Consider the following 57027-nt stretch of genomic DNA (forward strand, 5'->3'; position numbering starts at 1 on the left):
AACTCCGAATCCGCCCGCCGAGCGGCTCTGCCAGCATGGCTCCACGAGTACAACCACCACCGGCCCCACACCGCACTCGGCAGGTCAGCACCCATCACCAGGTTGACCAACCTCACCGATCAGTACACCTAGCCCATTCCGCCGCTTGTCGACGTAGTTGAAGTCGCTCAGGCCCGTGTCGCGTGCATCGCAATGGGGCGGTATTCGCGGTGAATGGCGCACCGCCGGCATCAGTGGTGGAACCAAGCGACGTCGCTACCGACTACACGGGCGGTGCCACAACAACACGCCAGAGTGGGCGGGCCGATCGCCACCCAGACCCGGTCGATCGGCTGACCTGGATCACGAGGTCACGGCACGGACGGGAGCGGGCAGCCAACGGCGGTGAGGTAGTTCGAGTCCGCGTCGAACTGCGAGCTACTCACCGTCGGCGTACCACCAATGTCGTTGCGGGTCTGGACCCACGAGTTGACCGCGGCGTTGTCGTGGGCGCCGCCCGAGTAGCCGACCAGCTTCAGGTCGGCGTCGCCGGCCATCCGCAAGCGCACGTCTTGGTAGCCCTGGGCGCTGTTGCCGGAGCCGAAGAATCGGTTCTTGAGCGCGGTGGTGGACGGGTCGCCGAGGTCGAAGCAGGACACCCCGTTGTCACCATCGTCGCTGCCGACCACGAACCGGACGCCGTACGCGTAGTCGATGCCCGTGCCGGGTTCGAGGAGCTGGTTGCCCTTCATGGTCACGTTCATCGCCGCGCTGCCGCTGTTCTGTACGGCGTCGACAGCGGTGAAGTCGGTCTGCATGATCGTGTTGTTGGTGATCGCGAAGTTCGCGGTGCCATTCCCGATGATGTTGATGTACAAGCCGCTGTTGGCAGCCGAGCCTGAGTTGACGACGCCCGCGTCACCGATCCGGTTGTTGTTGACGGTCCAGTGCGTCGTCGGGGTGCTGCCGGTCGAGGTGTTGAACGACATGGCGGCGCCTCGGGCGTAGTCGACGTCGTTGTTGTCGACCGTTACTGCCTGAGTGGCGTTGCCGCCCGCGACGAGAGAGATGCCGCCGCCAAGGACCGTGCTACTGCCCGGGGTGCTGGTCAGGGTGTTGTTCCTGATCTGGATGCTCTGCTGGGTGGTGGTGGAGTTGTCGGTGGCGATCTGGATGTGGTCGCCCCGGTTGTTGGTGAAGTCAGCGTTCTGGATCGTGCCGGTGGTGGCTCCGGTCCCGTTGTTCTCGATCCGGATGCCGTCGTCGCCGCCCGCGCTGCTGGTGTTGGCGAAGGTGCCGCCGTCGATCGTCAGCGACGAGATGGTCGCGGCGTCGTTGGCGATCGAGAGGTTGTCCTCGTAGTTACCGGTGACGGTGGCGGCGGTCATCGTGACCACGCCGGACAGCTCGGTGAGCTCGAGCCCGTCCTCACCGCCGGCATTGCCGTTGCCGGTGACCGACATGTCGGTGGTGGTGAGCCCGGTCAGCCCGGCACCGCGGATGCCGTCGTTGCCACCGTTCCGCACGGCGAGCGAGGTGAGGACGACGCCCTTCGTGTTCGTCAGGCTGACGCCCGCGTCGGTGGAGGCGTTGATGATGCCACCGGTGTTCGAGGCACCCGTACCAGTGACGGTGAGACCGCCGGCGGTGCCGGTGTCGGCCAGCAGGATGCCGCTGGCGGCCCCGTTGGACGAGATCCGCTGGAAGGTGACGCCGGCCGCCCCGATATCCGGGCCGTTGAGGGACAGCGCCGTGCCGGCGGCCGTGTCGATGGTGTTGGCGCTGCCCGAGACCACGACGGTGCCGGTGCTGCCCGACAGGGTGAGGCCGCCGGCGGTGCCTGTGGCCGCGATGGCCAGGCCGCCGCCGGTGATGCTGAGGGTGTGGTTGCCGGTGAACGTCGCGGACACGCCGCTCCCGGCGCTCACGCCGATCACCTTGCTCGTGCCGCTGAGGGTGGTCGAGCCGCCGCTGTTGCCGCTCATCGTGATCCCGCCGCCGGCGTCGTTGGTGTCGGTGATGTCGCCGCTGAGCGTGACGGCCCCGGTCGTGCGGTTCTGGATGACCGCCGACGTGCCGGTCCCGTTGCCGACCGTGCCGGCGTACGTCACATCGCCGGTGCCCGCCGTGACGGACAGCTCGGTGCTGGTGTGGCCGGAGATGGTGCCGGTGCCCAGGTCGATGGAGCCGGTGACGGCGTTCAGCGCCCAGCCGTACGAGCCGCCGGTGGACGTGGTCGTGTCGATCGCGCCCGAGACGGCGGTGCTCAGCGCCGAGAACGCCGGGCCGGCCGCGGTGACCGAGATGGTGCCGGCGGACGTGAAGTTCACCGTACCGGCGCTGCTGACGAAGATGCCCTGGGCGCCCGACGTGGCCGCGATGGTCGTGTTCGAGATGTTCCACGTGCCGCCGGTGCCGTTGAGCGAGATGCCGGCGGCCACGCCGCTGGGCGTGAGGACGAGGTCGTCCAGGGTGCCAGACGCGTCGCCGGTGCCGCCGTTGATCGCGTTGGCGGCCGAGACGGTGATCGCCAGCCCCTCGACCGTGTTGCCTGCGGCGAGCGTGACGCTGCCGGAGATGGCCGGCCGGTCGGCGTCGGCTCCGGACTCCAGCGTGGTGCCGGCCACCGTGAGGTCCTCGGCCGCACCGACGAGGCGCTGGCCGGACAGCAGGGAGATGCCGCCGGTCAGGCCGGCTGTCGTGCCGTCGCCCTGGTAGACGAAGACGTAGGCGCCGGTGGTGGTCGCTGCGGTGTCCGCCTCGGCGAGCGTGTCGTACGGCGTCGCCGAGCTGCCGTCACCGCCGGCGGAGGCGGTGTTCCGCACGTACCAGACACAGTCGGTGATCGCGATCGTCACGCGCCCGGTGTCGGTGGCCGGCGTCGGGCTGGCGTCGTCGGTGACCGTGTAGTCGAAGAAGTCATTGGCGTCGCTGCAGCTCGTGCCCGCTGCCGGGGTGAAGGTGAAGTCGCCGTCGGCCTGGACGGTGACCGAGCCGCCGTCGTTGGAGGCGAACGTGCCCGGCACGGCGGACACCGTGTCGCCCTCCGCGTCAGTGTCACCGGCAAGGATGCTCGCGCTGATGGTCTTCTGCGGTCCGGTCGGGTCGGGTGCGCCGTCGGTCGCGTCGTTGCCGACGAACGACGTGTTGCCGATTGCAGAGTCGTTCCCGGTGAAGGAATCGTCGTCGGCGACGGGGGCGTCGTTGACCCGGGTGACGGCAACTGTCGCCGTTGTCGTGCCGGAGAGCGATCCGTCGGTCGCCGTGTAGGCCAACGTGCGTGCGGACGTCGACGGGTTGTCGGAGGTGTTGTCGTACTTCACGGCACGGAACGCGGCCTGGTACTGCGTCACCGTGCCGGTGCCGCTGAGCGTCAGCACGCCAGTGGCGCTGTTGTAGGAGCCCGAGATCGGCGCCGCGTCGGTGAACGAGAGCCGGTCCTGACCTACCGAGAAGTTGTCGGTGATGGTGACCGTCGCGCCGGTGATGTCGGCGCTGTCAGCGTCGGTGAGAGCGAGCGCCGGGGAGATCGCCGTCGCACTGTCGCCCTCGGTGTAGGAGAGCACACCGCCGCCGGTGAGGACGGGCGGGTCGCTGACCGGTGTGACGGTGACGCCGTGGGTGACGTCGTTGCTCGGGCCGGCGCCGTCGGAGACGACGAAGCTGATCGTGCGCGACGTGCCGGGATCGTCACTGGCTGACGAGAAGGTGATCGTCCGGAGCGCAGCCTGGTAGTTGGCGACGGTCGTCGTGCCCGTCAGGGCCAGCGTCCGCGACCCGGCGCTCCAGGTGCCGCTGATCCCGAACTGGTCGGTGAAGTGGAGCTGGTCTCCCGCGACCGACCCGACCGAGATCAGGACGAGCGCGCCGGCGAGATTCACGCTGTCCACGTCGGCGACCGCAATGGCGTCGTCGACGACCACGGCGCTGCCGCCCTCGGTGAACGTGTCCGTGTTCGCGGTGCCTGCCGTCAGCGTCGGTGCGTCCGGGTTCTGCGCGATGGTCACGGTCGTGGTGACCGTGTTGCTGTCCTTCTCGCCGTCGTTGACGACGAATCGGACGGTCCGGCTGGCCGAGGACGGTGCGACGTGGTCGGTGTTGACGTACCTCACGGTGCGCAACGCGGCCTGGTAGGCCTCCTTCGAATCAGTGCCGCTCAGGGTCAGGGTGCCGGTCGCCCGGTTGTACGAGCCGTTGATCGACGCGGTGCCGACGAACACGAGCTCGTCCTCGGTGGGGTCGAGGCCGCTCGTGATGGTGACCGTCGCACGGTCGATGTCGGTGTCGTCGGACACCGTGACACCGCTGTTGACCACGGTGGGCCCGTCGTCCTCGGTGTAGGCGACGGTGTTGCCGCCTCCGTCCAGGACTGGCGCATCGTTGAGACTGACGACGACGACACCCTTCGAGGTCACATTGCTGTCGGCGCCTCCGGCGTCGCGAACCTGGAACTCGATCGTGCGGGTGTTGCCGGTCGCGGTGCTGGTGTTGGGGTCGCGGTAGCGCACGCTGCGCAGGACGTCCTGGTACTCCGCTGAGGTCGCGGCGCCGGTGAACGTGAGCACGCCGGTGGTGGCGTTGTAGCTGCCGGTCACCCCGTGCAACGCGCCTGGGTAGACCAGCTCGTCCTCCCCGTCGACGAAGTTGGTCGTGAGCGAGACCGTGGCGCCTTGCAGGTGTGCGCTGTCCGGGTCCGTGACCGCGATCGCGGCGTCGACGATCACCGGTGAGGCGTCGCCCTCGGTGAACGTCTCATTCGCCTGGGCGCCAGCCGCGAGGACGGGTGCGTCGTTCGCCGTGGCCACGGTGACGGTGCGGGTGAGCGTGTTGCTGTCCGCGCCCCCAGCATCGGTCGCGGTGATCGTCAGCGTCCGGGTCGCTTCGGACGGGGTGTCGCTCACGCTCCTGAAGGTGATCGAACGCAGCGCGACCTGGTACTGCTCCACGGTGGCGTCTCCCTCGAGGACAAGGACCCCGGTGGTGTCGTCGTAGCTCCCTGTGATCCCTTCGACCGTCGTGTAGCCGAGCCGGTCGGTGCTCTCGCGGTTGGCCGTGAGCGTCACGAGCGCGACAGCGAGGTTGGTGGAGTCAGGGTCGGACGCGTCGAGGTCCGTGGCCACGGCCGCAGGAACCCCGTCCTCGGTGTACGCCGCGGTGCTGGACGACTGGCTCAGGGTGGGCGCCGAGTTGACCGCGTCCACGGCGACCGTCGAGGTCGCCCCGGTGCTGGTGAGAGCGCCGTCGGTCACCGTGAAGGTGACGGTGCGGGTCGCCGTCGACGGGGCATCTGTGTCGGTGTTCCTGTAGGTCACCGACCGCAGGGCGGCCTGGTAGCCAGCGTTGGTGTCGGTTCCGGTCAGGGTCAGCGTGCCCGTGCTGGTGTCGTAGGTGCCGGCGATGTTGGCGGTGTCGACGAAGGAGAGGACGTCGTCGGTCGAGTCGTATCCGCCGGTGATCTGGACGGTCGCGCCGGCGATGTTCGCGTCGTCGACGTCGGAGACGGTGACGGTGTCGTCGACGACGACCGGGGAGCCCCCCTCGGTGAAGGAGGCGTTGGTCGAGCCGGCAGTGATGGTGGGCCGGTCGTTGACCGGGGCGACGGTGACATTGCTGGTGACGGTGTTGCTGGTCGCGTTCGCCGACGAGCCGTCGGTGACCTGCAGGCGGACGGCGCGGGTGGTCGAGCTGGGGTCGCCCGTGTCGATGTTCGTGTAGCGGACCGAGCGCAGAGCCGTCTGGTAGGCGGCCTTCGTATCGGTGCCGGCCAGGGTGAGCACACCGGTCGTGGCGTTGTAGGTGCCGGTGATGGCGGCCGTGTCGGTGAAGGTGAGGCGGTCGTCGGTGGCGTCGAAGCCGATGCCGATGGAGACGGTCGCGCCGGTGAGGTCGGCGTCGTCGGCGTCGGAGACGGTGACCGCGCCGTGCACGACCACACCCGTGGCGTCGCCCTCGGTGAAAGCGGCGGAACCGGTGCCGCCAGCCAGTGTCGGGGCGTCGTTCACGGCAGTCACGATGACGGTGACGGTCGCGGTCGACCCGCCGATGAGCGTGTAGGTGAAGGAGGTGCTGCCGTTGAAGTTCGAGGCAGGCGTGTACGACACGTCGCCGTCGGCGAACGTCACGCCGCCCTCGCCTGCGGAGGGCTGGCCTACAGACGCGACGACGGGGCCGTTGCCGTCGGGGTCGATGTCGTTGGCGAGCACGTCGATCACCGTGTCACCGGAGTCCTCGGCCACGGTCTCGGAGTCGGCGAGGGCCGTGGAGAGGTCGTCGCTGGAGGTCACCGAGAGGGTCAGGATGTCGTCGCCGTCGTCTCCAGCAGTGTCGGTGACCGAGAAGGTCACCGTCCGCGCCGACGTGTCCGGCGTGTCGGAGCCGGAGTGGAACGCCACCGAGCGGAGCAGGTCGCGGTAGTCCACTCTCGACGCCACGCCCGTTGCGCTGAGGGTCTGGGTGGTGTCGTCGTACGCCGCAGTGATGCCGCTGTCGAGCGGGATCGTCCAGGTCAGCACGTCGGTGTCCTCGCCGCTGGTGATCACCACAGTGGCGCTGGCAACGTCGGCGTTGTCGGCGTCGGTAAGGGTGAGCGACGGCGCGAGGAGCTCGTCCGCGTCGTCCTCGGTGTAGTCGGCGCTCGTCGTGCCCAGGTCGACGACCGGAGCTTCGTTGTCGCCGATGACGCGCACCCGGATGGTCACGGCGGTGTGCGAACCGGAGGGGTCCTTGACCGCCACCTCGAACGTGTCGATGCGTTCCGCGCCCAGGACCAGGTCCTCGAAGGCGCCGTCGGGGTCGTAGTCGAAGCTGCCGTCGGCACGGATCTCGAAGTGACCTCCCGCGGTGCCGGTGCCGGCGCCGGGTGTTGCGGTCAGGGGGTCACCGTCGATGTCGCTCGCACCGGCCAGCAGGCCGGGTGCCGCCACCGGGGTGCCCGGGTCGTCCTCGTGGACGCTGGTGTCGAACGGCCCGCCGGTCGGGCCGTCATTGGCCGACGCGACAGCAATCGCCACCGTCGCGGGTGCCGACGCAGAACCGCCGGCATCGATCGCGCGGTAGGTGAACGAGTCGGCGCCGTTGAAGTTGGCCGCCGGGTCGTATCGGACGCCACCAGCCGACGCGGTCAGGGCTCCGTGCTGGGGCTGGCTGACCACTTCGAACGTGATCGGGCCGCCGTCCGGGTCTGCCCCGGAGAACGTGACAGTGGCTGACCCGTCCTCGTTGACGGACAGCGACGTGTCGTCGGCCGTCGGTGCGTGGTTCTCCGGCGCGGTGACAGCGACCGGCGCAGTGACAGCGACCGGGCTGTAGACGAGCGGGGCGGGCGCCTCGGTGATCCGGTCGACCAGGGCTGCTCCGGACCCCAGGGTCCAGGCCCGGACCAGCATCCACGCGACGAGCGAGCGGGCGTTGCCCTTGCCGAGCACGGCCTGGTAGTGGCCGAGCTCGGTGCCGGAGGCCGTGAACTGGCGCAGACCGGTCAGGACCCGGTTGGTGTGCTCCTGGAGCTGCTCGGGGTTCGCGGAGTTGCGCACAAAGGCACCGTTCGACCGCACGCCGGGGAGGTAGCCGAACGTGGGGTTGGAGTGGCCGCCCGGCGTGAGCACAGCATCGATGTTGGCGCCCTTGGTCAGGCGCCCGGTGAACCGGCCGGTGTAGGGGGCGTCGAGCACCAGGCTGATACCGAGGTCCGGGTGGTCGGCGGCGAGCGCAGACAGGTCGGCCGCCGGGAGGTCGCTGACGCTCACGCGAGCGTCTCGCCCGCCCGTGATCGACGTGCCGACGTTGACGGCCGGTGCGCCGGTCGCGTAGCCGCCACCGGCGGCCACGATGAGGACTGAACGGCAGGCACGGTCGGTGATCAGAGTGTCGACGAACGGCCTCAGCGGCGATGTGCGGGGCGACCACTTGACGTTGACGAGGCGGGGCGCACTGCCGGCCAGGTCGTCGAAGAACGAGCCCACGGCCGACGCGGTGCGGTTGGTCCCGGCGTAGTCGACATCGGTGCTTCCGGCGCGAACGATGCAGGTGCGCTGCTCGGCCAGGGCCTGTGCGACGGCAAGCTCGGCGGCAGGCACAGCACGTTCCGCGGGCCGGTGTGTACTGATAGCACTGGTATCGGCCGACCAGTCGCGAGCGAAGACCGTCGGCCTCGACAGGTAGCGGGCCGGGCCGCGCAGGAAGCGCGGCACGGCGCCGTTCACGACCGGGGCGAAGGTGGTCTTCCGGACGGTCAGCGCGCTGCCGTCTCGGGGGACGACCACGACCCGGCCGCGGTGCTGGTGGAGGGTGTACGGGGCGTCGTCGGCGTAGAAGAGGTAGGACCGCGTCGTCAGGCGCACCACCAGCGGAGCCTTGAAGGTGGTCCGCGCAGACCGCACACCCCCCGGCCGGCCGGCCTGGGTGATCCGGACCCCGGGCCTGCCGGACCTCTTCAGCGCGAAGACGCGCACCGCGTCTGTGCTCTCCTTGACGCTCAACGCCTTGAGTGCCCGCTTCGTGGCCTGGGCTCGAGTGAGCTGGCGCGGAGCGTGTTGTGCCGTGGCTGTGGCTGTCACCCCCGGCGCTGCTGGTTCCGCCGCCGTCGCCACTGCTGGCGTGAGCCCGGTGACGAGAGCGGTCGAGAGAATCACGAGGGGGGTGACGACCGAGAGGAGCCTGCGCCTTGAGCGCGGAGAGAGCACGTCACGACAGTAGGTCGTGCGCGTCCGGGGCGCTTCGGAACGGAAAGACTCGACTGGAAAAGTGAAGTTGTCGTCCGTCAGGGCCGTCCTTGGAGGGGCCTCGCAGGTGCGCCGGGTGAGCGCAGCTTTCGCCGCGAATGATCGCGGCGTACTAGGACTGGTGGTCGGCGAGCTTCTAGCTGGGGTAGATGTCCACCCCGGCTGGGGCTTCGAGGATCATCCGCGCCTTCTCGGGGTGGATGCGGCGGGTGCCTGTGTGGTCGACGAGGAAGGCGAGCCCATGGGGGGTGAGCCAGACGTAGCGTCCTTCGCCGCACTGGCGTGACTGGTAGCCCGCGTGGGTCTTCCAGCGATGGTGTCGTCGGCCGAGGGGGCCGGAGTTGTGGGAGCCGGTCTGGTCCGGCGGGGGTTCTCGACCGGCGCACGTGCCGGTGCCGTGGTCGAAGGGAGTGGGGTGGTCGAGGTCGACCGTGCGGCTGGTGGAGGTGGCGTAGGGCCAGTAGTCGCCGCCGGTGATGAGGTGGACCTGGTCGCGGAGTGACTCGGGGTGTTCGTAGGCGGTGTAGCGGACGCGGTCGGAGAGGTCCTTGACGGGTTGGATCTTGAGGTCGACTCGTGCGAGCAGCTCGGTGAGCCGGGTGAGGGGGACCGGCCCGAAGCCTTCGACGCGGGCGACGCCTTCGGTGCCGTGGAGGGCTGCCTCGTGAAGGTGGACGTGCAGGATTCCCCTGGGGCCCAGGGGGGTCAGGTCGATGTCGCGCAGCGCGTCGAGGAGGTGGGCGGGGAAGGCCAGCGCGCGTGACACGGACGTCGGCTCCGGCTCAGACTCCTGCTCGGTGACGTCGAGGTCGAGCTCCGGGTCAGCCCCCGCTTCGGGCTCGGTGTGCTCGAGGAGAAGGGTGAAGAGCTCGGCAGGACGCGCGAGCCAGGCAAAGGCCAGGGCGCGGAGCTCGTCGGGGGTGGCCTCGGGGTGGCGTGGGGCGATGATCTCCGCGACCCGGCAGACAGTCGCCTCGACGGCGACCGCGTCGCCGGCGTCGAGGCGGGCGATGAGCATCCTCAGGCCGAACTCGTCGGTGCGGCCGAGGCGGGCGAACCGGCTGCGGCGCTCGGCCTCGCACTTCTCCTCGTGGAGGGCCGGGTCGGCCTCGATGACCTTCGCCTCGGCGACCTCCAGGACGCGTCCGGCGGACTCGGTGGCGATCATCCGCGACATCGCGGAGTCGACCAGGGCGACCTTGTCCGCGTCCAGGTGGCGCGAGAGCTTGGCGACGCGGCGCGCGACCCACACCTCGCACTCCCCGCGCCGGCACACCGCCCAGGTCAGCGGCAGCCGGTGCTGCAGGTCGAGCACGTCGGCGAGTGCGTGGCGCGACGCCATCACACCGGTGCCGCGAGCCAAGGCGATCTCGCCGAGACAGAAGTCCTGCACGCCCGGGGTGCCGTCGCCGCCGACCTGGACCACCACGTTGCCGAGGCGTCGGGCCACGGCTCCCTCGGGTCCTTCGGTCGGGTCGCTCGAGTGGACCGCAGCCCACTGCGCGAGGACCTCGAGGTCGTGGATCTCCGCCCGTCGGCGGGCCTGCACGGCGTCCGACGCTCGGGCGAGGAGCCCGGCTGCGTCGAGGTCTGGCAGGTCATCGATCATGTGTTCGATTATAGCTTGGGTTACTGACAGTGACTACCGGTTGGCACAGGCTGTGGAGAGACTTGGTTTCGACACGGTCGCTGCGCGACCTGCTCAACCGGCGAGCCGAGACGGACGCGGGGCGCCCCCTCATCCGGGGAGCTCGGCGATGACCATCAGGGCTCAGAACCCGCCGTCGAACCCGCCGCCGTCGAACCCGCCACCGTCGAATCCACCGTCAGATCCGCCATCACCACCGCCTCCGTCACCGCCACCGTCATAGCCGCCACCGAGATCGCCGAACATCATCCCGCCCATGAACATCCACGTCATGGGTCCGAAGGCACCGAAGTAGCCTGCGGCGTACGGCTCGTAGGCGCGGCCGCCCTGCCAGTAGGGGACCCGCTGCGCGCCGACCATGACCTTGCGGACGTCCGGTTCGGCGCCCGCGTTGACGCGCTCGACGTCGAGCGCGCACGCGGGCACGTCTCGCTCGACACCGTCCGGCGGGACGAAGGGGACGTCGGCGACGGAGGGCCCGTGGCGCGGGTCGAAGAAGCACGGCGGCCTCCGGGTGGGGAGCGGCCGCCCCTCGACCCGGGCACGCACGCATGCGATGGCGTAGCGACCGTCCTCGACGATCGAGGTGATGTGCCGGATGTCCTCCGGCTCGGTGATGGAGTCGCCGGCGGTCTTGGCCGACTCGTAGGCGTCGAGCGCACGCTGGTAGTCGGCGTTCGCGCCGGCGTCCAGGTCGTGACCGCTCATCTCGTAGTCGAGCTCCTGGAGGTCGACACCGAATGCGGTGATGTCCTCGAAGGCCAGCTTCTTCACCGGTGCGAGCTCGTCCTCGCGCCGCCGGAGCTCCCGCTCCTTGCCGCGACGTGCCAGGACGACCGCGACGGCGCCCATCACGGCCAGGACCACCACCAGCAGGACCAGCTCCATGACGAGAGCCTATGTCGCCAGGCGCAGCCGGTGCTCCGTCTCGTCCTCGCCGACATAGACGAAGCCGCACCGCTCCCAGAAGGTCCGGGCCCGACGGTTGTCCTTCTCCACGCCGAGCTCGATCGGGAGGCGGTCGGCGCGCGCCTCCGCGACCACGAGATCCACGACGGTGCGCCCGACCCCCTGCGACTGGTGCTCCGGCAGCAGCTGGAGCCCGGCGATCTCCACGAGGCCGTCACGGCGTACGACGCGCAGCCGGCCCGCGTCCCGGCCGTCGACCCGGACGACCGAGATCGACGAGCCGCTCCCGTCGCCGTTGACCTGCTCGGCAGTCCAGGCGCCGAAGCCGGCGCGGTAGTCGACCTCGTCGAAGTCGTCCGGCAGCCGCCCCTGGTCGAGCGTCGCCTCGATGACCACGGTCGTCAGGAAGTCGACGTCCGCCTCGGTCGCGGGTCGGATGGTGACGTCCACCCGGCTCAGGCCTCCCACGCGGGGCCGTCGCCGCCGAGCCGCTCGACCAGCTGGTGCGCGACGTGCGCGGCGTTGGCACGGCGTACGTCCTGGGGGACCTCGGGGAGGTTCTCCTCCCAGTCGAGGAGCGTCGAGCCGCGCAGCTGCGGCATGCGGGCGGGCCGGCCGAAGAAGAAGGGGTGCAGGTGCGCGCTCCCGTCGCCGTAGCGACCCACGTGGCACCGCCCGACGCTCGGGAGGGACTCGATCGCGGCGGTGATCGCGACCATCAGCCGCCCCATCTCCGAGGCCAGGTCGTCGGGCAGGTCGGCGAGGTCGTGGTGGTCGCGCGGCTGGAGGATGAGCGTGACCGGCAGCCTCATGTCGAGCGCCTTGACCCTCCACCGCTCGTTGCTCCAGACGACCTGCGCCTCCTGCTCGGGCGTCGGCGGCTGCTGGCAGGGGCAGTCGGCCGGGTCGTCCCCGCGGCGGGGCGGTTCGGCGTCGACCAGGGGCTCGAGCGGCTTGATCCGCAGGCCGTGGAGCTCGAAGGGGAAGACGTCCCAGCCCGGCATGAGCTCGATCGCGACGGGCAGTCGCCCCTCGCCGTCGGTCGCGGCGGCGACGCGCGCGTGGAACTCGTCGGCGGTCTCGAGGCTGCTCATGGCCCGGAGTCTCTCAGGTGCCGCGGTCACCAGGGGGAGGGCTGGTAGTCCTTGACGAAGCAGCCGAACAGGTCGGTGCCGGCCTCGCCGAGCACGATCGGGTCGTAGACCCGCGCCGCGCCGTCGACGAGGTCGAGCGGCGCGTGCCACCCCTCGGCCGCGATGCGCAGCTTCTCCTGGTGGGGGCGCTCGTCGGTGATCCAGCCGGTGTCGACCGCGGTCATCAGGATCTTGTCGGTCTCGAACATCTCGCCCGACGACGTGCGGGTCATCATGTTGAGCGCGGCCTTGGCCATGTTGGTGTGCGGGTGGCCCGCACCCTTGTAGCGCCGGGAGAACTGCCCCTCCATCGCCGAGACGTTGACGACGTACGCCCGTCCCGAGGGTGCTGCCGACGCCGCCGCGGAGAGTGCCGGACGCAAGCGGGAGACCAGCAGGAACGGCGCGATCGAGTTGCACAGCTGCACCTCGAGGAGCTCGAGCGGGTCGACCTCGCTGACCGTCTGGGTCCACGAGTTGTTGGTCTGCATGTCCGGCAGGAGCCCGCCGGCGTCGACCGCGGTGCCCGCGAGGTGCGCGTCGAGCGAGGCGTGCCCGGCCTTGAGCGCGAGGGCGGTGAGGGTCGCGGCGTTGTGCGCGGCCAGGGCCTGCTCGTCGGACTCCCCCTCGTGGTGGGCGACGGCGGTGTCGGTGAGCGCGCCGGCGATCGCCGCCGGGTGGGCCTCGGAGATCCGGTCGAAGGTCACCAGCTCGGGCAGGTCGATCCCGGTCGGGAGCGGCTGCTGCTCGGCGTCGACCAGCGGGGCGTAGGCGCCCGGCGTGCGTCGTACGGTCTGGCAGGCGTTGTTGATCAGGATGTCCAGCGGACCGCTCGCCGAGACGTCGTCGGCGAGCGAGATGACCTGCGTCGGGTCGCGCAGGTCGATGCCGACGATCTTGAGCCGGTCGATCCAGTCGGCGGCGTCGGGGAGCGAGGAGAAGCGGCGCACCGCGTCCTTGGGGAAACGCGTCGTGATCGTGGTGTGCGCTCCGTCGCGCAGGAGCCGCAGCGCGATGTACATCCCGATCTTGGCGCGGCCGCCGGTGAGCAGCGCGCGCTTGCCGGTGAGGTCGGTGCGCTGGTCGCGCTTGGCGTGGCTCATCGCCGCGCAGGAGGGGCACAGCCAGTGGTAGAACGCGTCGACGAGGGTGAAGTCGGTCTTGCAGATGTAGCAGCCGCGGGCGACGAGGAGCTCGCCGGCGAAGGCGCCGACGGTCTGCGACACCAGCGGGATGCCCGCGGTCTCGTCGTCGATGCGCATCGGCGACCCGGTCGCGGTCCTCTCGATGATCGCGCGGTCGTGCGCCAGCTCCTCGGCTCGCTTGCGGAGCTTGCGCTCGGCCTTGATCGACTTGTACATGTGCGACGCCGCGCGCTTGACCGTGACGTGGTCGGGGTGGTCGTCGGGCACCTGGTGGAGCGACTGCAGCACCCGCAGCGTCGTCGCCAGGTCGTCGGGGTCGATCCCGGGGTGGTGCTGCTCGGTCACCGGAGAAGGGTACGGCTGGTGGTGCGATCCCCGGGTATCCGTGGAAAGCAACAGCGAGCGAGCCCTCAGCCCTCGCGGGCCGGCGACCCGTTGATCCGCACCCGGTCGGCGCGCATGCCGTGCTCGACGCCCCAGAGCACCGCCTTGGAGCGGGAGTCGACGTCGATCTTGCGGTAGGCCGAGCGGATGTAGGACTTGATCGAGTTGAGCGACAGGAGCGTGCGCTCGGCGATCTCCTGGTTGCTGAGGCCCATCGTGATGAGCGAGAGCACCTCGGCCTCGCGGGCGGTGAGGCCCTCCTCCCGCCCGGGCCAGTCGCCGCCGACGAGCGACGAGCGCCCACGCGAGGGCGACACGACCAGCTGACCGGCGGCGATGGCGTGCAGCGCGTCGACCAGGCGCGCGGCCGGCAGGCTCTTGGAGAGGTAGCCGCGCACGCCGGTGCTGAGGGTGTCGCGGGTCAGCCAGGGCTGGAAGTTCCAGGTGTAGACGGCGACGCTGCGGACCTGCGGGCTGTCGACCAGGCGCTGCACGGCGGGACCGTTGCCCTGACCCATCCCGAAGGTGTCGTAGAGCGCCACGTCGACCGGCTGGCCGACGGGTCTGCCGGCCACCAGCTCGACCACCTCGACCCGGTGGCTGTAGCTGCGCATCATCGCGTCGAGGCCGCGGACGACCACCTCGTCGTCGTTGACGAGCGCTACGCGAATGACCATGCGCTCAACGTACGGCAGTTTATGTATCTTGAAGCCCGTTGTTTCATCAAAAGGGGGGGACGTGCGGGAGAGCGCGACTGCGGTCGAGGAGACCCGTACGGGCGGTCTCGGCATCCGCTGCGAGGGTGTGGTGCACCTCTACAAGACCTTCGGCGGGCACGACGTCGTGGCCCTGCGCGGGGTCGACCTGACCATCCGGCCGGGTGAGCGGGTCGCGTTCCTGGGCCCGAGCGGCTCGGGCAAGTCGACGCTCCTGGCCCTGCTCGGCGGCATCCAGCGGCCCAGCGCCGGCAAGATCTTCCTGGGCGAGGAGGAGGTCTCCCGGATGGGCGAGCGCTACCTCGCCCGCATCCGCTCGCGCCAGGTCTCGACCATGCTCCAGGGCGCCACGCGCAACCTGCTGCCCTACGCCACCGCCCGGCAGAACATCGCCTTCGCCCGCCTCTCGCTCTCCGGCGGCGAGCGCGAGGAGGCGTTGGCCGACACCGAGCTCCTCGACCGGGTGGGGCTGGCCGACCAGGCCGACCAGGTGGTCTCCACGATGTCGGGCGGCCAGCGCCAGCGCCTGGCCCTCGCGTGCGCCGTCTCGACCTCGCCGCGGCTGCTCCTCGCCGACGAGCCCACCAGCCAGCTCAGCCACGCCGACCGCGACCACGTGCTGCACCTGATCCACTCCCTCGGCGACGACTTCGGCACGACGATCGTCGTGGTCACCCACCAGCCCGAGGTGGCCGCGACGTTCCCCCGCACGGTGACCATGAAGGGCGGTCGCGTCGGCGCGGAGGGCCACGGCGGCTCGGAGTACGCCGTCGTGGGCGAGGACGGCGTCCTCCACCTCCCCGGCCACATCGCCGCCGAGTGGCCGCCCGGCACCCTCGTGCGCTTCGAGGACGACGAGCAGGGCCGCATCATCGTGTCCCGCGCCAGCAGCGAAGGAAACCAGCCATGAGCGGCCTCGGTGGATTCAGCGGGCGGGACTCGATCGGCGGTCTGGCCCTCGACTCGATCACGTACGTCGCCGGGCGCACGCTCCTCGACGACGTCAGCGTCACCTTCCCGGCCGGCAAGGTGACCGCGCTGTCGGGCCCCAGCGGCTCGGGCAAGACCACCCTGCTCTCCATCGCCGGCGGCCTGCTCCAGGCGACCTCCGGCACCGCCGAGCTCGACGGGCGCGAGATGTGGACCGGCAGCGGCGACCCGTTGCCGGAGGTCGCGTTCGTCCTGCAGGTCTACGGCCTCGTGCCCATCCTCTCGGCCCGCGAGAACGTCTCGATCGCGCTGCGCGCCCGCGGCACGGCGCCCGCCGACGCGGACGAGGCCGCCGAGGCCGCGCTGGCCCGCTTCGGCATCGCCGACCTCGGCGAGCGCCAGGTGGAGGAGCTCTCGGGCGGCCAGATGCAGCGCGTCGCGTGCGCCCGCGGCTTCGTCGTCGGCGCCGACGTCCTGCTGGCCGACGAGCCCACGTCCGAGCTCGACGAGGGCAACCGCGGCGTCGTGCTCGCCGAGCTGCGGGAGGAGGCGGCCCGCGGCGCCATCGTCGTCGTGGCCACCCACGACCCTGCCGTCGTCGAGGCCTGCGACCTCCACGTCGCGCTCGACGAGGGCCGGGTCGTCCGGTGAGCGCGCGAGCGAAGAGGGCGGGTCGTTGAGCCGTGTCCTGCGGGGCGCCTGGAGTCGTCGGGGTGCCCTGACGACGCTGGTGCTGATGACCGTCGTCGTCGTCGGCGGCGCCGTGACCGTGCTCCAGTTCGCCGAGGCCGCCGACACGTCGCGCTGGCTGACCGCACCGCTGCTGCTGCTGGGGGGCGTGGCCGTGCCCAGCATCGGCGCCGAGCTGGCCGTGGCCCGTCGCGAGGAGATCGGCCTCGCCCGTCTGCGCGGCATCCACGGCCTGCGGCTGTGGCGCTTCCTGCTGGTCGAGCCGCTCCTCGCGATCGTCCTGGGCACCGTGGTCGGGCTGGCCGTCGGAGCCGCCGGCACCGTGCTGGCCACCCGGGCCTGGCTGGGTGGTGCCGCCCCCGCCCTCGAGCGGCCGGCCCTCCTCGCCGCGGCAGCCATCGCCGGTGCGGCGCTGCTGATCGTCGGGCTGTCCGCCGCGGCCGCCCTCCGCGAGCCGCTCGCCGTCCAGGTGTCCACGCGCCGCCGTCCGCGCCGGGCGACGACGCTCGCCGTGTTCCTGAGCGTCCTGGTGTTCGTCGGTGCCGGCGTCGCCGCCTACCGCAGCCGCGACGCCGACGGCGAGCCTGACCTGGTCGTCCTGCTCGGGCCCGCGCTCGTGGGTCTCGCGCTGGGCCAGGCGGCGATCTGGGTCATCCGGATCGCGGCCCGCGGCCTCACCCCGGTCACCGAGAAGCGCGGCATGGGCGCCTTCCTGGCCGCGCGCCGCCTCGCTCGAGCCGACGACCTGGTCACCCCCATCCGCCTCGTCGTCGCCGCCGCGGTCGTCGGCGCCCTCGCCCTGAGCGGCGCCGTCAGCGTCAGCGGATGGACCCGCGAGCAGGCAGCGGTCGAGGTCCCTGGTGCGCGCACCGTCGACGCCACCGACCTCGGTGCAGTGGGTGCCGTCGACCTGACCGAGGAGGTGGACCCCCAGGGGGAGCACCTCATCGCCACCGCCATCGTGCGCAACGAGTCGCGCCTGCCCGAGCGCCGGGCGTACGTCGACGCCGACCGCTGGGACGCGGTGGTCGGCAGCTTCTACGACGACACGCCGGCGCGCGCGGCCTCCGACGCGATCGACCGGCTGCGCAGCGACATCGCACCCTTCCAGGCGGCCGGCGACAGGCTCACCGTCACGGTCTCAGGACTGGAGGTGCCGCCAGCGCGCACCTTCCGCGGCCCCGACGGTGAGGACGTCGAGGTCGGGGGCGGCCGGGTCGAGCTGACCCTCGGCTTCGTGACCACGACCAACGCCTCGGGCGCGGTCACGCTGCGGACGCCGATCCCGCAGGACGGCTCCCCGGTCACCCGCTCGGTCCGGGTGCGGGCGTGTGCCGAAGGCTGCACGATCACCGGCCTCGACGTGGGCCGCGACAGCCGCGGCGTCATCGACGGCAGTGACTTCGTGGTGCTCTTCGACAGCCTCGCGCTGGGCGACACCGACCTGCTCCAGCGGCCCTGGGTGCCCGACCCCGTCTCGGTCGAGTCGGCGCTCAACAGCAACTTCTTCCGCAACTACCGCCCGCCCAACGCCCTCGTGGTCAACCGCCCGGACGGCCTGCAGGTCGCGATGCTCCCGTCGGTCGCCCTGGCCCTCGAGCTCGAGGACGGCGGACCCCGCGTGCCGGTGCTCGTCGCCGACGAGGAGGAGCCGCTGGCCCTCGACCTGGGCGGTGACGACCTGCCGACCGACGTCATCGGCGTGGCCCGCACGATGCCGCTGGTCGGCAGCGTCGGCCTGCTCTCCGACATCCGCACCTCCGCGGCCGGGTCCGGGCCGACGGTGCCCTCGGCCGAGGTGCAGATCGTCGCGGCCGACGGCACCCCCCAGGCGATGCTCGACGAGGTCGCCACCGCCACCGGCGCGACGTGGCGCACCCTCGCCACGGTGCGGGAGTCCCTCGGTGAGCGCCACGGCGGTGCCCAGTCCGTGGCGTACGCCCTCACTGCGCTGGCCTGCGCCCTCGTCGCGCTGCTCGCGCTGGGCGCCGGCGTGGCCAGGCACCTGCGCGACTACCGCCGCGACGTCGCGTCGCTGCGTGCCCTCGGCGTCTCCCTCGGCACCGCCCGCCGGGCCGGTCGCGCCGAGCTGGTCAGCCTCACCGTGCTCGTGCTCGGCATCGTCGTGGCCGGCGGCTGGCTGGCGGTCACCCTGCTCCTCGACGGCCTGCCGCTCCTCACCCTCCCCGTCGCGGGGCTGCCGCTCGACACCGCGCCGCACGCCTGGCCGCTGGCGATCCCGGCGGTCCTCGCCGCGGTCGCGGTCGTGGTGGTCGGCGGGCGGGCCCGCGCCGTGCGCGCGTCCACGACCCGTCCGAGCTCGCTGCGTGAGGAGGAGGGGCGATGACCGCACCCCACGACCTTCTTCTCCTCCGCTGCGCTCCCCCGAACAACGCCGTAGGGACCCCGAGATGATCCAGCTCCTCGGCGCCATCGTGCGCGGCCTGCGCTCCCGCGCGCTGCTGTCGGCGGGGTCGGTGCTGCTTACCGCGCTCGCGATCGGCTCGGCCGTGCTCGGGCCGGTGTTCTCCGAGGCGGTCACCAACTCCTACGTCGTGACCCGCCTCCAGGAGACCGCGCCCGGCCTCACCGGCCTGAGCCGGGTCTTCACCCCCGACGACGGGTCGTCCCTCGAGCAGGCCGAGCGTGACGCGGTCGCCGCCTCGAGCCGGGTCACGAGCGGGCCCTGGCGGGAGCCGGTCACCATCGCGCAGTCCGAGCGCTTCAGCGCCCTGCGCGGGGTCGTCACCTTCTGGTCGCGCGCCGACGCCTGCGAGACCCTCGAGGTGCAGGGGCGCTGCCCGGAGAGGCAGGGCGAGGTCCTCATGCTCGCCGCCGACCTGGAGAAGACCGGCGCCGAGATCGGCGAGCCGCTGCCCCTGGCGATCTTCGAGACCCCGGGCGTCGCCGGCCTCGACCTCCCGCGTCCGGCGCTCGACGAGGTCGTGGTGGTCGGCTCGTACGTCACCCCCGGCCCGGGGGAGGGTTGGCTGATCCCCGGCCGGCTGACCAGCACCAACGAGCAGACGAGCATCCGCGGCGGCTACCAGCCGTACGCGCCGGCCCCGTTGATCACCACCGACGACACCGTCTCGGCGATGGGGGCCTGGGACGTCCGCGTGGACACCGAGCTCGACGTGCCCCCCGACCTGACCCCCGAGCAGCTCGACGAGGCGGCGACCTCGGCGAAGGCGGTCCCGCGCGACACCGAGCTCGAGGTGGAGGGCGGCACGCTCCGCGCCGACGACACCAACTCGCTCGCCGACGCGGTCGAGGAGGTGCGCTTCCAGCAGTCGACCGCGCGCAGCTCGATCGCGCCGGCCGTGCTCTCGCTGGTCCTCGTCGCACTCGCCCTGCTCATGCGGCTGCTCAACGCGGCCAGCGAGCTCCGCGTGCCCGAGCTCGCTCTGGCCTCGCTGCGCGGCGTGACCGCACGCCGGCTGTGGGGCCTCGGCCTGGCCGAGCCGTTGGTGGTCCTCCTCATCGCCACCCCCCTCGGCCTGGTGTTCGGGGTCGGACTCTCGGTTGTCCTGGTCCGCAGCTGGCTGGTGCCGGGACTCCCGCTGCCGCTGCCGTGGGCCAGCTGGGTCGCCGGGGGGCTCGTGCTGGCCGCGGCCTTCGCCGTCGCGTGCGTCGCGGTCGGGCTGGTGGTCCGCGAGTCGCTCGCCTCCCAGCTCAGCGGCGTACGACGTCCGGTGGCGGCACGCCGCTGGTCGGTCATCGCCCAGCTCACCCTCGTCGCGCTCGCCGTGGCGACCCTGGCCAGCAAGCTCTCCGCCGGCGGGCCCGGCGAGCCGGACGCGACCGACCTCGTCCTGCCGGTGCTGCTCGCGGTCGTGGCCGGCCTGGCTGCCACCAGGCTCACCGCAGTCGTGGCGACCTGGTGGGCGGGGCGCTCCCGCGGCCGGTCCCTCAGCGGCTTCGTCTCCTGGCGCGCGATCTCCCGCCGGCAGGAGGGCACGCTGGTGATCCTGCCGATCACCGCCGCGATCGCGGTGGCCGTCTTCGGCGCCGGGGTCTACGACTCCGCGGCGACGTGGCGCACCAGCGTGGCCGCGACCGCCTCCCCGGCCGACACCACCTGGTCCACCTCCCTCACAATGTCGGAGGCGGTCGACCTCACCCGCACGGTCGATCCCGAGGGTGACTGGATCATGGCCGCCGCCAGCGCCGCCAACCCCGGCGCGAACTTCTCCATCGTCGACAGCAGCCGGCTGGCCCGCATCGCCACGTGGCCCGCGACCTGGAGCCCGGGCCGCGACGTCGGCCAGGTCGTCGACGACATCGCGCCCGGGGGCGTGGTCCCCACGCTCACCGGCACGCGGCTCTCGCTCACGATCGACAACCAGGCCGACATGGACCGCGACCTGTCCGTCGAGGTCCGGTTCGGCAGCCGCAACGGCCTGCCGTTGAAGGCCTATCTCGGTCCCTTCCCCTCGGGCGAGTCCACGCGGTCGGCACGGGTCCCGTTCTGCCGCGAGGGCTGCCCGCTGGAGGGCATGACCCTGGGTGGCGGGGCCGGCACCAACACCCGGATGTCCGGCTCGCTGCGACTGGTGAGCGTGGAGATGGACGGCTCCCCGGTCGCCGGCGGCATCGAGGGCGCCGGGTGGACGGCCACCCCGGACCCCGCCGTACGCACCTCCATCGTCGACCTGCAGGAGTCCGGCGGCGAGCTCGACATGACCGTCGACACCGGCGACTCGGTCGGCATGGCCCGCATCACCGCGGGTGGCATCACCCGTGCCCGGCCGGCGCTGGCCGGACCGGGGGTGCAGGACCGGGCGATCACCACGCTCGACGAGGGCTACGGCCTGATCCCGGTCGACCGGGTGGGCGAGATCGAGGGCATGCCCTTCACCGGTCCGTCCGGCCTGCTGGTCGACTACTCCTCCTTCATCACCGACCGCCCGGTCTACGACAACCTCGTGACCGTCCACGTGCTGGTGCGCGAGGGTGCCCCCGCGTCCATCACCGAGGCGCTCTCCGAGGCCGGACTCACGATCGGGACGACCCTGGCCCAGGAGCGGCACGTCCTCGACCAGAGCGCGTACGCCCTCGCGCTGCGGCTGTACGGCGTCGTCGCCGCGCTGGTGCTGCTGATGGCGCTCGCCGGGCTCTTCGTCAGCGCGGCCGTCCAGCTGCCCGCTCGTCGCCGCGACGCCGCGGCGCTGCGGGTGGTCGGGGTGCCCAAGGCCTCCGTCATGGTGGCCGTGATCCGCGAGCTGGCCGTCGTGCTCGGCAGCGCGGCGCTGGCCGGCATCCTCGCGGGCTCGCTGGCGCAGTGGGTGGTGCTGCGCACCATCACCCTCGGCTACGCCGACGACCCGACCACCCCGGCCCTGGTGGCTGCGATCTCACCCGTGCGGCTCGTGGTGCTTGCGCTGCTCGCGGCGGCGGTCTTCGGGGCCGTCGCGCTGGTCAGCGCCTCGATGACGGTGCGCGGCGCGCGCGGAGCGACGCTGCGGGAGTCGGCCCGCTGACCCGTCGGGTCAGTTGCAGCAGGGGTCGAAGCGGAAGCCCACCCCGCGGATGGTGCGGATCCACTGGTTGTCCGCGGCGGCACCGCGGAGCTTGCGGCGCAGGTTGGCCAGGTGGACGTCGACGACGTGGGTGCTGTCGGGGACGAACTCGGTGTCCCAGACCGCGCGCAGCAGGTCCTCGCGGGGCACCACGACGCCGGGGTTGCTGACCAGGTGGGCCAGCAGGTCGAACTCCGTGCGCGTGAGGTCGATCTCCTCGCCCAGGACCAGGACCTCGCGCGCCTCCGGCTTGAGGGTGAGGTCGCTGCAGCCCAGCGGATCGGTGTCGGCCGGGGGACGCGGACGCTCGGCAACGGGCGCCAGGGCCGCTTCGACACGGACGGCGTCCTGGTTGCGCGGACGCCGGAAGAGGGCGGCGACGCGCGCCTGGAGCTCGCGCATCGAGAACGGCTTGACCAGGTAGTCGTCGGCGCCGACCTCGAGGCCGATGAGCCGGTCGACCTCGGCGGTGCGACCGCTGACGACGATGATGTAGCAGTCGCTGACCAGGCGGATCTGGCGGCACACCTCGACGCCGTCGATGTCGGGCAGGGTCAGGTCGAGGGTCACCAGGTCGGGCAGCTGCTCGCGGACCACGTCGAGCGCGTCGGAGCCCGTGCGCGCGATGACCACGTCGAAGCCCGCCTTGTCCAGCAGCCGCGAGATGACGTCGCCGACGTCCTGGTCGTCCTCGACGACCACGGCGGTGCGGTCGTTGGTCATGCGGTCCCCCCGGAAGGTCAGTGGCTGGTGCGGTCGCGATGCCGATCGGTGCGCCGCGCCGTACGCACACTTCCCAGCCCGTCCCGATGGTATTCGGAAGGGGCTGGGAAGGTGTTCGAATCGGCGAACCCGCGCGGCGGCGGCGCCGGCGCTCAGAAGTCCAGGCCGCGGGCCCAGTCCTCGGAGTCGATGCGCGCGACCAGGTAGGGGCCGCCTCCTGCGCGCCGCTCCTGCTGCTGTCCCTCGCGGTCCATCCGGTAGCCGATGCCTCGGATCGTGTGGATCCAGGTGGCGTCGGAGTGCCGGCGCAGCTTGCCGCGCAGGTTGGCCACGTGCACGTCGACGAGGTGGTGGTCGTGCGTGAGCGCGCTGCTCCAGATGGCGAGGACCATCTCCTCGCGGGTGCAGACCCGGGAGAGGTGGGTGGCCAGGTATTCGAGCACGTCGTACTCGATGCGGGTCAGGTCGACGATCTCGTGATCGACCTGCACCTCCCGGCGCGCGGAGTTGATGACCAGGCCGGCGCCGCACGAGATGGTGCTCGGCTCGTCGGCCGGCTGGGACGGGCTCGGCACGAGCGGAGGCTGGGACGCCGCGGGCGTCTCGTCGGTCGTCGTACCGGCCGAGCGTGGGCGGCGGAACAGCGCCGCCACGCGTGCTCGCAGCTCACGCGGCGAGAACGGCTTGAGCACGAAGTCGTCGGCGCCGACCTCCAGGCCGATCAGCTTGTCCACCTCGTCGGACCGCGCGGACACGATGACGATGTAGCAGTCGCTGGTCTCCCGGATGCGTCGGCACACCTCGATGCCGTCCATGTGCGGCAACGTCAGGTCGAGCGTGACCAGGTCGGGTGGATCGGCTGCCGCCACGTCCACCGCTGCTCGTCCGTCGCGCGCCGAGGTGACTCGGAAACCCGCCCCCTCGAGGGTCTCCACCAGCGCCGAGGAAATGTCCGGATCGTCTTCGACGACCAAAGCGTGTAGATCTTGCACGAGTACCCCCACAGAAAACCCGAAGCAGGGACCCCACGTCCCCGCATGGCGCCGCCCGATCTGGCGTCGATCGATGGTAATGGCAGCCCACCCCGTCTAGGAATTGATGTTCCGTCCTGTGGATGAGGTGTCTAGACCACCACAGATGAGCGGAATCTTTTGCAACCCACCCTTCAGGGTGCGATTTCCTTGGTCGTTCCCACGTCGATCCCACGGTTGACCCAGATGTGGTCGGTCACCATGCCGACCCGCTCGTAGAGGCCGAGGGCCCCGGACGGTGCCCCCGCCGTCCACGACCACGCGCAGGTTCCACGGCTCGAACCCCGGCCGTGCGGTGGTCGCGGCCTCGAAGTCCTCGAAGTCCTCCCGCTCGCGCACCGACCACTCGAGGAAGGCCTCCTCCAGCACGTCGTGGGCGGCGCGCACCTCCCCCGGCTCGGCCGCGCGGACGACGTACCCCTCCGGCAGCTTCCGCTCCGGGATCGTCGCGCCGGCGGGCAGCATGAGCACCCAGCTGGTCCACCGCACCCGGAAGCCGAGCTGTTCCAGGAGCCGGTCGCCGGGAGAGCCCTGCGGACGGGCATCCCCACCACGGTCGACCCGACGCGGCGGCCGAGGTCCTGCAGCCAGTGGGCCAGCCAGGTGCCGATCCCGCGGCCGCGGTGGGAGGGCAGGACGGCGGTGTCGGCGCGGTCGGCGCCCATCAGCTCGGCGTACGCCACCAGGGTGTCGCCGTCGAACACGCCGACCGAGCGGGCTCCGAGGTCGTGGCTCGGCCGGGCCCAGTCGCTGACGATGTCGGACTCCTCGATGGCGACGACCCCCATGTCCTCGAGCTCCTGCGCCGCCATCAGCTCGAAGACGGCGCGGGCGTCGGTCTTCTGCAGGGGCCGGGTGATGAGGCCCGCGGGGAGATCGGGGAGGGTGGGCGCCGACAGGTCGCGGCGGGGCTGCTCGGGCACGGCGTCGGGCATGGGGGAAGTGTGCTGCCTCACGTGCGGCGCTGTCGCGCGCTTGTCCACGTCCCCGTGGCCGGCTGGGGAATGTCCGATTCCCTCGTGAGGCCCTACCGTTGTTCGGGTGAGTGACGACCAGACCGAAGCCCCCCAGCAGACCTTCTCCGACCTCGGCCTCTCGCCCGAGGTCCTCAAGGCGCTGGCGGACGTCGGCTACGAGACCCCCTCGCAGATCCAGGCCCAGACCATCCCGCCGCTGCTGGAGGGTCGCCACGTGGTCGGCCTGGCGCAGACCGGCACCGGCAAGACGGCCGCCTTCGCGCTGCCGATCCTGTCGCAGCTCGACTTCTCCCAGAAGACGCCGCAGGCCCTCGTCCTCGCCCCGACCCGCGAGCTCGCGCTCCAGGTGTCGGAGGCCTTCGAGAAGTACGCCGCCCACATGAAGGGCGTCCGCGTGCTGCCCATCTACGGCGGCCAGGGCTACGGCGTCCAGCTCTCCGCGCTGCGTCGCGGCGTGCACGTCGTCGTCGGCACGCCGGGTCGCATCATGGACCACCTCGAGAAGGGCACCCTCGACCTCTCGGAGCTGCGCTTCCTCGTCCTCGACGAGGCCGACGAGATGCTCAAGATGGGCTTCGCGGAGGACGTCGAGACGATCCTCGCCGACACGCCCGAGGACAAGCACGTGGCGCTGTTCTCGGCGACCATGCCGGCCCAGATCCGCCGCATCTCCAAGAAGTACCTCGACAACCCGGTCGAGATCACCGTCAAGAACAAGACGTCGACGGTCTCCTCCATCACCCAGCGCTACCTGATCGTGTCCTACCCCCAGAAGGTCGACGCCCTCACGCGCATCCTCGAGGTGGAGAACTTCGAGGGGATGATCGTCTTCGTCCGCACCAAGAACGAGACCGAGACGCTGGCCGAGAAGCTGCGCGCCCGCGGCTACTCCGCGATGGCCATCAACGGCGACGTCGCCCAGGTGCAGCGCGAGCGCACCATCAACCAGCTCAAGGCCGGCAAGCTCGACATCCTCGTCGCCACCGACGTCGCGGCCCGCGGCCTCGACGTCGAGCGGATCAGCCACGTCGTCAACTACGACATCCCCACCGACACCGAGTCGTACGTCCACCGCATCGGCCGCACCGGCCGCGCGGGTCGCTCCGGAGACTCGATCGCCTTCGTCACCCCCCGCGAGCGCCACCTGCTGCGCGCGATCGAGAAGGCCACCCGCCAGCCGCTCACCCAGATGCAGCTGCCGACCGTCGACGACGTCAACGCCACGCGCCTCTCGCGCTTCGACGACCAGATCACCCAGGCGCTGGCCCAGCCGGAGCGGATCGACTTCTTCCGCGACGTGGTCTCCCACTACGTCAGCGAGCACGACGTGGCCGAGGTCGACGTCGCCGCCGCGCTGGCCGCGGTGATGCACGGCGAGCAGCCGCTGCTGCTCGAGCCGGAGCCGGAGCGCTCGACCCGCACCTTCGACGAGCGGCCCACGCACGGCGGCAAGGCCCAGCGCGAGCGCGCTCCCCGCGGTGACCGCGCCGACGTGCCGATGGCGACGTACCGGATCTCGGTGGGCAAGCGCCACAAGGTCGAGCCCCGCCAGATCGTCGGCGCGCTCGCCAACGAGGGCGGTCTCTCGCGCGGCGACTTCGGCTACATCTCGATCAAGCCGGACTTCTCGCTCGTCGAGCTGCCGGCCACCCTGCCCGGCGGCACCCTCGAGCGGCTCTCCGGCACCCGGATCTCCGGGAAGCTGATCGAGCTCGAGCTGGACAAGGGCCCTCAGCGCGCCCGCTCCGGCGACCACGGCAGCAGCAGCGGTGGCGGCTACAAGGGCAAGAACCCCCGCTGACCTGACGCTTGTGCACGCAGACGCAGTGCCGACCTGGCGCGTGTGCACGCGCATGACGCGCTGACCTGGCGCATGTGCACGGGCCTCGTGCGCACAAGCGTCAGCTCGGCAGGTGCTGGGTGCGCACAAGCGTCAGGTCGACAAGAACCCCCGCAGCCGGTGGCTGGCGGGGGTTCTCGACGCTCAGTCCGAAGGACTGCGGGGGAGGGCTCAGGCGTTGCGGATCGCCGAGATGTCGAACTCGAGCTTGATCTTCTCGGAGACGAGGACGCCGCCGGTCTCGAGCGCGGCGTTCCAGGTGAGGCCCCAGTCCTTGCGGTTGATGGTGGTCTCGCCCTCGAAGCCGACGCGGACGTTGCCGAAGGGGTCCTGGGCCGAACCGGTCTGCTCGAAGTCGATGGTGACCGACTTGGTGACGTCCTTGATGGTCAGGTCGCCGGTGATGGCCCAGTCGCTGCCGTCACGCTTCACGTCGGTGGAGACGAAGGTGATCGTGGGGTAGGTCTCGGTGTCGAAGAAGTCGCCGGACTTGAGGTGGCCGTCGCGGTCGGCGCTGCCGGTCTCGATGGAGGTCACGTCGACGGAGAGGTCGACCTTGGAGTCGGCGGGGGTCTTCTCGTCGATGTGGGCGGTGCCGGTGAACGCGCCGAACTGGCCGCGCACCTTGGTCACCATGGCGTGGCGGGCCACGAAGCCGAGGCGGCTGTGGCTCACGTCGAGGGTGTAGTCGCCGGAGATGTCGTCGATGGCGGTGGTGGGGGCGTCGAAGGCGGTAGACATGCTGGCTCCTGGAAGTGGTTGGTAGAACTTTCAACCACTAGAACGAACGGCTCCTGCGGTTCATTCCCCGGAGGTGGAAGCAATTCCCCTGCGGGCCCGAAATGCATCGAGCCACGCCCCTGGGGGGCGTGGCTCAGGCGTGGCAGCGCTCAGGCGGCCGCGGTGTGGGCCGCGGCGGGCACCGACCAGCGTGCCTCCATGTGCGTGCGACCCGACGCGTCGGTGACGGCGACCCACCTGCAGACCGGTGCTCCGGTCGTCTCGTGCTTGCTCATGCGACACCTCCCGTTCACTTCCTGTTCACTTAAGGTACCACGTCCCCACTGACGCACCGTGTTTTCGCTCAAGTTTGTAGCGGATCCTCCACCTGTGTCGCCGCACGCCTCCCGCCACCGCCATGTTGCTCCACTTGTGACACAAGTGGCGGTGTCTGTCTGGAGCACCGAAGGCGCAAAGGACGATATCTGCCCGATTGCGGGCAGGAAGTTGCCGATCGACGTGGCGCACGGGCACACTCCTGGGGTGCTGGACCCCGCCCTCGTCGCCCACGTCGTCGCCACCACGTCGCTGACCCCGGGCGAGGCGGCGCGCGTCGTCGAGGACGTGATCGCCTTCCACAGCCAGCCCGTGGAGGTCTACGTCCGCGAGCGGCACGCGCGCCTCCAGACGTACGGCGCCAGGAACGCCGAGATCTTCACCCGGATCGCCGAGGAGCTGCGCGAGCGCGTCGTCGCGGCGCCCGAGCTCTCCGAGCGGCAGCTGCGGCGCATCGTCTACGGCTAGGTCTCGCTCGACCCCTTGATCCTCGAAGCCCTCTCACGAACCAGGAGCACCCCATGTGCGGAATCGTCGGCTACATCGGCCGCCAGGACGCGGCACCCGTCGTCCTCGAGGGACTGACCCGTCTCGAGCACCGGGGCTACGACTCGGCCGGCGTCGCCGTCCTCGGCAACCGCGGGATCCGCGTGGCCAAGCAGGCCGGGCGGGTGCGTGAGCTGACCGAGGTGCTGCCCAAGCGCTTCACCGGCACGACCGGCATCGGCCACACCCGGTGGGCCACCCACGGGCCGGCCACCGACGCCAACGCGCACCCGCACTCCGACGAGTCCGGCCGGGTCGCGGTGGTGCACAACGGCATCATCGACAACTCGGCCGCCCTGCGCGCCGACCTCACCGACGCGGGCGTGACGCTCGCCAGCGACACCGACACCGAGGTGCTGGCCCACCTCGTGGCACGCAGCGACTCCGACACCCTGGAGGGCAAGGTCCGCGACGCGCTGCGCGTCGTCGTCGGGACCTACGGGCTCGCGGTGCTGCACGCCGACTTCCCCGACCGCATCGTCGTCGCCCGCAACGGCAGCCCGCTGGTCGTCGGCGTGGGCGACAAGGAGATGTACGTCGCCTCCGACCTCGCCGCGATCGTGCGCCACACGACCACCGTGGCGATGCTCGACGACGGCGAGATGGCCACCGTGACGGCCGCCGGCTTCACCACGATGCGCCACTCCGACCTCGCGTCGACCGGCAAGACCGCGACCGAGGTCGACATCGACGCGTCGGCGTACGACGCCGGTGACCACGAGTCCTACATGCGCAAGGAGATCCGCGAGCAGCCCACCACCGCCCAGGCGGTCCTGCGCGGCCGCCTCGACGAGCGCTTCGGCACCGCGCACCTCGGCGGTCTCGACATGGACGCCCGCGACCTGCGTGCGGTGCGGCGGGTGAAGATCCTGGGCTGCGGCTCGGCCTACTACGTCGGCCAGATGGGGGCGGCGCTCATCGAGGAGCTCGCCCGGATCCCCGCCGACGCGGAGGCCGCCAGCGAGTTCCGCTACCGCGACCCGGTGATCGAGCCCGACACCCTCTCCGTCGCGGTGAGCCAGTCCGGCGAGACGATCGACACCCTGCTCGCCGTGCAGGAGGTACGCCGCAAGGGCGGGCGCTGCGTCGGACTCGTCAACGTGGTGGGCTCCGCCATCGCGCGCGAGTGCGACGGCGGCATCTACCTCCACGCCGGACCGGAGGTGGCGGTGGCGAGCACCAAGGCGCTGACCAACATGTTCCTCGGCTTCGCGCTCCTCGCGCTGCAGCTGGGACGGGTCCGCGACCTCTCGATCGCCGACGGCAAGCGGCTGGTCGCCGGTCTCGAGCGGCTGCCCGGCCAGATCGAGGAGATCCTCGCGGGCGAGGACGCCCTGGTCGACGTCGCCCGCTCGCTGGCCGAGGCCCGCAGCCTGTTCTTCATCGGCCGCGTGCGCGGCTTCCCGGTCGCGCGCGAGGGCGCGCAGAAGTTCAAGGAGATCAGCTACCGCCACGCCGAGGCCTACCAGACCTCCGAGCTCAAGCACGGCCCGCTGGCGCTGATCGATCCCGAGGTGCCGACGGTCGCACTGGTGCCGCGCGACGAGCTGACCGAGCGCAACATCGGCGCGCTGCACGAGATCGACGCCCGGCAGGGTCCGCTGGTGGTCATCACCCACGCCGAGGTCGACCTCGGCGAGATCGGCGCGCGGCGCATCGACGTGCCCCGCAACGAGCCGGAGCTCGACCCGATCCTGCTCACGATCCCGCTGCAGCTGCTGGCCTACCACGCCGCCCAGCACCTGGGTCACGACATCGACAAGCCGCGCAACCTGGCGAAGTCGGTCACCGTCGAGTGAGGCCAAGGACGTACAGGCACGCCGACCCCCGAACGACGTGGAGGCCGCCGACATCCCGCCGCGCGGCGGCCGAGATGGAAGGCCGCCCCTTGCCGCATGGGGTCGGCAAGGGGCGCGCCGTGGAGAACGATCCCACCTGACCGACGCCCTGTCCGAGGTTCCCTCGAAGTACTCGCGCATTTTGCTGTTGCCTGCGTCACCCGTGGTGGAAACCGTCGTCCCGTGGTGCGGGAGAGGACGGAATGAGCGGCCCAGGCGTCCCTCGTCGCACGGCGCGCCCGACGGGGAGACGCTAGCCGCGGGCGAGTGGTCGTGACCCGGTGGCGACGAGGTCGAGCGCCCGCCGGGCCAGCGGCTCCGTGACCGTCCGGTCGTTGGCGACCAGGCCGACGCGCGTACGCCGGTCGAGCAGGTCGGCGACGTCGTGCGCGCCCTCGTGGGTGATCGCGAAGACGAGCTCGGCGAGCGTCACCGGCACCTCGTCGGAGACGGGCGTGAGCAGCTCGTCGTCGGCCAGCCCGGTGACCTCCCGGGCGGTGGCCAGGACCTGGTCGGCGTCGGTGCCGAAGCGGCGTACGAGCCGGGGCGGGGCGCTCGACCGGCGCAGCTCCTCCGCCGGTGCGGCACCGACCAGGGGGAGCGAGCCGGTGCGGCACGGGCCGGCCGCGAACCGCCCGTCGGCGACGAGGGTGTCGAGGGTGTCCTCGGCCATCCGGCGGTAGGTCGTGAGCTTGCCGCCGACGACGGTCGTCACACCGGTCGCCGAGGTGAGGATCGCGTGCCGGCGCGAGAGGTCGGCGGTCGTGCCCCTGCCGGCGACCTCGAGCAGCGGGCGCAGCCCGGCGAAAGAGCCGACCACGTCGGCGCGTGTCGGTGGGGTGGTGAAGGCGGACGCGACCACGCCCAGGAGGAAGTCGACCTCGGCCTCGCTCGGCGTCGGGACATCGGGCACCGGACCGGTGACGGGCTCGTCGGTGAGGCCGACGTAGAGGGTGCCGTCGGGCTGCGGGAGCACCATCGCGAAGCGGGCGGTGGTGCCCGGGATCGGCACCATCACCGCGACCCGGGTGTGCGGCAGCACCGACCCCCGCAGCACGAGGTGGGTGCCGCGGCTCGGCCGGAGCCGCACCTGGTCGTCGAGGTCGCCGGCCCAGACGCCGGTCGCGTTCACGACCGCGCCGGCCCGGACGACGTGGGTCTCGCCGGTCAGCTCGTCGCGGAGGTGGACGGCGGTGCCGGTCGCGGCGGTCACCCGGGCGCGCGTGCGCACGTCGGCGCCGTACGCCGCGGCGGTGCGGGCGACCGTGACCACGAGCCGGGCGTCGTCCTCGAGCTGCCCGTCCCACGCGAGCAGCCCGCCGCGGAGGGTGTCGGCACGCAGCGACGGCGCCAGGTTGAGCGCCTCCGTCGCATTGAGCCGGCGGGGCCGCGGCAGGGTGCGGGTGGTGGTGTGCGCGCTGCGTCGCAGCACGTCACCGGCCTGGAGCCCGGCCCAGGTCATCGCCGTACGGCTGCGGGACAGCGCGTCGTTGACCGGCGTCAGCATCGGCAGGGGCCGGGTGAGGTGGGGGGCGGTGACGTGCATCAGGATGCCGCGCTCGACCGCGCTCTCGTGGGCGATCGCCAGCTGGCCCTGGGCGAGGTAGCGCAGGCCGCCGTGCACGAGCTTCGACGACCAGCGCGAGGTGCCGAAGGCCAGGTCGTGCGCGTCGACCGCGAGGACGCTCAGCCCGCGGGTCGTCGCGTCGAGGGCGACGCCTGCTCCCGTGATGCCGAGGCCGACGACCACCACGTCGACGTGGTCGGGGATGCCGGCCAGGCCGGGGGTGATGCGTCGGGCGCTCACGGCGCGAGTGATCCGGTGATGAGGCGGGCGAGCTCCGCGTCGAGGTCCGCCAGGCCCACACCGGCGTCGACCATCGTCAGCGCGGAGAACACGAACCCGTGCCCTGCGAGCATCAGCGACCGCGCCATCAAGACGGCATCGCCCTCGCGGATGGCCCCGGAGCGCTGACCGCTCTCGATCTCGGCGGCCAGGATCTCGATGAGCGCCTCCTGCGAGCGGCCGCGGCGGGAGAGGAGGTAGGGGAGCATCAGGTCGGGGTCGAGCTCGACGATGCGGACGAAGAGCTCGTTGTCGCGCAGCGCCCGCACCGTGGACAGCGCGGCCGCGGCGATGCCGGACGGGGTCGTCGTGTCCGGCGCGGCCACCCGGGTCGCGGCGGCGATGCCGACCCACTCCCGGGTCATCAGGTCGCCGAGCAGGGAGCCCATGTCGGACCACGCGCGATAGATCGTCATCCGCGAGACGCCGGCCCGCCTCGCGACCTCGGTGAGCGTCGTACGCCGCCACCCGACGTCGAGGATGCAGTCCCGGGCGGCGTCGAGGTAGGCGTCGAGCCGAGGTTCCGGGGTGTGACGAAGTGACGACATATGTCACACTGTAACGCATGACCGCCGAGACGCCCATTGTCGAGATGCATCCCCAGCGTTGGGGCGACCCCGCCGCCGCCACCGACCTGCCCGCGTCGGCCCGCGGCCTGGTCGAGCTGGCCTTCGGCCTCCAGGACCGGCCGGCGACGACCGGCGCCACGCCTCCCGCGAGCGCGCTGGCCGACGCCCTCCTCGACGGGCTGCGGGCGATCGTCGGCACCGAGCACGTCCTGGTCGACGACCAGACCCGCACCCTGCGCACCCGCGGCAAGTCCACGCCCGACCTGCTGCGCGCCCGTGCCGGGGACCTGTCCGACGCCCCCGACGCCGTGGTGCGCCCCGACGGGCACGGGGAGGTCGCCGCCGTGCTGGCGTGGGCCCACGAGCACCGTGTCGCGGTCGTCCCCTTCGGCGGCGGCACCTGCGTGACGGGCGGCCTCGCGGCCCGGCGCGACGGCTTCGCCGGACTGGTCAGCCTCGACCTCGTCCGGATGAAGCGACTGCTCGCCGTCGACGAGGTCTCGATGACCGCCACCCTCCAGCCCGGGCTGCGCGGGCCCGAGGCCGAGGCCCTGCTCGCCGGGCACGGGCTCACCCTGGGCCACTATCCGCAGTCCTTCGAGCACGCCTCCATCGGCGGCTTCGCGGCCACCCGGTCCAGCGGCCAGTCGAGTGCCGGCTACGGCCGCTTCGACGCCATGGTCGTCGGCCTCACCGCCGCGACGCCGACGGGGCCGCTCGATCTCGGCTCGTCGCCCGCCAACGCCGCCGGGCCCGACCTGCGCCAGCTGCTGCTCGGCTCCGAGGGGGCCTTCGGCGTCATCACGTCGGTGACCCTGCGCGTACGACGTGCGCCCGCCGTGGCGACGTACGAGGGCTGGTGCTGGCCGTCCTTCGACGCCGGGTCCGACGCGATGCGCACCCTGGCGCAGTCCGGCCTGCTGCCCACCGTGATCCGGCTCTCCGACGAGTCGGAGACGGCGGTCAACCTCGCCGACCCCACGTCGATCGGCGGGACCGACGACCCGGGCTGCCTGATGATCACCGGCTACGAGGGCACCGCCGAGCAGGTCGCCGCCAGGCGCGCCGCCGTGACCGCGGTGCTGGGCGATCTCGGCGGCACCGCACTGGGTGAGGAGCCCGGCCGGACGTGGGTGCACGGCCGCTTCGGCGCCCCCTACCTGCGCGACTCCCTGCTCGACCACGGCGTGCTCGTCGAGACGCTGGAGACCGCGACCTTCTGGTCCAACCGCGAGCGGCTCCACGCCGACGTGAGGACCGCGCTGCAGGAGTCGCTCGGCGAGGGATCGCTGGTGCTGTGCCACGTCTCGCACGTCTACGAGACCGGCTGCTCGCTCTACTTCACCGTCGCCGCGCGGCAGGCCGACGACCCGCTCGCCCAGTGGCAGGTCGCCAAGGCTGCCGCCAGCGACGCGATCGTCGCCGCCGGCGCGACGATCACCCACCACCACGCCGTCGGCACCGACCACAAGCCGTGGCTGGCCCGGGAGATCGGCGACGCGGGCGTGCGGATGCTGCGCGCGGTCAAGGCGGAGGTCGACCCGGCCGGGATCCTCAACCCCGGGGTCCTGATCCCCTGAGCGTGCCGCTGGTTGAGCAGCGAGCGCAGCGAGTGTGTCGAAACCGAGGTGCTGGCGGTGGCCGTGGTTTCGACTCGGGCTCGTTCCTCGCCCGGCTCAACCGACGGCGGGGTCAGGCAAACGCCCAGACCAGCAGCTCGCTCGCCTCGTCGGCGCGCACCAGGTGGCCCGGCTCGTCGGTGAGGCGTACGGCGTCGCCGCCACGCAGGGCGAGCCCGTCGAGCGAGACCGCCCCGGTGGCCGCGAAGACGTGCTGGCGCGGGTCGTCCGGCAGGACGACCGACGCACCCGGATCCAGCCGCGCCACGAGCAGCCGGGCGCCTCGGGTGCCGATCGGCAGCCCGTCGCCGCCGACCACCTCGACGAGGTCGGTGCCCGGCGCCGGCGCCCCGCCCAGGACGTACGACGGCTCCGTCCCCGGGGTGGTGGGCGTGACCCACGCCTGGATGAAGCGGCACCGGCCCGACGAGGGGTCGGCCACCTCGCTGTGCCGGATGCCCGCGCCGGCCGACAGCACCTGCGCCCGACCGGCCTCGACGACGTGCGAGGCGCCCGTCGAGTCGGTGTGCACGAGCGCGCCCTCGAGCACCCAGGTGACGATCTCCAGCTCCGCGTGCGGGTGCTCGGGATAGCCCGCGACCTCCGAGCCCGTGGGGTCGAGGAGGTCGTCGTTGTGGCAGACCAGGGGACCGAAGCCGAGGTTGGCCGGGTCGTAGTGCGGACCGAAGGAGAATGAGTGCTGCGTCACCCTCCCCGCGTCGGTCGACGACGACCTCTCCCAACCGGCGTACAGGGTCACTGACATGCCGATATCTTCGCGGATGTGCCTTCCCCGCAGGACTTCCCGATGCTCCCACCCGGTTTCCGTTTCGGAACCAGCACGGCGAGCTACCAGATCGAGGGCGCCGTGGCGGAGGACGGTCGCGGCCCGAGCATCTGGGACACCTTCGCCGCCGAGCCCGGCCACGTGGTCGACGGCAGCACCGGCGACGTCGCCTGCGACCACTACCACCGGGTGGATGAGGACGTCGCGCTGATGAAGGAGCTGGGCACGGGGGGCTATCGCTTCTCGATCGCCTGGCCCCGCATCCAGCCGACCGGACGGGGGCCGGCCAACGAGAAGGGGCTCGCGTTCTACGACCGGCTCATCGACACGTTGCTGGCCAACGGCCAGCAGCCGATGGTGACGCTCTACCACTGGGACCTGCCCCAGGCGCTCGAGGACGACGGCGGCTGGCTCAACCGCGACACGGTCGACCGGTTCGCCGACTACGCCGCGATCGTCGGAGAGAAGTTCGCCGACCGCGTCGAGCACTGGGTGCCGATCAACGAGCCCAACGTGGCCTCGATCCTCGGCTACGGCATGGGCACCCACGCCCCCGGCAAGGAGCTGCTCTTCGACTGCCTGCCGGCCGCGCACCACCTCCTGCTCGCCCACGGCCGCGCCGCGATCGAGCTGCGCAGGGCGGGGGCGACGTCGATCGGCTGCGCCAACAACCACTCGCCCATCTGGCCGGCGAGCGACGACGACGCCGACGTGGGGATGAGCAAGATCTTCGACGCGCTGTGGAACGGCACGTTCCTCGAGCCGATGCTGCTCGGTCGCTACCCCGCCGACCTGATGCCGCTCTTCGAGGGCGTCATGCGCGACGGCGACCTCGCGACGATCCGGCAGCCGCTCGACTTCTACGGGGTCAACTACTACAGCCCCCTGAGGGTCGCCGCTGCCGACGAGGACTCCGACATCCCGTTCGACTTCCGCGAGGTCGTGGGCTACCCCACGACCGAGTCGGGCTGGCCCGTCGTGCCCGACTCGCTGCGCGAGTGGCTGGTCACCTTCCGTGCGCGCTTCCGCGCCGCCCTCCCACCGATCTACATCACCGAGTCCGGCTGCAGCTACGGCATGGGCCCCGACGAGCACGGGGTGGTCGATGACCAGGTCCGCATCGACTACCTGCGCGCCCACATCGGCGCGGTGTCGGAGGCGATCACCCGCGGCGTCGACGTACGCGGCTACTACTGCTGGTCGCTGATGGACAACTTCGAGTGGGCCGAGGGCTACACCCAGCGCTACGGCCTGGTGCACGTCGACTACGAGACCCTGAAGCGGACCCGGAAGAACTCCTTCCACTGGTACGCCGACCTGCTCGCCGCGCAGCCCCAGCACCTGTGACGGCCCGCTGGTTGAGCAGCGAGCGCAGCGAGCGTGTCGAAATCAAGGTGCCGATGGTGACCTTGGTTTCGACTCGGGCTCGTTCCTCGCCCGGCTCAACCGGCGGGAGAGTGACGGCCCGTTGGTTGAGCAGCGAGCGCAGCGAGCGTGTCGAACCCGAGGTGCCGATGGTGACCTTGGTTTCGACTCGGGCTCGTTCCTCGCCCGGCTCAACCGGCGGGAGAGTGACGGCCCGCTGGTTGAGCAGCGAGCGCAGCGAGCGTGTCGAAACCAAGGGGCCGCGGTGGCTTTGGTCTCGACTCGGGCTCGTTCGGGAGAGTGACGGCCCGCTGGTTGAGCAGCGAGCGCAGCGAGCGTGTCGAAACCGAGGTGCGACCAGGGCTCAGTCCTGTTTCGTACGCCAGTAGCCACGAGCGAGCTCGGGGAGGTCGGTCTCACGACCTTCGATCAGGGCGATCCGTTTCGCCCGGGACCAGCCCTGGATCTGCTTCTCGTAGAAATAGGCCTCGTCCACCCGCGCGAAGTCGGCGGCCCACACGAGCCGGACCGGTCGCCGGCGCTTCGTGTAGACGGCGCCCAATCCTTCCTGGTGCTCGTACACCCGCTGCTCTAGGTGCACTGTGCTTCCGACGTAGAAGCTGCCGTCCGAGCACTCGAGGATGTAGGTCCAGGCCATCGGCTCAGTTCAGCCGACCCGCTGACAACGCGACAGGGCCTTCGTTCGATCTGTGGATGGCCTGGGTTTCGACTCGGGCTCGTTCCTCGCCCGGCTCAACCGGCGGCGGGTGTGCGGAGGGTGGCCTGGGTTTCGACTCGGGCTCGTTCCTCGCCCGGCTCAACCGGCGGCGGGTGTACGGAGGGTGGCCTGGGCTTCGACGCGGCTCAACCGGCGAGGGTCGCTGTCCGGCGCTTTGGCAGACTGCCCGCATGGCCGACGACCAGATTCCTGACCGTCCCGTCCCCGACCGCCCGGTGCCCGACCGTTCGGGTGCTCCGGGTGGCGGCTTCTCCGGAGGCTCGTCGAACAACTACGGCATGACCTGGGTGGCCCTGGTCGCCCTGCTCCTGATGGTGGTCGTCGTGGGCTGGCGGCTGTTCGACTTCTGGGACAGCCGGCAGCCGCCGTCGGGCGTCTCGACGCAGGAGGCCACGGTCCTCGGCTTCGAGGAGCTCGGGCCCAGCCGCGCCGGGTCGAGCTCGCCGGAGTACTCGTCGGTCGTCTTCGAGCTTCCTGACGGCACGCAGGCCTCCGCCCTCTACGAGCTGCGCCGCCTCGGCGACTACGAGAAGGGTGACGAGATCACGGTCTACGAGACGTCGGGCGAGTGGCGCACGACCGCCGAGAAGGCCTGGGGAAGCACCATCGGCTGGGCGCTCGGCATGGTCGCCCTGCTGGTGATGATCGCGGGCTGGTTCCGGGTGCGATCGAGGGTCAGGAAGGGCGAATCCCCGCTCTGACGGGGCTTTCCGCGTTTGCCGGTGGTGGCGGTGGGTAGGAGTCGGGTCGACTTCGACGACTCCGACAAGGACCGCAACCGTGAGCTTTCAAGTGGACCCCGACGCGCTGACCGCAGCGTCCAAGGTCGCGTCCCGGCAGCACGACCACATCGGCACGATCGACGACTACATCCGGTCCTCGTGCAGCAACTTCGGTGCGTTCTCCGGGGTGCTCAACCTCTTCCAGGGCAGCTATGAGTCGGCGGTGAGCACCGCTCACGACGGCATGCGTGACTCCCGCGCCGTCGCCACCAAGGTCAGCGACGCGTTCATCGACTCCCGCGACGACTACCTCGACACCGACCAGGCGACGTACGACCGCTTCCGCGCGTTGTCGCCGACGCCGGCCGACTTCCCGCCGTACGACCCCGCGGGCAGCGGCAACGACACCCCCGGCGGCCCGGTGACCAACGCCCCGCAGGACGGCGCCAAGATCCCCGACCTCGAGGACAAGCACCCGGGCATCTCCGACGGCTCCGAGGCGCTGGGCGACAAGGTCAAGCCCCGCACCGACGTCGACAAGGTGCCGCCGTGGATGGACCCCCAGAAGGCCGCCGAGGACCGCGTCAACGACGCCATCGAGCGGCGCACGGACGAGTACAAGTACTACCACTCGATGGGCTACAGCGACGAGGAGGCCCTGCAGTACGCCAAGGCCGACGGCATCGACGGCCGGGCCGACACGGTCAACCACGACCGGATCAACCGCAACGCGGAGACCGCCTACAACGACGAGTACGACCGCGCGATCGCCGGCGGCGCCAGCGAGGAGGACGCCCGCGACCGGGCCAACGACGCCTACGCCGACTCCCGCTCGCGCGACTCGGCCGACCACGACCGTCGCAACGACATCGGCAGCACCGCGAGCACCTACCAGGACCTCTACGACGAGGGGAAGAAGACCGTCGACGGGGTCAACGACCTCGTCGACAGCGTCAACGAGATCGGCGACAACGCCGGGGACCTCGACGAGTACGACGACTACGAGTCCGAGCACGAGGACGAGAGCGCACAGGAGTGGGCAGGCCGATGACGATCACCGAGCACGTCAACCCGATCTCCGCGGTCTCCGGCGGCACCCCGCCGGGCACGCAGGGGCAGTACATCGAGGACAAGAAGGGCGAGTGCGGCCTGATCATCCCGGCGATCGACGGCATCGTCGACAAGATCACCGGGTGGAGCCTGCTCGAGGCGCTCTTCAAGCCGGTCGCCGGCGACTTCAACGCCGTCTCCTCGATGCAGCTGGCATGGGGCAACGTCGGCAACGCGTGCGCGGGGGTCGGGCAGAACTACACGTCGCTCGGGCAACAGCTGCCGTCGGTGTGGCAGGGACCCGCCGGCAGCGCCGCGACGTCGCGGATGGGCGACATCGGCGAGATGCACGCCGACCAGCAGGAGGCCTCGGGCTACATCGCCGAACAGCTCGGGCACGTCATCGAGGTCGGCAAGGCCACGCTCGACGTGCTCGTGATCGCCATCGACTTCATCGACAGCATCATCCAGGAGCTCATCGTCTCCGCCCTGGCGGGACCGATCGGCTGGGTGAAGGCCGGGGTCACGGCGCCGGGCAAGGCCCGCCGCGTGGTCGAGCTGATCCACAACGGGCTGCGCGCGATCGAAAAGCTCACCAAGGCCGCCGAGGCGCTGCTCAAGGTGCTGCGCTACGTCAACGCCGGCCTCGGGGGCGCCAACACCGTGCTCACCTCGATCAGCACCGCGCAGCACGCCGACGCGGGCAACCGCACCGACGACTCCGCCGAGCAGGGATTCTGATGGCACTCTCCGACGACCCGGGCCTCCAGGCCGCCCTCGCCGAGTCCCGGCAGCAGGCCCGCGAGGCCACCGCGTCCCTCAAGCAGCTCGCGGCCCACCTCGGCGCCGAGCGCGACAAGTTCAAGGCCGAGTCGGCCCGCCGCATGCAGGAGATGCAGGGCCAGGCCCGCCGCGGCGAGCTCGGTCCCGACCAGGAGCGCCTCCAGCGGCGCGTGGATGCGGGTGAGACGTCGTGGCGTGACATCGCCTCCGGCGTCGACGAGGACCCGAGCGCCGAGGTGGCCCGCGTGCACCTCTCCACCAACCTCACCGCGCTGCGCGAGGAGCTCGAGGACGACGAGGCCTTCCAGGAGGCCAACGCCGCCGCCCGGGCCCAGCAGGAGCAGGCCGACCCGGAGCACTGAGCCCCACCGATAGTGTTCGACGCATGAGCAGTCGTCGCGTCGTGTTCGTCGTGGGCTCGGGCCGCAGCGGCACGAGCACGATGGCCGGGACGCTGCGCACGCTGGGCCTGCACGTGCCGCAGCCCGAGGTGGTCGCCGACGCGACCAACCCCAAGGGCTTCGGCGAGCCGCGCTGGGTCGTCGACCTGCACCACGAGCTGCTCCAGCGCAGCAACGTCCAGGTCTCCGACGCGCGACCGCGCGCGTGGCTCGACACCGGCACCACCAGCGGCGACCACGCCACGCGCGAGCGCGTCACGGCGTGGCTGGCCGAGCAGCTCGCGGTCGGTGACGAGCTCGTCATCAAGGACCCGCGAGCCTCCTGGTTCCTCGGCCTGTGGCGTGCGGCCGCCGACCGCTGCGACGCCACGTCGTCGTACGTCACCATGCTGCGGCCGGTCACCGAGGTGGTCGGCTCCAAGCAGACCTATTACGGCCAGATGGGCGCCGGGTCCGACCAGGGCGCCATCACCCGCACCGCCGCCTGGGTCAACATGATGCTGCACACCGAGCGCGCCACCCGCGGCCAGCAGCGCGCCTTCGTCCACTACGGCGACCTCCTCGACGACTGGACCCGGCCCGTCTTCGCGCTCGGCGAGGTCTTCGACCTGGCCGCCGTCAAGACCGCGATGGCCGTCGACATCGCCGAGGTGCACCGCTTCATCGACCCCTCGCTGCGCCGGGTCACGATGACCTGGGACGACATCGGCGTGCCCGACCGGCTGCGTGAGCTCGCCGACGAGACCTGGCAGGCGCTGGACGCCCTCTCCGGCGACGACTCGAGCGACAATCAGCAGTGGTGCGACCAGCTGCGCACCGCCTACGCCGCTCAGTACGCCGAGGCAGAGGCGTTCGCCCACTCGACCGTCGTGGCCCAGCGGCGTACGGCGGCAGCACAGGCGCGCCGCGAGGCGAGCGAGCAGTCCGGCCGCAGCGGAGCCGACCGGGTGCCCCACGCCGTGCGCGCCATGGTGCCGCCCGCCGCGCGGGCCAAGCTGCGCCAGGCGTTGGGCCGGGAGCGCCCCCAAGGATCCGCCTGATGCCCGACATCGCCTCGCTGGAGGGGGATCCCGCCTACGACGTGACGTGGCCGTGGACCTCGGGGGAGCCGCTGGCGCCGGGCCTCACCTGTGTCTTCCGGGTGCGCAACGAGGCGCGCAACCTGCCGTGGGTGCTGCCCCCGATCTTCTCCGCGGTGCAGCACGTGCTGCTGGTCGACAACGGCTCCGATGACGGCACCGCCGACGTGGCGCGCCGCGTCGCCGACCACTGCGGGGCTGCCGACCGGCTCACGGTCCTGGACTACCCCCACCGGGTGGCGCGTGCGGGTGGGGAGCACCTCGCGACCCCGGCGACGAGCGTCCACTCGCTGACCCACTTCTACAACTGGTGCTTCTCCCACGTCCGCACGACCTACTCGATGAAGTGGGACGGCGACATGGTCCTCACGCCGGAGGGTGCCGGGATCCTGCGCGACCTGTCGTGGCAGCTCGAGCCGACCCGTGCGATCGTCGCGATGCCGCGTCACCCGCTCACCGTGGTCGACGAGTCGACCGGGTGGCTCGACCTCTCGCTGCGCTTCCTGGAGCCGTGGGTCTACCCGATGGGCCCGGACTTCACCTTCGTGAAGGCCTTCGACTGGGAGCTGCGCGAGTTCCCCCCGGGCGTGGAGCGGATCGTGCTGCAGCAGGGCCTGTGCGTCGAGGTGAAGTGGCTGGACGCCGACGAGTACGCCCACTGGCGGCGCGACGGCGTCGACTTCACCAACACCCGCCTCTACCGCAAGCTGCGCGAGTTCGAGGTGGACGAGGCGATCCGCAACGGCGACCCCGAGGCGCTCGGCGGCCTGGTGAAGGTGACCGCGCCGCCGGGCGTGCACATCATCGACCACGTCAGCCGTGACTGGCTCTGGCGCCAACCCCGTCCCCTGGTGCAGCACTCGCTGCCCTCGTCCCTGAAGGAGCGCGTGCGGCCGTGACCTCCCAGCACCCCCTCGACGACGTCCGCCTCCCGGGCCCCACCCTGGTCCTGGTCGACGACTCCGACAGCCTGGCGCTCGACGCGCTGCAGGGCATCGAGGACGTCGCGGGCATCGAGCCGCAGATCGTCACCCTCTCCGCCCTCACCGGACCGCTCAAGGGCTGGGGCTCCGTGCTCGTCGTCGCCGCCGACCGGTCCCGGCTGCGACGGATGGCGAGCGCCGTACCCCTGCTGGGGCAGTGCAAGGTCGTCGCCTGCTGGCTCACCGACGCGCCCACCCCGTGGGTGCTCGTGCCCCGTCCGGAGTGGCCGCGGCTCGTGCACCTCGCCGCCCGCGAGGCCGGTGACCGCGGGGTCCTGACGGTCGTCCGCTTCGCCGCCGGGGCCCGCGCGCAGCTGGTCGTGATGGAGATGGCGCGGCAGGCAGCCGGACCCGGCGACACCACGCACGGGGGGCTCGTCGTCTCGTACGCCGGTCGGCCCGCCGCTCCCGGCCTCGACGCGCGCAGCGTGGTCCTGCCCGACGTCACCGGTGCCGGCGACGCCGCACGCGACGTGCCGCCCGACGTCGTGATCGCCCGTCGCGGTGGCGAGGTCGCCGGGCACCACGTCATCGACCGCGCGCCGACGGTGGTCACCGACCCCGGCCCGGAGCCGGTCGACGAGCGGGTCTTCAACCCGATGGGCTTTCGCAAGGACTGGGACCACCCGGTGGTCGACCTCGCGAGGATCAGCCGCGGACCGGTCACCGAGGGTGTCGTCGCGGCCGCGCGGGCCTTCCAGGGGGTGCGGCTCTCCGCGGAGACGCCGACCGCCGACCTCCTCGCGCTGGCGATCTCCGGGGTGCCGCTGGAGACCGGTGGCGTCATCGACGTCGCCCCGCCCCTGGCCGCGGCACTGGACGCGCCTGTCGACCTCGACGACCCGCTGCGGCGCGAGGAGCACAGCCTCGCGGTGCGCCGCGCCGCCTTCGACCACCACTCCACGCTGGCCTGGCGGTCCGCGCTCGCCTCGCGCGCCGGCGTACGACACGTCGGGCTGCCCGCGGTCAGCGCGCTGCTGGCGACCAAGCGGCCGCAGATGCTCGACTTCGCGCTGCGCCAGGTCGCGCGCCAGCGAGGCGCCGACGTCGAGCTGGTGCTGGCCGCCCACGGCTTCGAGCCCGACCGCGACGCCGTACGCCGGGCGCTGGGCGACCGGCCGCACCAGGTGCTGACCTTCGACGAGTCGGAGTTCTTCGGCGACGTGCTCACCGGTGCCGCGCGGGCCGCGTCGAGCGAGGTGCTGCTCAAGGTCGACGACGACGACTGGTACGCACCCGACGCGGTCCACGACCTGCTGATGGCGCGTCGCTTCTCCGGGGCAGACGTGGTCGGCATGCCGTCGGAGTTCGTCTACCTCCACCGCGACGACCTCACCGTGCGCCGCAACCACCCCTCGGAGATCTTCGCCCGCTTCGTGGCCGGCGGCACGCTGCTGATGGATCGTGGGCTGCTCCGCTCCCTGGGCGACTTCCGCCGCGTCCGCAGGTTCGTCGACGCGCAGCTGCTCGCCGGCGTCGAGGCCGCGGGCGGCCGGATCTACCGCACGCACGGCCTCGGCTACGTCCTGCGGCGCACCGGCGAGGGACACACTTGGGAGCGCGACGACGAGGAGTTCCGACGACCTGACATCGTGGCCTCCGAGTGGACCGGTTTCCGGCCGAGCCTGGCGCTGGAGGTCGACCCGCTCGACCGGCCCGGCACGAGTCCGTCGGAGACCGGACCACAGGACGGGGGACAGTGAATGCCGCGGCAACCAGTGGTGCGCCACAACGACTGGAGCGCGCTCACCCCGCCGACCCTCGGTGACTGGGAGCCGACGCTGTCGGTGACCGTCGTCGTCCCGACGTTCAACTACCAGCGCACGCTCCCCTACGTCCTCGCCGGTCTCGCCGCGCAGTCCTACCCCGCGCACCTGCTCGAGGTCCTCGTCGTCGACGACCAGAGCTCGCCCACGCAGGAGCTGCCCGAGGTCCGCCCGGAGAACACCAGGCTGATCCGCGTCGAGGAGGGCTGGGGCCGCGCCAATGCCTGCCACCTCGGCGCGCTCGCCGCGGAGGGCGACGTGCTGCACTGGTACGACGCCGACATGCTCGCCTACCGCGAGGAGGTCGAGGCGCACGCCCGCTGGCACCACCTCGTCGACTACGCCGTGCCCGGTGGAGACAAGCGCTTCGTCGACCCGGCGTCCCTCTTCGACCTCGACCCCGCCGTCGTACGCGACCGGGTGGTGGCGGGCGGGGCCGCCGACCTCTTCCCCGGCGAGCAGCACGAGCCGCACCAGTGGGTCGAGGACTACTGGGCCAAGACCGACGACCTGCGCACCGCCGGGCCGCGGGCGCAGCGCTTCCACATCGGGATGACCGGGTCGGTGTCGAAGGCGCTCTACTTCGACTCCGCGGGCTTCGACCGCACGCTGCGGCTCGGCGAGGACATGCACCTCGGCCACTCGCTCGCCCAGGCCGGCGGCGTCTTCGTCGTCGAGCGCGAGGCGAAGAGCTGGCACCTCGGCCGCTCGCAGGTGCTGCGTCGCGCCGAGCAGGTCAACCGCTACAACGACCCCTACCTCGCCGACCTCGTGCCGACGATGCGGCCCAAGCGCAACCGCCGCGGGCGCGCCTACCAGGTGCCCTATCTCGAGGTCGTCGTCACCGCAGGGCCGGCCGACGAGACGGTCCACGTCGTCGACTCGCTCCTCGACGGCGACGTCCCCGACCTGCGCGTGACGCTCGTCGGTCCGTGGGGATCGGTCCACGACGACCGCGTCCAGCCCGTCGAGGACCCCGTGCTGGAGACCCGCATCGTGCACCGCTCCTACCTCCACGAGCCGCGGGTCCGCCTGGTCGAGAGCCCGCCCGCCTCCTCCGACGCGGAGTTCGTCCTGACCCTCCCCGACGTCTCGATGGCCCCGCTGCCCGCGACGCTGTCAGCGCTCCTCGACGACCTCGACCGCACCCACCACGGCGCCCGCCTGCTGTCGTACGACGGGGGAGCGGTCGCGCGGCTCGAGCGCACGTCGGCGCTGGCCCGGGTCGCCCGCCTCGCGGCCGACGGTGACGACCGCGACGCGCTGCTGGACGAGTCGTTCGGTGTGAAGACCTATGCCGCGGCGTCGGTCGGCTTCGTGCCGGTCGAGGAGCGCGACGTGGAGCGCTTCACCCTGGGCGCCCGCCCGCCGATGGACCCGGCGAAGTCGGAGAACCGGCTGATGAAGGCGCTGCGCAGAACCGACGTGCTGCCGCCGGCCGGCCTCGGCTCCGCGCCCGAGGCCGTCGCCGACCCCGATCAGGGCAAGCGGGGGATCTTCGGCCGCCGCCGCTGAGCCGAGTCTGATCGTCCCCGTGCCGAGCGGTGATCCAGCCACATCCGCGGGCTGCAGAGTGTGGCTCCGCCACCGCTGATGGCGCGTGTCAGCGTGGCTCGCGCAACTGCGGTGATCCAGCCACAGTCAGCAGCGCAGGAAGGTGGCTCCACCACCGCTCCACCGACGGAGCTCAGTCGGCGCCGAAGAGGTCGCGCGTGTAGACCTTGTCGGCCACGTCGCGCAGCTCCTCGACCATCCGGTTGGCGACGATGAGGTCGGCGCGCTGCTTGAAGGAGGCGAGGTCGTGGGTGACCTCGGAGCCGAACCAGGAGTCGGCGTCGAGCTCGGGCTCGTAGACGACCACCTCGACGCCCCTGGCCTTGACCCGCTTCATGATCCCCTGCACCGACGACTCCCGGAAGTTGTCGGAGCCGGCCTTCATCAGCAGCCGGTGGATGCCGACGACCTTCGGTCCGCGGTCGAGGATGTCGAAGGCGATGAAGTCCTTGCGGGTCCTGTTGGCGTCGACGATCGCGGAGATCAGCGTCTGCGGGACGTCGGAGTAGTTGGCCAGCAGCTGCTTGGTGTCCTTGGGCAGGCAGTAGCCGCCGTAGCCGAACGACGGGTTGTTGTAGTGCGTGCCGATCCGCGGGTCGAGCCCGACGCCGTCGATGATCTGACGCGTGTCGAGCCCGCGGGAGAGGGCGAAGGAGTCGAGCTCGTTGAAGTAGGCAACCCGCATCGCGAGGTAGGTGTTGGCGAAGAGCTTGATCGCCTCCGCCTCGGTGGGCTGGGTGAGCAGGACCGGTACGTCGTCGGCGTCGGCGCCCTTCACCAGCAGGTCGGCGAAGGCGCGGGCCCGATCGGAGTCCTCGCCCACGACGATCCGGGCCGGGTGGAGGTTGTCGTGCAGCGCCCTGCCCTCGCGGAGGAACTCGGGGGAGAAGATGACGTTGTCGGTGCCCAGGCGGGTGCGTACGTCGTCGATGTAGCCGACCGGCACGGTGGACTTCACGACCATCGTCGCGTCGGGATTGAGCCGCATCACGTCGCGCATCACCGACTCGATGGACCCGGTGTCGAAGTAGTTCGTCACCGCGTCGTAGTTGGTGGGCGTCGCGATGACCACGAAGTCCGCGCCGGTGTGGGCCTCGTCCGCGTCGGTGGTGAAGGTGACGTCGAGGTCCTCCTCGGCCAGGAAGCGGGAGATGTCGTCGTCGTGGATCGGGCTCTCGCCGCGGCGGAGCCGTTCGATCCGGGCGGCGTCGAGGTCGAGGCCGACCACGGTGTTGTGTCGGGCGAGCAGCACCGCCATGGACAGGCCGACGTAGCCGAGGCCGGCGACGGAGATCTTCGTGGTCACCGGGTCAGTCTGCCGCACGCGCGCGGCCGGGAGGTGGTGCGAAGCGGTCGCCGGGGCGACCGCCTCGCCACACGTCGTGGTGGAGCTGCGATCAGCTGCGGTCGCTGGAGTCGCCGGTCACGACCACGTAGAAGCGCTTGCGGGCGCCGTCGGTCGTGAAGCTGCCGTCGCTGTTGCGCGGGCTGATGACCACGTGGTTGGAGTTGCCGGTGCCGGGCGGGGCGCAGTTGACGACGCCCGGCTGGCACACGGCCGCGGAGATCTCGCCGGAGAACTCCGGGTTGGCGTCGGCGCCGGCGGCGCGGCCGTTGGTGATCGTGTCGCCGTTCTGGTCGACGGTGTTCTGCAGCGCGATGACCGCGAGGACGCCGTTGTTGGCGAGGTTCTCGCCGGCGTTGATGTAGACGTTGCCGTTGGCGCGCAGGCCCGCGGTGTCGGTGCCCATCGGGGCGAGCGTCGGGTAGGCGGCGGTGACGGCGAAGCCACCGGACTGGGCGATGATCGCGCCGGTCGCGTCGACCAGGGCCCACCGACCCACGCCGGCGGGGCCGGCGGGGCCGACCGGGATCTGGCCCGCCTTGAAGTCCTTCGACTTCAGCGACCCGTTGCGGATCTTGTTGGACCCCAGGACGTCGTCCTTGATGTCGCGACCCTTGAGGGAGTTGTCCTTGATGTCCATGGAGGTCAGCGAGTTGTTCTTGACGTCGTCGGAGCCGATCAGGCCCGCGGCGTACGACGTGCCGGTCGAGGCCACGAGCAGGGCCATGATCGAGACGGCCATCGAGGGCGACGGGCGGCGGATGGAGGGGAGGCGCATGGCGAGGAACCCTTCGTCGGAGGCACCGCCTGGTCGACGGCTTTCGAGGGATTCGGAGTGACCCGCATCACGGATTGGTGCGATCTCCCCGCTTCTTCTCGGGACCTTCTGCCCTGCCGTCCTCCGGGGAGGTCGCCTAGCGTCGGAGCAGGACACCAGCAGCGCGAAGGAGTGATCGCCATGAGCGACGACGAGGGCGTCACCCGGCTCAGCCAGGACGAGTGCTGGCAGATGCTGCACGAGGAGGAGTTCGGCCGGCTCGCCTTCCGTCTGGTCGACGAGGTCCACATCACCCCGATCAACTACGCGGTCGACCACGACACGCTGCTCTTCCGCACCGCCGGCGGCAACAAGCTGCTGTCGGTGGCGATGGCCTCGGAGGTCGCCTTCGAGATCGACCGCTACGACGACGAGCACGCCCGCAGCGTCGTCGTACGCGGGTCGGCGCGGATCCTGGACGAGGACGAGGAGCACCGTGCGGAGAACGTGCCGCTCCGTCCGTGGGTCGGGACGCCGAAGTACAACGTGGTCGAGATCCGGCCTCGCGTGGTCACCGGGCGCGCGTTCATGCTGTCGCGGCCGTGGCTGCACCTGACGCTGCACGAGTGAGGTTTGGCCCCGACTGTCACGCTGGGGGCATGGGAATGATGAAGAAGGCCGGCGCCCTCGCGATTGCCAAGAAGGTCTACGACGAGGCGCGCAAGCCGCACAACCAGGCAAAGATCAAGAGCGCCGTGGCCAAGGTGCAGGAGCGCCGCAAGCGCCCCTGATGGCGCGGGCCTGACCCATCGCGCGCCCCTAGGCCGGCGCGAAGACGCAGAACTCGTTGCCCTCCGGATCGGCGAGCACGGTCCACCGCGGCTGGTCCCACAGCCTGGTCGCCCCACGGGCGAGCAGCTCGTCGACGTCTCCCTGGACGTCCCAGTGCACCCGGTTGGGCTTGCTGCGAGGCTCGGGCACCGATGCGAAGTCAAGCGTCATCCGCTCGTCGACGGCGACGCCGGTCAGGGTCCAGCAGTCGTGCTGGGACTCGTACGTCGGCTCGGCGCCGAAGAGGTCGCCCCACCACCGGGCCTGCGCCCGGGCGTCGCGGCAGTCGATGCCGATCCCGTGGAGGCGGTAGGACGGGAGCCGCTCGGGCAGGCGCACGAACGCGCAGAAGTCGTTGCCCTCCGGGTCGGCCATCCGGGTCCAGCCCAGGCCGGTCTGCTCCGCGGGGGCGGTCACCGTCGCCCCGAGAGCGACCAGCTCGTCCACCGACGCGCAGTCGACGTCGAGGTGGACGCGGTTCTTCGCGTGACGCGGCCGGTCGACCTCGTTGACCCAGAGCGTGTGCCGGCTCGTCGGCCCCCGCAGCCTCGCCGGCGCCTCGGGGTCGGCGACCTCGAGCCCGCTGACCGACGCCCAGAAGCGCGACATCCGCACGACGTCGACCGCGTCGACGCACAGGTCCTGCCAGGTCACGAGCGCCATGGAAGGAGTCAACCAGAGCCGACCGACACGCTTCCTCATCGCTGACCAACCACGTGCGCGAGGGCGGGCTCGAGGTGATCCGTGGGTGCGCGCGAGGTAGCGCGGGCTCAGGCGCGCCCGCGCCGAGGCGCGGCTGTCGCACACTGGTCCCGTGGACCTCCAACGATTCGTGGCAGCGCAGGACGCGCGCGAGACCTATGACCGCGCCCTGGCCGAGCTGCACGCGGGCCGCAAGCGGAGCCACTGGATGTGGTTCGTCTTCCCGCAGCTCGCCGGCCTCGGCTTCAGCGTCACGACGCGCGCCTTCGCGATCGCCGACCTGGCCGAGGCGCGGGGCTACCTCGAGCACGACGTGCTCGGACCCCGGCTGCGGGAGTGCTGCCGGGCGCTCCTGGCGATCGAGGATCGCTCGGCCGAGCAGGTCCTCGGCGTCATCGACGCGATCAAGCTCAGGTCGTCGATGACGTTGTTCGCCCGTGCCGCGCCGGACGAGGTTGTCTTCGCCGAGGTCCTCGACCGCTACTACGACGGCCTCGAGGACGAGCGGACCGTGCGCCTGCTGGCATGACGTGACAGCTCGCGTTCTGCCTCGCGGGGCTCAGCCCGCGCCTAGGGTGTGCCGGTGATCGACTTCCAGAACGGAACCTTCGTCAAGCTCGGACCCGTGGACCCTCAGAGCCTGGCTCGTGAGCTCGAGCCGCTCCTGATCCAGGGCGAGGAGGTGCTGCTCGCGTTCAAGGGAATGCGCGACTCGGTGGTCTTCACCAGCAAGCGCCTGATCTCCATCAACGTGCAGGGCCTGACGGGAAAGAAGAGGGACTACACATCGCTTCCCCTCAACAAGGTGCAGGCGTGGAGCGTGGAGACGGCGGGCACCTTCGACCTCGACTCCGAGCTGGACCTGTGGTTCAGCGGGCTCGGGCGCGTGCGCCTCGAGTTCAAGGGAAGTGTGGACATCCGGCAGATCAGCCAGCTGGTCGGTCAGCACGTGCTGTGAGCTGCGGGCGGCCCACCACTAGGGGTGGGAAGCCGTTGCGGTCACCGACCCATCGGCGTACGACTGGGTGATGACCACGACACCCTTCGAGCCCGACGCCGACCCCGAGATCGTCCCGTCCGGCGACCCCGACCTGAACCCGATCGATCCCGGCCAGGTGCCGGACTCGCCGATCCCGGAGACCCAGCCCGACGGCGCACCGTAGGCCCGCTGGCAGGGCTGCCTATGCTCGCCCCATGACGATCCAGCAGCCGACCGACCTCACCCACGCAGCGATGCTCGGCCTCGGGGTCTACCGGCCCGAGCGGGTCGTCACCAACGACGAGATCTGCGAGGTCCTCGACTCCAGCGACGAGTGGATCCAGACCCGGTCGGGGATCAGGACACGTCGCTTCGCAGGCGACGACGAGACGCTCATCGGCATGTCGATCAGCGCCGCCGAGCGCGCGCTGGCCGCCGCCGGCGTGGAGGCGGACCAGGTCGGCTGCGTCATCGTCGCGACCTCGACCCACCCCGAGCACACTCCCGCCTCCGCGCCGCAGGTCGCGAGCGCCCTGGGCATCACGGCGGCGGCCTTCGACATCTCCGCCGGGTGCGCGGGCTTCTGCCACGCACTCAACCTCGCGGCGTCGATGGTCCGCTCGGGGGCGGAGACGCACGTCCTGGTGGTCGGTGTCGAGCAGCTGAGTCGCTTCATGGACCCCACCGACCGCGGCACCGCCTTCATCTTCGCCGACGGCGCGGGGGCCGTCGTGGTGGGTCCCTCCGACGCGACCGGCATCGGCCCGACGGCGTGGGGCTCGGACGGTTCGCAGGCCCACGTGATCACCCAGACGCCCAGCTGCCTCGGGGGTCACTCCGCGACCGACCACCCGGTGGTGCAGATGGAGGGCACGGCGGTCTTCCGCTGGGCGCCGTTCGCGATGGCCGAGGTCGCCCACGAGGCGCTGCGCCTCGCGGGAGTCGGGGTCGAGGAGCTCGACGCCTTCATCCCCCACCAGGCCAACCTGCGCATCACCCAGACCCTGGCCCGCAACATCAAGCTGCCAGAGTCCGTCGCCGTCGCGACCGACGTCATCGACTCCGGCAACACCTCCGCGGCGTCCGTCCCGCTCGCCATCGAGGCGATGCTGCGCAAGGGCGAGGCGAAGCCGGGCGACACCGCACTGCTCATCGCGTTCGGCGCCGGACTCAGCTACGCCGGGCAGGTCGTGGCGCTGCCGCCGCTGGCGTGAGCCCGCGGCCGGTCCGCAGAGCTGCGGCGTCCTACAGGGTCGTCGGGTCGGTGTTCCCACCACACAGCACGACGACGAACCGCTCGTCGGGGGAAGGCACGTAGGCCCCGCTGGCGACGGCGGCCAGTGCGGCGGCCGCGCCGTGCTCGACGACGATGCGGTAGCGATCCCACAGGAGCCCGCGGGCCGCGATGATGGCGTCGTCGCCGACGAGCACCGACCGCACTCGCGTCCGCACGGCGACCTCGTGCGCGATGTCCCCGAGACGCCGTGCGCCCAGCGAGTCGGCTGCGATGCCCGAGACGCGTACGTCGGTCGGCGCACCTGCTGCGAGCGCGGTGTGCAGCGTGGGGATGGTCACCGGCTCGACCCCGACCACCTGGGCACGCCCCTCGGTCGCCGCTGCGACCCCGGCCATGAGGCCGCCTCCACCGACGGCCAGGACGATGGTGTCGACGGCGCCGCCGAGGTCCTCGAGGACCTCCAGGCCGAGCGTGCCCGCGCCTGCCGCGATCGGCGGCTGGTCGTAGGCGTGGCAGTAGACGGCGCCCGTCCTCTGCGCATGGGTGATCGCGGCGTCGTGCGCAGCGGCGTACTCGCTCCCGCGCAGCACGACCTCCGCGCCGTAGGTGCGCAGCCTGTCGACCTTCACCCTCGGCGCGGTCTCGGGGACGAAGACGGTGGCGGGCACGCCGAGCTCCCGCGCCGCGAAGGCGTTGGCCAGACCGGCATTGCCGCCCGACGCGACCACGATCCCGACGCTCGGGTCCAGGCTGCCGTCCTCGGTGGCGCCGAGGATGCGGTTGAAGGCGCCCCGCGCCTTGAACGTGCCGGTGTGCTGGAGCTGCTCGAGCTTGAACCAGCCGGTCCCGCCGAACGCGTCACCGACGGCCAGGAGCGGCGTACGACGGATGCGCCCGGCCATGCGGTCGCGGGCAGCCTCGACGTCAGTGAGCGTGAGCATGCGGGGATTGTCCCCTCGTCACGCTCCGAGGCCGGCCCCGGTCTGCTGGACGGCATCGAGCAGTGCCCGGCCGAGGGCCTCGGCCTCGTCGACCGTCAACGACACGGTCTCCCCGAGCTCGCCGCGATACATCTCCACGCTGGTGCGCAGCGCGCCGGGATGACGCAGGAGGTAGAGGCGCACGGTCTCGCGCGTCCAGGTCTCCTCGTCGACCTGCACGAGCGGCCGGTGCGTCAGCTCGATCTCGACGGTGTCGCCGCGGCAGACCTGGTCCTCCGGGAAGGGGACGTCGGCGTGGCCGTTGCCGTCGAGGCACCAGGGTGCGCAGGTGACGGCGGGGAGAGTCGCCGGAGCCGGACTGGTCGTGGTCATGCGGGTGCCTCCGGGGGAGTGGCGTCGTGTCCTGTCATGGGATTGAACTGCTGAGGCGCTCCCGTGTCACGGCGCGCCCACCCCTGCGGAGGGTCCGCGAGGTGGTGGTGTGGCAGGCGGGCAGCCACGATCGCCCAGACGTCGGGGTCGAACCCCATGCCGAGGTGCGTCGAGGAGATCTCGATGTGCTCCGCGTCGGGGGTCGAGTGGTCGATGCACGCCTGCCACGACACGATGCCGTCGCGCCGCGAGAACAGGACCGTGAGGGGCACCGCGATGGGGTCCGTCTCGTCGCGGCGCCGGGCGACCCGGTGGCCGCCGGCACCGGGCCCGCGGTCGTAGGCGCGCGCGATGGTCGTGTACGACGGTCCGCCGACCGGCGTGCCGTAGGTGATCACCCTGCGCACAGCCTCCGGGTGGAGGCGCGCGACCTCGCGGGCGATCACGCCACCGAGGCTCCAGCCGACCAGCGAGGCGGGTGACCCCTTCTGCTCGACCAGCTCGAGCACGCGAGCCGCCAGGCGCTCGACGTCGCGCCGGGGGTTGCCGGTGTTCGTGCCGAAGCCCCAGCCGCGGGCGTCGTACCCCTGGCGTCGGAGGTAGGTGCGCAGCGGCAGGCCGGAGAGCTCGGGTGCCTTCCAGCCGGGGATGTCCACCACGAGGTGGCCGTCGCCGCGCGGCGCCGACGCCAGGCGGGGCAGGGCTCCGACCAGGCGGGCGGCATCCAGCGCGGCGCCGAGCTCGCCCAGCGCCGTACGCATCGGGGGCGGGCCGCTGGGTCGCTCGAAGGTCACGGTGTCCGAGCTCGCCCGTGCCCGCGAGCGCACGCCGAGGGTGGCCAGGAAGGTCGCGGCGGGGGTGAGGGGGCTGGCCATGTCGGTGACTGTACGTCCGGGGGTGGCTCGATCGACGAGGCCCACATGGCAGTGGGACCGGTTGGGGCGTTTGCGATCATCTGTCGGGGGCAGCAGGGGCTGTAGCCCGCCGGAGCGGACGGTCCGCACGACTCTCGGAGGAATCCTGTGACCACTGGCCCTGATCGTCCGGCGCTGCGGCGCAGGCTCGAGGTCGGTCGACTCCTGATCGGCTCCGTCCTCGAGCTCGGGATCAAGGCGTACGGCGCGGGCGCGGCCGCGGCCGTCGCTCTGAGCGATGCGGAGACGGTGGGCGGCAAGGGCCAGGACGCTCTCGCCGCGGTGCCCAGCCTGATGGAGCGCTATCGCGCTGCGAAGTACGTCGCCGACCACCGCCAGGAGATCCAGTCCGCCCTCGACTACGTCAACGCGCACACACTCCCCCAGGCGGAGCTCGAGGAGACGCTCGACCGGAGCTCGGTGACCCTCCGCGGCATCGAGACGACCTACGACGAGGTCACGGCTGCCAAGGAGGCTGTCAACGAGGCCACCGACATCGACCTCGACCTCAACCCCTTCAACGGCTACGACGGGATCGACGGGTTCGACCTCGGCAAGACGCAGGAGGCCTTCGGGCATGTCCGCTCGGCGTGGGAGGCGAAGCCCGACCTCCAGTCCATCAGCGACCTCGCCGACGCTGCCGAGCAGGTGAGTCCCTACGTCGACCAGGTCGAGGTGCTGATCCCGGTCTACTACGGCAACGTCCTCAACGTGGCGGACAACTTCGCCAGCGACGAGATCGCGGCGACCCTCGGCGTCATGGCCCTGGCGCTCGGGGTCGCCTTCGTCCTCGGCACGGCGGTGGGGTTCTGGGTCCGCAGGGGTCGACCCGGGTTGATCGCCCGCACGCTGCAGCGGTGGGGAGCGCGCACGTTCCGAGGCTGGTACGTCCGCAACCTGCCCCGCGCCCTGAGTCCAGCGCTCTACGCCGCAGCGCAGGAGCGCATCCAGCGCGACATTGTCGCGGACCCTCGTGACGCGCTCGACGCGGAGGCCTTCCGGGAGCTCGAGCTGTGGTTCGAGGACAGGATCAAGGAGCGCTCCGCACCATGAGCGTCACCGAGGTCCGCCGGTCTCACAACGCCGCGACGACCTCGGTCCCCTGCTTGATCGCCCGCTTCGCGTCGAGCTCGGCGGCGACGTCGGCGCCGCCGATGAGGTGGGCCGAGCCGTGGCCGAGCGCGTCGTACAGCTCCCGCACCGAGTCCTGGCCGGCGCACACCACGACGGTGTCGCACTCGATCACGCGCGGAGATCCGTCGACGGTGATGTGGAGGCCCTCGTCGTCGATGCGCTCGTAGGTCGCTCCGCTGACCTGGGTCACCTTCGACTGCTTGAGCACCGCACGGTGCGCCCAGCCCGAGGTCTTCCCGAGGCTGATGCCGATCGGCGTGGTCTTGCGCTGGACCAGCGTCACCTCGCGTGCCGGCGTGCGCGGCTTGGCCTCGGTCAGGCCACCGGCGGTCAGCGCGGGGTCGCCGACGCCCCAGTGCGCCATCCAGTCGTCGAGGTCCTCCTCCTCGTGGGTGAGGAAGACGCTGACATCGACGCCGATGCCGCCCGCGCCGATCACGGCGACCCGCTCGCCCGGCACGACCGCGCCGCTCAGCACGTCGGCGTACGACGCCACGCTCGCGTGGTCGATGCCGGGGATCGGGGGCATCCGTGGCTCGACGCCGGTCGCGACGATCACCTGGTCGAAGCCGGCGAGGTCGTCGGGGGAGGCCGCCGTGCCGAGGCGTACGTCGACGCCGAGCACCTCGAGGCGACGGGTGAAGTAGCGCAGCGTGTCGGCGAAGTCCTCCTTGCCGGGCACCGCCATGGCCAGGCGGAACTGTCCGCCCAGCACCGGCGACCTCTCGAAGAGCGTCACGTCGAAGCCGCGCTCGGCGGCGCTGGTGGCCGCGGCCAGCCCCGCCGGGCCGGCGCCCACGACGGCCACGGTCTGCTTGCGCAGGGTCGGCATCAGCACGAGCTCGGTCTCGTGGCAGGCGCGCGGGTTGACCAGGCAGGAGGCGCGGTCGTTGGAGAACACGTGGTCGAGGCAGGCCTGGTTGCAGGCGATGCAGGTGTTGATCTCGTCGGCGCGCTCGTCCATCGCCTTGGCGACGAAGGCCGGGTCGGCCAGCAGCGGACGCGCCATCGAGACCAGGTCGGCCTCGCCCGCGGCGAGGATCTCCTCGGCGAGCTCGGGGGTGTTGATCCGGTTGGAGGCACACACCGGCACGTCGACGACCTGCTTGAGCCGAGCCGTGTAGGAGCGCCAGGCGCCGCGTGGCACCTGCGTGATGATCGTCGGCACCCGGGCCTCGTGCCAGCCGATGCCGGTGTTGAAGACGGTGACGCCGGCGGCCTGCAGGTGCAGCGCCAGCTCGGCGGTCTCCTCCCAGGTCTGGCCGCCCTCGACGAGGTCGAGCAGCGAGATCCGGTAGACGATCGGGAAGTCGTCGCCGACCAGCTCGCGCGAGCGGCGTACGACCTCGACGGGGAAGTGCATGCGGCGCGCGGCCGAGCCGCCCCACTCGTCGTCGCGGTCGTTGGTGCGCGGGGCCAGGAACTGGTTGATGAGGTAGCCCTCGGAGCCCATGATCTCGACCGCGTCGTAGCCCGCCTTCCGGGCCAGCGCGACGCTCTTGGCGAAGGCGGTCGCGGTGTGGTCGACGTCCTTGCTCGACATCGCGCTCGGCTTGAAGGGCGTGATCGGCGACTTCTTGTCCGAGGCGCTCTGTGAGAGCGGGTGGTAGCCGTAGCGACCGGCGTGCAGCACCTGCAGCGCGATGGCGCCGCCGGCCTCGTGCACGGTGCTCGTGATCCGCTGGTGACGCATCGCGTGCAGGCGGTTGGTCATCTCGGACGCGAACGGCTTGAGCCAGCCCCGCTTGGTCGGGGCGTAGCCGCCGGTGATGATCAGGCCGACGCCGCCACGCGCCCGCTCCTCGAAGAAGGCCGCGAGCTTGTCGATGTCCCACGGGTGGTCCTCGAGCCCGGTGTGCATCGAGCCCATCACGACGCGGTTGCGCAGGGTCAGCGCGTCGGGCCCGGCACCGAGCGTGATCGGTTCGAGGAGGTGGGGGTAGGTGGGGTGGCTCATGCGGATGCCTCCGTGCGCTCGTCGTGTGCCTGCAGGTAGTCGGTGATCCAGTCGATCCAGAACCGCTCCATCCGGAGGCCCCCGCGCAGGACCAGCCACTGGTCGAGCCGGGCCTCGTCGAGGGCGGTGGGGTCGGGGAACTGCTCGCGCTCGAACTTCTCGTAGTGCGCCAGCCGCGTCGCGTGGTCGGCGCGGAGGTCGAGGAGGTTGCGCGTCAGCCGGTCACGGTCGCCGTACGACGCCCCGCGGAGCTTGAGCGCGACCTCGCTGCGGAAGACCTCCATCGGCATCGGCGTCGCGAGCCACTCGGCCAGCACGCGGCGGCCCTCACCGGACGGCGTGTGGACCCGCTTGTCGGGGCGACCCTCCTGCTCGACCACCTCGACCGTGACCCAGCCGTCGGCCTCCATGCGGGCCAGGACGCGGTAGATCTGCTGGTGGGTGGCGTGCCAGAAGAAGCCGAGGGACTTCTCGAAGCGGTGGGTCAGCTCGAGCCCGGACGCGGGTCGCTCGCTGAGAGCGACGAGGAGGGCGTGCTCGAGGGCCATGACGAGGAGTGTGGTCCACCTATGCAACGAGTTGCAAGCAATCGCGTAGAGGCGAAGATCACTCGTGGGATCCACGAGCGGACGTCGAGCTGCCGCTCGTCCACAGATCGCCAACTCTCGCCACCCTGACAGCGCCGGTGTCACAATCCACCCCATGACGTACGAGCTGGGCCAGTGCACCGGACCGCTGCGAGGCGTCAAGGTGGTCGAGATCGCCGGCATCGGTCCCGGGCCGCACGCCTGCATGATCCTGGCCGACC

Annotated in this window: 50 protein-coding genes (1 of these 50 only partly in view); 26 read left to right on the forward strand and 24 right to left on the reverse strand. The window is 71.5% G+C overall.

What is annotated here, in order from left to right; all coding sequences use genetic code 11:
- Positions 1 to 132, forward strand: a 132-nt coding sequence (locus JWN97_RS12500; RefSeq protein WP_297623095.1) for an integrase core domain-containing protein, incomplete at its 5' end; no start/stop codon positions are given.
- 218 nt (positions 133 to 350) lie between these two features.
- On the opposite strand, the gene JWN97_RS12505 is transcribed toward JWN97_RS12500, so the two are convergent.
- From JWN97_RS12505 to JWN97_RS12535, 7 genes are all read right to left on the reverse strand, one after another.
- Complete coding sequence (locus JWN97_RS12505) at positions 351 to 8321, reverse strand: tandem-95 repeat protein (protein WP_297622994.1); 7971 nt, start codon at positions 8319 to 8321, stop codon at positions 351 to 353.
- Between the two features lie 514 nt (positions 8322 to 8835).
- Entirely contained in the window at positions 8836 to 10308 is a 1473-nt protein-coding gene (locus JWN97_RS12510) for a hypothetical protein (protein WP_297622996.1), read from the reverse strand.
- A 162-nt stretch (positions 10309 to 10470) separates the two neighbouring features.
- On the reverse strand, positions 10471 to 11235 hold the full coding sequence (locus tag JWN97_RS12515; protein WP_297622998.1) for a hypothetical protein: 765 nt from the start codon (positions 11233 to 11235) through the stop codon (positions 10471 to 10473).
- Positions 11236 to 11244: 9 nt separating this feature from the next.
- Entirely contained in the window at positions 11245 to 11706 is a 462-nt protein-coding gene (locus JWN97_RS12520; RefSeq protein ID WP_297623000.1) for a GNAT family N-acetyltransferase, read from the reverse strand.
- 5 nt (positions 11707 to 11711) lie between these two features.
- Positions 11712 to 12350, reverse strand: coding sequence for a hypothetical protein (locus JWN97_RS12525; RefSeq protein ID WP_297623002.1), 639 nt, complete (start codon positions 12348 to 12350; stop codon positions 11712 to 11714).
- A gap of 26 nt (positions 12351 to 12376) precedes the next feature.
- Positions 12377 to 13879 carry an SDR family NAD(P)-dependent oxidoreductase gene (locus tag JWN97_RS12530; protein WP_297623004.1) on the reverse strand — a complete coding sequence of 501 codons (1503 nt, stop codon included), beginning with the start codon at positions 13877 to 13879 and terminating at the stop codon, positions 12377 to 12379.
- A 65-nt stretch (positions 13880 to 13944) separates the two neighbouring features.
- Positions 13945 to 14595, reverse strand: a complete 651-nt coding sequence (locus tag JWN97_RS12535) for a response regulator transcription factor (protein WP_297623006.1) — start codon at positions 14593 to 14595, stop codon at positions 13945 to 13947.
- Between the two features lie 61 nt (positions 14596 to 14656).
- Here JWN97_RS12535 and JWN97_RS12540 point away from each other — a divergent pair, with 61 nt between their 5' ends.
- From JWN97_RS12540 to JWN97_RS12555, 4 genes are all read left to right on the forward strand, one after another.
- Complete coding sequence (locus tag JWN97_RS12540) at positions 14657 to 15544, forward strand: ABC transporter ATP-binding protein (protein ID WP_297623014.1); 888 nt, start codon at positions 14657 to 14659, stop codon at positions 15542 to 15544.
- Positions 15541 to 16215 (forward strand): ABC transporter ATP-binding protein, encoded by a 675-nt coding sequence (locus tag JWN97_RS12545; protein WP_297623015.1) that lies wholly within the window; start codon positions 15541 to 15543, stop codon positions 16213 to 16215. The genes JWN97_RS12540 and JWN97_RS12545 overlap by 4 nt, the downstream gene beginning before the upstream one ends.
- Before the next feature lie 25 nt (positions 16216 to 16240).
- Entirely contained in the window at positions 16241 to 18601 is a 2361-nt protein-coding gene (locus JWN97_RS12550) for a hypothetical protein (RefSeq protein WP_297623016.1), read from the forward strand.
- Between the two features lie 64 nt (positions 18602 to 18665).
- Positions 18666 to 21737: an FtsX-like permease family protein gene (locus JWN97_RS12555; RefSeq protein WP_297623017.1), complete on the forward strand. Its 3072-nt coding sequence runs from the start codon at positions 18666 to 18668 to the stop codon at positions 21735 to 21737.
- Positions 21738 to 21746: 9 nt separating this feature from the next.
- Here JWN97_RS12555 and JWN97_RS12560 read toward each other — a convergent pair whose 3' ends face one another.
- From JWN97_RS12560 to JWN97_RS12570, 3 genes are all read right to left on the reverse strand, one after another.
- Positions 21747 to 22499, reverse strand: coding sequence for a response regulator transcription factor (locus JWN97_RS12560; protein WP_297623018.1), 753 nt, complete (start codon positions 22497 to 22499; stop codon positions 21747 to 21749).
- Between the two features lie 152 nt (positions 22500 to 22651).
- Positions 22652 to 23503 (reverse strand): response regulator transcription factor, encoded by an 852-nt coding sequence (locus JWN97_RS12565; RefSeq protein WP_363321289.1) that lies wholly within the window; start codon positions 23501 to 23503, stop codon positions 22652 to 22654.
- Between the two features lie 161 nt (positions 23504 to 23664).
- Positions 23665 to 24465 (reverse strand): GNAT family N-acetyltransferase, encoded by an 801-nt coding sequence (locus tag JWN97_RS12570; protein ID WP_297623023.1) that lies wholly within the window; start codon positions 24463 to 24465, stop codon positions 23665 to 23667.
- 106 nt (positions 24466 to 24571) lie between these two features.
- Here JWN97_RS12570 and JWN97_RS12575 point away from each other — a divergent pair, with 106 nt between their 5' ends.
- Positions 24572 to 26308: a DEAD/DEAH box helicase gene (locus JWN97_RS12575; protein WP_297623024.1), complete on the forward strand. Its 1737-nt coding sequence runs from the start codon at positions 24572 to 24574 to the stop codon at positions 26306 to 26308.
- A gap of 210 nt (positions 26309 to 26518) precedes the next feature.
- Here the strand turns inward: JWN97_RS12575 and JWN97_RS12580 are convergent, their stop codons facing one another.
- Both JWN97_RS12580 and JWN97_RS12585 read right to left on the reverse strand, forming a co-directional pair.
- Positions 26519 to 27088 carry a YceI family protein gene (locus tag JWN97_RS12580; RefSeq protein ID WP_297623026.1) on the reverse strand — a complete coding sequence of 190 codons (570 nt, stop codon included), beginning with the start codon at positions 27086 to 27088 and terminating at the stop codon, positions 26519 to 26521.
- Between the two features lie 149 nt (positions 27089 to 27237).
- Positions 27238 to 27363, reverse strand: a complete 126-nt coding sequence (locus tag JWN97_RS12585; protein ID WP_297623028.1) for a hypothetical protein — start codon at positions 27361 to 27363, stop codon at positions 27238 to 27240.
- A gap of 247 nt (positions 27364 to 27610) precedes the next feature.
- Here JWN97_RS12585 and JWN97_RS12590 point away from each other — a divergent pair, with 247 nt between their 5' ends.
- Together JWN97_RS12590 and glmS are read left to right on the forward strand one after the other, a co-directional pair.
- The gene (locus tag JWN97_RS12590) at positions 27611 to 27871 is read left to right on the forward strand and encodes a hypothetical protein (RefSeq protein WP_297623030.1); all 261 of its coding nucleotides are present in this window, start codon (positions 27611 to 27613) and stop codon (positions 27869 to 27871) included.
- Between the two features lie 53 nt (positions 27872 to 27924).
- Positions 27925 to 29748, forward strand: a complete 1824-nt coding sequence (gene glmS, locus JWN97_RS12595; protein ID WP_297623032.1) for a glutamine--fructose-6-phosphate transaminase (isomerizing) — start codon at positions 27925 to 27927, stop codon at positions 29746 to 29748.
- A 292-nt stretch (positions 29749 to 30040) separates the two neighbouring features.
- On the opposite strand, the gene JWN97_RS12600 is transcribed toward glmS, so the two are convergent.
- Together JWN97_RS12600 and JWN97_RS12605 are read right to left on the reverse strand one after the other, a co-directional pair.
- Complete coding sequence (locus tag JWN97_RS12600) at positions 30041 to 31594, reverse strand: glycerol-3-phosphate dehydrogenase/oxidase (RefSeq protein WP_297623034.1); 1554 nt, start codon at positions 31592 to 31594, stop codon at positions 30041 to 30043.
- On the reverse strand, positions 31591 to 32181 hold the full coding sequence (locus JWN97_RS12605; RefSeq protein ID WP_297623036.1) for a TetR/AcrR family transcriptional regulator: 591 nt from the start codon (positions 32179 to 32181) through the stop codon (positions 31591 to 31593). The genes JWN97_RS12600 and JWN97_RS12605 overlap by 4 nt, the downstream gene beginning before the upstream one ends.
- Positions 32182 to 32198: 17 nt before the next feature.
- On the opposite strand from JWN97_RS12605, the gene JWN97_RS12610 reads away from it, so the two are divergent.
- On the forward strand, positions 32199 to 33782 hold the full coding sequence (locus JWN97_RS12610; protein WP_297623037.1) for an FAD-binding oxidoreductase: 1584 nt from the start codon (positions 32199 to 32201) through the stop codon (positions 33780 to 33782).
- A 112-nt stretch (positions 33783 to 33894) separates the two neighbouring features.
- On the opposite strand, the gene JWN97_RS12615 is transcribed toward JWN97_RS12610, so the two are convergent.
- Complete coding sequence (locus JWN97_RS12615; protein ID WP_297623039.1) at positions 33895 to 34587, reverse strand: pirin family protein; 693 nt, start codon at positions 34585 to 34587, stop codon at positions 33895 to 33897.
- Between the two features lie 42 nt (positions 34588 to 34629).
- Here JWN97_RS12615 and JWN97_RS12620 point away from each other — a divergent pair, with 42 nt between their 5' ends.
- Positions 34630 to 35955 (forward strand): GH1 family beta-glucosidase, encoded by a 1326-nt coding sequence (locus JWN97_RS12620; RefSeq protein WP_297623041.1) that lies wholly within the window; start codon positions 34630 to 34632, stop codon positions 35953 to 35955.
- Between the two features lie 382 nt (positions 35956 to 36337).
- Here JWN97_RS12620 and JWN97_RS12625 read toward each other — a convergent pair whose 3' ends face one another.
- Entirely contained in the window at positions 36338 to 36631 is a 294-nt protein-coding gene (locus JWN97_RS12625) for a GIY-YIG nuclease family protein (RefSeq protein WP_297623043.1), read from the reverse strand.
- A 251-nt stretch (positions 36632 to 36882) separates the two neighbouring features.
- Between JWN97_RS12625 and JWN97_RS12630 the strand changes: the two genes are divergently transcribed.
- From JWN97_RS12630 to JWN97_RS12665, 8 genes are all read left to right on the forward strand, one after another.
- A complete protein-coding gene (locus JWN97_RS12630; RefSeq protein ID WP_297623045.1) occupies positions 36883 to 37413 on the forward strand; it encodes a hypothetical protein in 531 nt (176 codons plus the stop codon).
- A gap of 79 nt (positions 37414 to 37492) precedes the next feature.
- The gene (locus tag JWN97_RS12635) at positions 37493 to 38485 is read left to right on the forward strand and encodes a hypothetical protein (RefSeq protein ID WP_297623047.1); all 993 of its coding nucleotides are present in this window, start codon (positions 37493 to 37495) and stop codon (positions 38483 to 38485) included.
- Positions 38482 to 39225 carry a hypothetical protein gene (locus tag JWN97_RS12640; protein ID WP_297623049.1) on the forward strand — a complete coding sequence of 248 codons (744 nt, stop codon included), beginning with the start codon at positions 38482 to 38484 and terminating at the stop codon, positions 39223 to 39225. The genes JWN97_RS12635 and JWN97_RS12640 overlap by 4 nt, the downstream gene beginning before the upstream one ends.
- A complete protein-coding gene (locus JWN97_RS12645; RefSeq protein WP_297623051.1) occupies positions 39225 to 39629 on the forward strand; it encodes a hypothetical protein in 405 nt (134 codons plus the stop codon). The genes JWN97_RS12640 and JWN97_RS12645 overlap by 1 nt, the downstream gene beginning before the upstream one ends.
- Positions 39630 to 39652: 23 nt before the next feature.
- Complete coding sequence (locus JWN97_RS12650) at positions 39653 to 40708, forward strand: sulfotransferase family protein (RefSeq protein ID WP_297623053.1); 1056 nt, start codon at positions 39653 to 39655, stop codon at positions 40706 to 40708.
- Positions 40708 to 41646, forward strand: a complete 939-nt coding sequence (locus tag JWN97_RS12655) for a hypothetical protein (protein WP_297623055.1) — start codon at positions 40708 to 40710, stop codon at positions 41644 to 41646. The genes JWN97_RS12650 and JWN97_RS12655 overlap by 1 nt, the downstream gene beginning before the upstream one ends.
- The gene (locus JWN97_RS12660) at positions 41643 to 43433 is read left to right on the forward strand and encodes a glycosyltransferase (RefSeq protein ID WP_297623057.1); all 1791 of its coding nucleotides are present in this window, start codon (positions 41643 to 41645) and stop codon (positions 43431 to 43433) included. The genes JWN97_RS12655 and JWN97_RS12660 overlap by 4 nt, the downstream gene beginning before the upstream one ends.
- Complete coding sequence (locus JWN97_RS12665; protein WP_297623059.1) at positions 43434 to 45011, forward strand: glycosyltransferase family 2 protein; 1578 nt, start codon at positions 43434 to 43436, stop codon at positions 45009 to 45011.
- Positions 45012 to 45183: 172 nt separating this feature from the next.
- Here JWN97_RS12665 and JWN97_RS12670 read toward each other — a convergent pair whose 3' ends face one another.
- Complete coding sequence (locus JWN97_RS12670; protein ID WP_297623061.1) at positions 45184 to 46356, reverse strand: nucleotide sugar dehydrogenase; 1173 nt, start codon at positions 46354 to 46356, stop codon at positions 45184 to 45186.
- Between the two features lie 91 nt (positions 46357 to 46447).
- Positions 46448 to 47173, reverse strand: coding sequence for a hypothetical protein (locus JWN97_RS12675; RefSeq protein WP_297623063.1), 726 nt, complete (start codon positions 47171 to 47173; stop codon positions 46448 to 46450).
- A gap of 180 nt (positions 47174 to 47353) precedes the next feature.
- On the opposite strand from JWN97_RS12675, the gene JWN97_RS12680 reads away from it, so the two are divergent.
- Together JWN97_RS12680 and JWN97_RS12685 are read left to right on the forward strand one after the other, a co-directional pair.
- Positions 47354 to 47782, forward strand: a complete 429-nt coding sequence (locus JWN97_RS12680; RefSeq protein WP_297623065.1) for a pyridoxamine 5'-phosphate oxidase family protein — start codon at positions 47354 to 47356, stop codon at positions 47780 to 47782.
- A gap of 29 nt (positions 47783 to 47811) precedes the next feature.
- A complete protein-coding gene (locus tag JWN97_RS12685; RefSeq protein WP_297623067.1) occupies positions 47812 to 47943 on the forward strand; it encodes a hypothetical protein in 132 nt (43 codons plus the stop codon).
- Between the two features lie 28 nt (positions 47944 to 47971).
- On the opposite strand, the gene JWN97_RS12690 is transcribed toward JWN97_RS12685, so the two are convergent.
- Positions 47972 to 48646 carry a VOC family protein gene (locus JWN97_RS12690; protein ID WP_297623069.1) on the reverse strand — a complete coding sequence of 225 codons (675 nt, stop codon included), beginning with the start codon at positions 48644 to 48646 and terminating at the stop codon, positions 47972 to 47974.
- A gap of 151 nt (positions 48647 to 48797) precedes the next feature.
- Here JWN97_RS12690 and JWN97_RS12695 point away from each other — a divergent pair, with 151 nt between their 5' ends.
- The 4 genes from JWN97_RS12695 to JWN97_RS12710 all read left to right on the forward strand — a co-directional run bounded on the left by JWN97_RS12695 (position 48798) and on the right by JWN97_RS12710 (position 50878).
- Positions 48798 to 49214, forward strand: a complete 417-nt coding sequence (locus JWN97_RS12695; RefSeq protein ID WP_297623071.1) for a DUF1810 domain-containing protein — start codon at positions 48798 to 48800, stop codon at positions 49212 to 49214.
- Positions 49215 to 49268: 54 nt separating this feature from the next.
- Positions 49269 to 49643 carry a PH domain-containing protein gene (locus JWN97_RS12700; protein ID WP_297623072.1) on the forward strand — a complete coding sequence of 125 codons (375 nt, stop codon included), beginning with the start codon at positions 49269 to 49271 and terminating at the stop codon, positions 49641 to 49643.
- Positions 49644 to 49713: 70 nt separating this feature from the next.
- The gene (locus tag JWN97_RS12705) at positions 49714 to 49848 is read left to right on the forward strand and encodes a hypothetical protein (protein ID WP_297623074.1); all 135 of its coding nucleotides are present in this window, start codon (positions 49714 to 49716) and stop codon (positions 49846 to 49848) included.
- Positions 49849 to 49879: 31 nt separating this feature from the next.
- Positions 49880 to 50878, forward strand: a complete 999-nt coding sequence (locus JWN97_RS12710; protein ID WP_297623076.1) for a beta-ketoacyl-ACP synthase III — start codon at positions 49880 to 49882, stop codon at positions 50876 to 50878.
- Positions 50879 to 50909: 31 nt separating this feature from the next.
- On the opposite strand, the gene JWN97_RS12715 is transcribed toward JWN97_RS12710, so the two are convergent.
- From JWN97_RS12715 to JWN97_RS12725, 3 genes are read right to left on the reverse strand one after another with little or no spacing between them, the layout of a single operon-like run.
- Positions 50910 to 51842, reverse strand: coding sequence for a threonine/serine dehydratase (locus JWN97_RS12715; RefSeq protein ID WP_297623078.1), 933 nt, complete (start codon positions 51840 to 51842; stop codon positions 50910 to 50912).
- Positions 51843 to 51860: 18 nt separating this feature from the next.
- On the reverse strand, positions 51861 to 52214 hold the full coding sequence (locus tag JWN97_RS12720; RefSeq protein ID WP_297623080.1) for a hypothetical protein: 354 nt from the start codon (positions 52212 to 52214) through the stop codon (positions 51861 to 51863).
- Entirely contained in the window at positions 52211 to 53089 is an 879-nt protein-coding gene (locus JWN97_RS12725) for an alpha/beta fold hydrolase (RefSeq protein WP_297623082.1), read from the reverse strand. The genes JWN97_RS12720 and JWN97_RS12725 overlap by 4 nt, the downstream gene beginning before the upstream one ends.
- Before the next feature lie 147 nt (positions 53090 to 53236).
- Here JWN97_RS12725 and JWN97_RS12730 point away from each other — a divergent pair, with 147 nt between their 5' ends.
- Positions 53237 to 54181 (forward strand): hypothetical protein, encoded by a 945-nt coding sequence (locus JWN97_RS12730; RefSeq protein ID WP_297623085.1) that lies wholly within the window; start codon positions 53237 to 53239, stop codon positions 54179 to 54181.
- A gap of 22 nt (positions 54182 to 54203) precedes the next feature.
- Here JWN97_RS12730 and JWN97_RS12735 read toward each other — a convergent pair whose 3' ends face one another.
- Complete coding sequence (locus tag JWN97_RS12735) at positions 54204 to 56219, reverse strand: NADPH-dependent 2,4-dienoyl-CoA reductase (RefSeq protein WP_297623087.1); 2016 nt, start codon at positions 56217 to 56219, stop codon at positions 54204 to 54206.
- Positions 56216 to 56767, reverse strand: coding sequence for a PadR family transcriptional regulator (locus tag JWN97_RS12740; RefSeq protein ID WP_297623089.1), 552 nt, complete (start codon positions 56765 to 56767; stop codon positions 56216 to 56218). Before JWN97_RS12740 ends, JWN97_RS12735 begins: the two co-directional genes overlap by 4 nt.
- Positions 56768 to 56921: 154 nt before the next feature.
- On the opposite strand from JWN97_RS12740, the gene JWN97_RS12745 reads away from it, so the two are divergent.
- Positions 56922 to 57027 carry the 5' end (the start) of a CaiB/BaiF CoA-transferase family protein gene (locus JWN97_RS12745; RefSeq protein WP_297623091.1) on the forward strand. Its footprint extends 1043 nt past the window's final position, so the window shows 106 of its 1149 coding nt (coding positions 1–106); it begins with the start codon at positions 56922 to 56924; the stop codon falls past the right edge of the window.

The organism is Nocardioides sp., from assembly GCF_025965415.1.
Classification (GTDB): domain Bacteria; phylum Actinomycetota; class Actinomycetes; order Propionibacteriales; family Nocardioidaceae; genus Nocardioides.

Excerpts from the sequence above, each read along its gene's own strand:
- JWN97_RS12510 (WP_297622996.1), bottom strand. The coding sequence starts at position 10,308 with ATGATCGATGACCTGCCAGACCTCGACGCAGCCGGGCTCCTCGCCCGA.
- JWN97_RS12515 (WP_297622998.1), bottom strand. The coding sequence starts at position 11,235 with ATGGAGCTGGTCCTGCTGGTGGTGGTCCTGGCCGTGATGGGCGCCGTC.
- JWN97_RS12525 (WP_297623002.1), bottom strand. The coding sequence starts at position 12,350 with ATGAGCAGCCTCGAGACCGCCGACGAGTTCCACGCGCGCGTCGCCGCC.
- JWN97_RS12535 (WP_297623006.1), bottom strand. The coding sequence starts at position 14,595 with ATGGTCATTCGCGTAGCGCTCGTCAACGACGACGAGGTGGTCGTCCGC.
- JWN97_RS12545 (WP_297623015.1), top strand. The coding sequence starts at position 15,541 with ATGAGCGGCCTCGGTGGATTCAGCGGGCGGGACTCGATCGGCGGTCTG.
- JWN97_RS12555 (WP_297623017.1), top strand. The coding sequence starts at position 18,666 with ATGATCCAGCTCCTCGGCGCCATCGTGCGCGGCCTGCGCTCCCGCGCG.
- JWN97_RS12560 (WP_297623018.1), bottom strand. The coding sequence starts at position 22,499 with ATGACCAACGACCGCACCGCCGTGGTCGTCGAGGACGACCAGGACGTC.
- JWN97_RS12570 (WP_297623023.1), bottom strand. The coding sequence starts at position 24,465 with ATGCCCGACGCCGTGCCCGAGCAGCCCCGCCGCGACCTGTCGGCGCCC.
- JWN97_RS12580 (WP_297623026.1), bottom strand. The coding sequence starts at position 27,088 with ATGTCTACCGCCTTCGACGCCCCCACCACCGCCATCGACGACATCTCC.
- JWN97_RS12585 (WP_297623028.1), bottom strand. The coding sequence starts at position 27,363 with ATGAGCAAGCACGAGACGACCGGAGCACCGGTCTGCAGGTGGGTCGCC.
- glmS (WP_297623032.1), top strand. The coding sequence starts at position 27,925 with ATGTGCGGAATCGTCGGCTACATCGGCCGCCAGGACGCGGCACCCGTC.
- JWN97_RS12605 (WP_297623036.1), bottom strand. The coding sequence starts at position 32,181 with ATGTCGTCACTTCGTCACACCCCGGAACCTCGGCTCGACGCCTACCTC.
- JWN97_RS12610 (WP_297623037.1), top strand. The coding sequence starts at position 32,199 with ATGACCGCCGAGACGCCCATTGTCGAGATGCATCCCCAGCGTTGGGGC.
- JWN97_RS12615 (WP_297623039.1), bottom strand. The coding sequence starts at position 34,587 with ATGTCAGTGACCCTGTACGCCGGTTGGGAGAGGTCGTCGTCGACCGAC.
- JWN97_RS12620 (WP_297623041.1), top strand. The coding sequence starts at position 34,630 with ATGCTCCCACCCGGTTTCCGTTTCGGAACCAGCACGGCGAGCTACCAG.
- JWN97_RS12625 (WP_297623043.1), bottom strand. The coding sequence starts at position 36,631 with ATGGCCTGGACCTACATCCTCGAGTGCTCGGACGGCAGCTTCTACGTC.
- JWN97_RS12630 (WP_297623045.1), top strand. The coding sequence starts at position 36,883 with ATGGCCGACGACCAGATTCCTGACCGTCCCGTCCCCGACCGCCCGGTG.
- JWN97_RS12640 (WP_297623049.1), top strand. The coding sequence starts at position 38,482 with ATGACGATCACCGAGCACGTCAACCCGATCTCCGCGGTCTCCGGCGGC.
- JWN97_RS12645 (WP_297623051.1), top strand. The coding sequence starts at position 39,225 with ATGGCACTCTCCGACGACCCGGGCCTCCAGGCCGCCCTCGCCGAGTCC.
- JWN97_RS12650 (WP_297623053.1), top strand. The coding sequence starts at position 39,653 with ATGAGCAGTCGTCGCGTCGTGTTCGTCGTGGGCTCGGGCCGCAGCGGC.
- JWN97_RS12655 (WP_297623055.1), top strand. The coding sequence starts at position 40,708 with ATGCCCGACATCGCCTCGCTGGAGGGGGATCCCGCCTACGACGTGACG.
- JWN97_RS12665 (WP_297623059.1), top strand. The coding sequence starts at position 43,434 with ATGCCGCGGCAACCAGTGGTGCGCCACAACGACTGGAGCGCGCTCACC.
- JWN97_RS12675 (WP_297623063.1), bottom strand. The coding sequence starts at position 47,173 with ATGCGCCTCCCCTCCATCCGCCGCCCGTCGCCCTCGATGGCCGTCTCG.
- JWN97_RS12680 (WP_297623065.1), top strand. The coding sequence starts at position 47,354 with ATGAGCGACGACGAGGGCGTCACCCGGCTCAGCCAGGACGAGTGCTGG.
- JWN97_RS12685 (WP_297623067.1), top strand. The coding sequence starts at position 47,812 with ATGGGAATGATGAAGAAGGCCGGCGCCCTCGCGATTGCCAAGAAGGTC.
- JWN97_RS12690 (WP_297623069.1), bottom strand. The coding sequence starts at position 48,646 with ATGGCGCTCGTGACCTGGCAGGACCTGTGCGTCGACGCGGTCGACGTC.
- JWN97_RS12705 (WP_297623074.1), top strand. The coding sequence starts at position 49,714 with ATGACCACGACACCCTTCGAGCCCGACGCCGACCCCGAGATCGTCCCG.
- JWN97_RS12710 (WP_297623076.1), top strand. The coding sequence starts at position 49,880 with ATGACGATCCAGCAGCCGACCGACCTCACCCACGCAGCGATGCTCGGC.
- JWN97_RS12715 (WP_297623078.1), bottom strand. The coding sequence starts at position 51,842 with ATGCTCACGCTCACTGACGTCGAGGCTGCCCGCGACCGCATGGCCGGG.
- JWN97_RS12720 (WP_297623080.1), bottom strand. The coding sequence starts at position 52,214 with ATGACCACGACCAGTCCGGCTCCGGCGACTCTCCCCGCCGTCACCTGC.
- JWN97_RS12725 (WP_297623082.1), bottom strand. The coding sequence starts at position 53,089 with ATGGCCAGCCCCCTCACCCCCGCCGCGACCTTCCTGGCCACCCTCGGC.
- JWN97_RS12735 (WP_297623087.1), bottom strand. The coding sequence starts at position 56,219 with ATGAGCCACCCCACCTACCCCCACCTCCTCGAACCGATCACGCTCGGT.
- JWN97_RS12740 (WP_297623089.1), bottom strand. The coding sequence starts at position 56,767 with ATGGCCCTCGAGCACGCCCTCCTCGTCGCTCTCAGCGAGCGACCCGCG.